Source organism: Umezawaea endophytica, from assembly GCF_025061645.1.
Lineage (GTDB): Bacteria > Actinomycetota > Actinomycetes > Mycobacteriales > Pseudonocardiaceae > Umezawaea > Umezawaea endophytica.
In genome coordinates, this window is sequence record NZ_JANYMP010000052.1 from 1 (window position 1) to 42,935 (window position 42,935).

The window sequence follows — 42,935 nt, forward strand, 5'->3', positions numbered from 1 at the left end:
CTGCGGGACAATTTTTCCCTGTGGGGGAGCACTGGTGACGGTGCTCCCCCACAGGGCTTTTTTGCGTTCGACGAACTGGGGGTCCCCCGTTCGTGAAGACCCCCCGATTCACAACCTAGCCGAGGGGTCCGACAGTTTTTTGAGAACTGGTGCTGACGAAGCGTCGGGGGGCGGGGATACGGTCCGGCTCATGGTGGAGAAGCGTGTGGGTGGGCGGGCTTGGGTTGTCGTTTCGGTCACGGCTTCGGTGGATGGGCGGGTGACGCTCAGTCGGTCTGAGCGGTTGCTCGACGTGGACGTGGATCGGCGGTGGAAGGCGGGTTGGGCGGCGGACGCCGGTGAGGTGCTGGAGCGGCGGTCTGCCTTGATCGAGCAGCGGTGTCGGCCGACGGTCGTGCTGGAGGGCAGTGGGACCTTCGTGGCCGATGAGGGTCGGGCCGCTGGACCTGCCTGAGGCGGACGCGGGCGCTGAGGAGCTGTGGGTGGTGGGTGTCGAGGTCGGTGCTCACGGCACGGTCTGGTCCCACTACGAGGTCGTGGCGGAGTAGGCCGTTCGGTCGTCTACCGTTTCGGCATGGAGAGCGAACCACTCGACCCCCGCACGGCTCGCAGGTCCGGCGCGGTGGGCACGTCGCCCGCGGACCTGGCGTCCAGCCCGTTCCGGGCGGACCGGGACCGGGTGGCGAGTTCGCCGTTCTTCGCGCGGCTCGGAGGCGTGACGCAGGTCGTCAGCTCCACCGGGTCGGGCCTGCTGGTGCACAACCGGCTCACGCACAGCCTGAAGGTGGCGCAAGCCGCGCGGGCGATCGCGGAACGGCTGTGCGCGCGGCCCGAACTGGTGGGGGTGCTGGACAAGCTCGGCGGGTGCGACCCGGACGTGGTGGAGGCCGCCGCGCTGGCGCACGACCTCGGCCACCCGCCGTTCGGGCACCTCGGCGAGCAGGTGCTGGACCGGATCGCCCGGCACCGGCTTGGCCTGGCGGACGGGTTCGAGGGGAACGCGCAGTCGTTCCGGATAGTGACGACGACCGACGTGCGCGGGCCCGCCGCCGTCGGACTGGACCTGACCGTCGCCGTGCGGGCGGCGATGCTGAAGTACCCGTGGACCCGGCTGTCCCACCCGGACCCGCACCCGCGGGAGATGGCGGCCCCGCCGCGCGGGGCGTCCGAGCCGTCGGACGGGCCGGGGACCGGGGCGGCGAAGTTCTCCGCCTACGTGACGGAACTGGAAGACCTGGTGCAGGCCCGGGCCCCCTACGAAGGCCGGGTCGAGGACTGGCAGCAGACCGTCGAGGCGTCGGTCATGGACACGGCGGACGACATCGCGTACGCCATCCACGACCTGGAGGACTTCCACCGGGTGGGCGTGCTCCAGCACGCGACCGTCGCGGCCGAACTGGGGACGTGGCTGAACGAGGGGCTGGAACTGGCCGGGCTCTCGCGGGCGGAACTCGCCGAGCAGCAGCGGAGGCCGGGGCGGTCGCTGGAGTCGTTGCGGCGGCGGCTGCACGCGAAGGACTCGTGGGCGGTCGACGACGACGCGTTCGCGGCCGCGGTGGCGAAGGTCCGGGCCGAACTCGTGGACGGGTTGCTGTCCGTGCCGTTCGACGGGTCGGTCGAGGCCGAGCAGGCCGTCGCCGGGTTCTCCGCGCGGTGGACGCGCCGACTGGTCGACGCGGTCGGGGTCGTGGAGGAGCCGACGACGCGGTCGGGGCACGTGGTGCTGGCCGTCCCGCAGTGGCACGAGGTGCAGGTGCTGAAGTTCGTGCACCGGCGTTTCGTCCTGTTGCGCCCGGATTTGGCCCTGCACCAACGAGGTCAGGCCCGGTTGATCACGGCGCTGGTCGAAGCGCTCGAGCAGTGGGTGACCGACCGGCACGAGTCGGACCGGCTGCCGCGCCGCCTGCACGACCTGGTGGAGCTCGCCGAGACCGAGTACGCGGTGCTCGCCCGCACCGACCCGCGCGCGCTCATCGGCGCGACCGGTGAAGCGCCGACGGGGAAGGACGCGGTGCGCGCGCTCGCACGGGGTCGCGCGGTCGTCGACTTCGTCGCTTCGCTGACGGACAACCAGGCCGCCGCGCTGCTCGACGCGTTGTCCGGTCGGACAGGTCAGTTGTGGACGGACGCCTTCGTCCTGTGAAAGCCCCGCATCCCCCCGCACACCAGGGGTGAAGTCCCCGTGGGGATTCCCCGCGACAGCGCAAGGCGGATCCCGCGGTGCGCCCGGTCGTCGGAACGCGTGCCGCCGTTCGGGCGTGTGGACAGTGTCCTGTCGTGCGCAAACGCAGTGTGAACGGTCAACTGTTGGGTGGCCCGCGTACTGAGACGTCCTCCAAACGGACGCTGACCGTATCCGGTTGGGCACAATACGTTGGCGCGGCCGGTTCGATCCGGCTCACAGGCCGCGTGCGTCGGGGCACGCTCAATTCGGGGGAGACGCCCGTGCGCTCACCGCTGCACCGTTCACGAAGAAGGTCCCTCATCGCCGCCGGTACGGCGATGTTGTTGGCAACGTTGGGTTCCATCACCCCCGCCCAGGCCGCTCCGGTCAAGGCGGGCAAGGACTTCTCCGACGTGACGGCGAAGCAGATCGCCGCACTCCAGGACATCAAGAAGTCCGTGACCAAGGCCGAGTCCAAAGTGGACAGCGCGCTCGTCGTCGAGCAGCGCCGCCGCTCCTCGGTCGGCACCATGTCCAAGCTGCCGGACCTGAAGACCGGGGTCGAGGTGCAGGCCGGTGACACCGTCCTGGTCGACATCCGCGCCGAGAAGGTCGGCGACGAACTCCTGAACGCGATCCGCGGCGGGGGAGGCGGCATCAGGTCGTTCTCCGTCGAGGGCGCGACGGTGCGGGCGCAGATCCCGCTGTCGCAGATCAGCCAGCTCGCCGAGCGCGGCGACGTCAAGCGGGTCGAGGCGGCCGTGGGCGCGATGACCGCGCACCTCGACAAGACCAAGACCACCAAGAGCAAGAAGCCGCGCGCCGAGCTGTCCAAGGACGCCAAGGCCAAGCAGGTCGAGGCCAAGGCGCGCCAGGCGCTCATCTCCGTGCAGGCCGTGAAGACCGGTGAGGGCGACCGCGCCCACGCCGCCGACACCGCCCGCGCGCAGTTCCACGTCACCGGCACCGGCGTGAAGCTCTGCGCCCTGTCCGACGGCATCGGCTCGCTCGTCGCCTCGCAGGCCGCGGGTGAACTGCCCGCCGTCGACGTGCTCACCGGCCAGGCGGGCTCCGGCGACGAGGGCACCGCGATGCTGGAGATCCTCCACGACATCGCGCCCAACGCCGAGCTGGGCTTCGCCACCGCGTTCAACGGCGACGCCAGCTTCGCCGACAACATCAAGGGCCTGCGCTTCCAGCTCGGCTGCGACATCATCGTCGACGACGTCCTGTACTTCAACGAGTCGCCGTTCCAGGACGGCATCATCGCCCGCGCGGTCGACGCGGTCACCGCCGACGGCGCGGTGTACTTCTCGTCCGCGGGCAACGAGGGCAACGTCGCGGAAGGGACCTCCGGCCACTGGGAGGGCAACTTCGTCGACTCCGGCGTCAGCATCGGCAAGTTCGCGGGCTCGGCCCACGACTTCGACCCGAACCCGAACGCCAAGCAGGTGTTCAACCCGCTGTCGAACAACTCCGGCGGCGTCCCGGTCACGCTGTTCTGGTCCGACCCGCTCGGCCAGTCCGCCAACGACTACGACCTCTACGTGACCAACTCACAGGGCGCGGTCGTGGCGTTCAGCCAGAACCCGCAGGAAGGCACGCAGGACCCCTACGAGCGGGTCAACACCCCCACCTCCGGTTCGGGTCTGCGCCTCGCGGTCGTCAAGTTCCGCGGTGAGGACCGCTACCTCGCGCTGTCCGCGCTGGGCGGTCGCTTCAAGGACTCCTCCGACGGCCTCAAGAAGTTCGTCACGCCCGGCGTGACCCGCGGCCACTCGGCCGCCAAGGGCGCCATCAGCGTCGCCGCGGCCCCGGCCGCCTCCGCGCTCCCGTTCGACCTGGAGCCCGGTGACCCGGCGAACCCGGCGGGCCCGTACCCCGGCACCTTCTCCTCCGCGTCCAAGCTGGAGCGGTTCACCTCCGACGGCCCGCGCAAGGTGTTCTTCAAGGCCGACGGCACCCCCGGCGCCGAGACCCGGCAGAAGCCGGACCTCACCGCCGCCGACGGCGTCGCCACCAGCGTGAGCGGCTTCAACCCGTTCTTCGGCACCTCGGCCGCCGCGCCGAACGCCGCCGCCATCGCGGGCCTGATCCTGTCCGGCAACCCGACGCTCACCCCGGCCGAGATCAAGGAAGCCCTCACGGCGACCGCGATCGACATCGCCGAGCCCGGCACGGACAACCGCTCCGGTGTCGGCGTCGTGCTCGCGGACCGCGCGCTGTCCTACACGGGCGCCAGCCCGCAGGCCCTCGCGACGGCCCAGAAGCCGACGATCGTCAACGACGCCGACGGCAGCCAGTACCTGAAGCCGGGCACCACCTCCACGGTCACCGTGCCGGTGCTCAACTCCGGTGACGGCACCGCCGCGTCCACCAGCGTCGTCCTCTCCACGCCCACCGCGGGCGTGACGATCGCGCCGAGGTCCAAGTCCTACGGCAACATCGAGGTCGGCCAGACCGTCACCAACACCTTCAAGGTGACCATCCCGGCGGCGTTCGTCCCCGGTGACCAGGTCAAGCTCGACGCCCGCGTCACGTTCGCGGGCTCCACGTCGCCCACGACGAAGTCGTTCCAGCTCGGCGTCGGCGAGCCGTCGCGCGAGTTCAAGCACTTCGCCTACAGCGGCGCCCCCATCGCGATCCCGGACAACAGCACCGTCGGTGCGACCGTCCAGCTCCCGGTGACCGGTGTCGGCCGGGCGTCCAAGGTGACGTTCTCCATCGACGGCGACACCTGCTCGACCGCCGACGCGTCGCCCACGGTCGGCATCGACCACACGTTCGTCGGTGACCTGGTCGGCACGCTGACCTCGCCGACGGGTGCGACGGCCACGCTGTTCTCGCGTTCCGGCTCGGGCGGCAACAACCTCTGCAAGGTCGTCTTCGACGACAGCGCGGCGGCGTCGTTCTCCACCGTGACGTCGGCTCAGGCGCCGTTCACCGGCACCTGGAAGCCGTCCTCGGGCACGCTCGGGTCGCTGACCTCCGGGTCGGCCGACGGCACCTGGACGTTCAAGGTCGTCGACGCCGCGGGCACCGACGTGGGCTCCGTGCGGGCCGTCTCGCTGCACCTCGCCGGCTACGTGTCCTAGTTCGGCCTGTGGTGGCCCCTGACGCGTCGGGGGCCACCACACGGTCACTTCACACGAGAACGGCCCCCGCTGGGCAGCGGGGGCCGTTCTCGTGCGCGCGGGGGACCGGCTACTTGGGCCACTCCCAGCGGACGCCGAACACGCCGGGACCGAAGCCCAGCGCCACGGCGTGCACGCCACCGGCGTTGTCGAGCGTGAGGTTGCGGCGACGCGACGGCGTCTCGTCACCGGCGGGCAGGCTGTACTGCTGGCAGCGGGCGGGCAGGTTCGACTGGTCGAACCGGACCTCGATCACGTACTCGCGCACGGGCAGCCGGAACTTGCGCGCGAAGGAGTTGTTGCCCGCGGGGTAGTGCCCCTCGGGGAAGACCAGTTCGTACTCCATGATGATGGTCTCGCCCCGCGCCAGGGGGCGGTCGAACATCATCTCGGCGACCATGATGTTGACGTCGGTGTCCTCGGCGACCCGGCCGAGGTGGCAGTTGCGGAGGTTCGCGACCTCCGGCAGCACGTCCTTGTCCTCGGTCTCGAACACCAGCGCCCAGCGGTCCGGGCCGTCCTGCTCGGCGCGCAGGATCTGCCGCACCCAGATCGACTTCTGGCCACCGTCGGCGGCGATCTCGATGCGGTCGTGCTGGCTGATCCGCCCGAGCTTGACGTCGGACGTCGTGTCCACCTTGGTGAGCAGGTCGGCGACCCGCTCACGACCCGCCCAGAGCGCGTCGATGGGCATCATCGTGGTGGGGCGGCAACGCCTGCCGCGTGGACGAGGTGGCCCGAGCAGGGCGGACAGGCCCGCCTGCGGGACACCCAGGACGGATTCGAGATGCCGCAGCGCTTCCAGCGACTCGGGTCGTTCGGGTCGACGTCGACCCGACTGCCAGTAGCTGAGCGTGGCGACGCTGATGGTGACCCCGCGCAGGCCCAAGCGGTGCTGGATGCGGTCCAGGCTGAGCCGACTCGCTTTGATCGCCGCTCTCAGGGCCTCGGGAAACGGTCCCGTGGTCAGGAGCTGCGCCAGACTGCCGTGGCCCGTCGAATCGATGTCTTCGACAGACAGAGTAGGTCGACCGGCAGCGTTGGTCATGGTGACTCCCCGCTGTCATTAGATCACGCCCAAGTGACCCTACCCGCCAACGATTGGTGTTGGTGGCGACCGGATGGAGTCAATGGTTGGTCCGTACGGGTTACACGCTTTCTCTGTGGATACCTCTCTGTCAAGTGGTGATCGTTGGTACTTCGCCCAGTGTGAACCCGCCGGTAACATTCTGCACGAGGCGCCGGATGAGTGGGAAAACCCCCTTCGGTGTCGGTTGTGCCGTCGTGGTGGCCCGGTGCCGAGCGGGCCGGGCCACCAGCGACCGGCCACCTACTGGCGACGCCCGATCGGGTGGCTCTACTGTGTCGACGGTGACTTCGGGCCAGGATTTCGCCGCAGGAAGCCGCGAGCCGGAGGACGTGCTCGTCGAGGTCGCGCGCGCTGTGCTCGGTCCTGGTGACCACCGGATCCTGGACCTCATGGACGTGACCCTCCAGCCGTACGGCCGGGTGGTGGACGTGGTGCGCGCCAGCGACGACCTCGTCCCGCGACTGGCCCACGAGAACGCCCTCGACCAGGCCTTCCTGCTCGCCCGCAAGGTCCTCCGGCCCGGTGGCATCCTGGTCGCCGCCGTCCCCGAGCTGGACCGGCTGAGCAGGCTCCGGCCGATCACGGCCCCGCCGAAGGTGATCGGCCGCGGCGAGAGCCGCCAGGTGACCGTGCAGTTGTGGGACTGGTCGAACGACGGCGAGTCCTACGAGCTGGAGGTCGTCCAGTTCGAACGCGTGCTGGGGGCCTGGCAAATCGCGTCCTCGGTCGCGACCCGGCATCGCGTCCTGACCCCGGAGCAGATGGCCGAGCAGTTCGCGCTCGCCGGTTTCGGCGCCGTCCAGCGGCTCCTGCCCGGTGAGAGCGGCCACCCGCTGCCGGTCTGGGTCGCGGTGGCCCCCGCTTGAGCCGCGTCCGCGCGGTCGCGGGCGGCGGCCGGGCGGTCGAGGTCGAGCCCGAGCGGCTCGCGGGCTGGTTCGACCGGTTCTCCTCCCGGCACTGCGGGGTGTCCCGCACGGTGGTCGACGGCGACCACCTGGTGGTCCACGCCGTCGACGGGACGCGGGCCGAGGTGGACGTCCCGTTCCCGCCGCTGGCCGAACCGACGATCGCCGGACTGGTCGAGCACGCGCTCGTCCCCCGGCGGATCGGACTGCTGCTGGTGCGGCTCGGCGGGCACAGCGTCGGGATCGCGGTGAACGGGGTCGTGGAGGCGTCGACCACCGACAGCCGCCAGGTGCACGGGCGCAACCGGGCGGGCGGGTGGTCGCAGCAGCGGTTCGCCCGGCGCCGGGAGGGGCAGGCGCGGGTGGCGCTGGAGGCCGCCGCCGCGGACGCCGTCCGCGTGCTGGCGCCCGAGGTGGACTCGCTGGACGCCGTGGTGCTCGGCGGTGACCGGCAGGCGCTCGACGTGCTGCGGGCCGACCGGCGGCTCGCCGCGGTATTCGCCAAGGCGGGGGAGCGGGTCCTCGACGTCGCCGAACCGCGCCGCGCGGTGCTCGACGAGGCGGCGGTGCGGGCGCGGGCCGTGGAGGTCGTGGTCCGGGCACCCGAGGCGCTCGGCTGACCGCTCCGGGAAGAGCCGGAAATCGGGTGCAACCCGTGCGGCGGCCCATCGCATGGATAGGGGTGAGGGCGGCGAACGCGCCGCCCGCGAACCCTAGGAGCAGCAAGTGCGCAAACGACTCGTTGTGGTGGCCGGTGCCGTGGTGCTCGGCGGGCTCGGCATCGCCGTCCCCACGATCGCGCTGGCCTCCGGCGGCGGAGAGCCGGCGCCCGCGCCCTCGTCGACCTCCAGGCCGGTGCCGACGACGCCCGCGTCGACCTCGAAGCCGGTGCAGGTCACGCCGCTCCCGTCGGCGCCGGTGGAGGTGACCCCGATGCCGTCGGCACCGGTGGAGGTCTCGCCGGGGCCGTCGTCGTCGGCCGCGCCCGTGGAGGTGACGCCGATGCCGCCCGTGGCCACGAGCCCCGCCCAGTCGACGCCGCCGGTACCGTCGTCCGCGCGCCCGGCCCCGACGACCACGGTCGCGACCTCCCCGGCGGTCTCGTACCCCGCCACCACCGCTCCGTCCACCACCAGCCGCTGAGCGGGAGAGCACCACACGCGTGACCGACCCGACCTGGAACGCCGAGTTCACCCGGCACTTCGACCTCACCGCCGATTCGATGCGCTTCACGGCCTACCTGCTGTGCGGCAACTGGCACGAGGCCGAAGACGTGGTGCAGGCCGCCTTCTTGAAGCTGTACCTGGCAGGGCCGAAGCTGGCCAGGCGGGACGGCTTGACGGCCTACACCCGCAAGATCGTGGTGCGCACGTTCATCGGTGAGCGCAGGCGGATGCGGTGGCGGCGCGAGAAGCTGACGGACTCCCCGCCGGAGATGCCCTCCGGCGGGGAGCACATCGAGGACCGGCTCGTCGTGTGGCAGGCGATGTCGGTCCTCGGTGCCCGTCAGCGCGCCGTGCTGGTGCTGAGGTTCTGGCACGACCTGAGCGTCGAGGAGACCGCCTCGGCCCTCGGGTGCACGACGGGGACGGTCAAGAGCCAGAGCGCCCGAGGCGTGGCGACGCTCCGCCAACGCCTCGGGCCCCAGTACGCCGATCTGTGGCAGGAGGTGTCTCGCCGTGCGTGAGGACGACCTGAAGAGCACCTTCGAGCAGTTGCGCGCGGCCCCGATGCCGGTGCGGGGGCTCACGGCCGACGACATCATCAGCAGCGGTGAGGCGGTCCGGAAGAGGCGGCGCACGATGGCCGTCGTCGGCAGCGGCGTCGGGACGACCGCGGTCGTGGTGGCCGCCGTGCTGGCGCTGGCGCTCAAGCCCGGTGCCCCGCCGACCGGCCCCGTCGACCCCGCCGGGCCGTCGAGCACCACGTCGGTCCGGACGTCCGTCGAGGTCACGCCGCCCGCGGCGCCGTCGTCCACCCCGCCGGTCGAGCCGTCATCGTCGAAGCAGGTGCCGCCCGCCCCGATGACGACCGCGCCCACCACGACAACCCCCATCGAGTCCCCGAACAGCACGTCCTCATCCCGCGAACCGATGGTGTCGAGCACGACGAACACCGGGACTACGCCCATCGGCAGTGAGTCCGTCGCGGTGACCCGCTAGCCCTCCGCCGCTCGGCCCGGTGTTTGCCGCGCGCCCGGATTACGGATACCGTCATCATCCAGATGATCTAAGCATCTGAATCGACGTCGTCCAACCGGGAGCACCCATGTCCACCCCCGAGATCGACCTCAGCGACCCCGACGTCGTGCGCGACCCGTTCACCTCGTACGGGGACGCTCGGGAAGCCTCGCCGCTCGCGAAGATCCTGATCCCCGGCATGAACCCGCTGTGGGCGCTGACCCGGCACGCCGACGCGCGAGCCGTGCTCGGCGACCCGCGGTTCGAGATCAACGCCGACAGCTTCATCCGCCCGCCCGGCATCCCCGAGCACTGCCTGAAATACCTGCGGACCATGTCCGAGATGAACGGTCCCGAGCACACCAGGCTGCGCAGGCTGGTGTCGCCCGCGTTCACCGCGCGCCGGGCCGCGGAGTTCCGCGCGCGTATCGAGCCGATCGTCGACGGCCTGCTCGACGACCTGCCGTCGCACGTCGAGGACGGGTCGGTGGACCTGCTGCGGCACTTCGCGTGGCTGCTGCCGATCGACGTGATCTGCGAACTGGTCGGCATCCCGCCGGAGGACCGGCCCGCGTGGCGGGAGCACGCGGCGAACATCGCGGCGGGCTACGGCCAGGGGTTCGCCGACGCGATCCCCGCGGTGATGGCGGGCGCGGAGGCCGCCGTGGCGAGCCGTCGCGACGCGCCGGACGGCGACCTCCTCGCGGACCTCATCCGGGTGCGCGACGCCGACGGCGACCGGTTGAGCGAGGCGGAACTGGTCACGCTGGTGTGGCACCTGGTCCTCGCGGGGCAGACGCCCGCGAACCTGATCCCGAACGCGGTGCTGGCCCTGCACGACCACCCGGCCCAGTCGGCGGCGCTGCGGGCCGACGAGTCACTCATGCCGCGCGCCGTCGAGGAGCTGATCCGCTGGTCCGGCCCGACCCTCCTGGCGGTCCCGCGCTACGCCACCGAGGACGTCGAGCTGTTCGGCACCCTCGTGCACAAGGGCGAGGCGGTCACGGCCGTCGTGGCCGCCGCGAACCACGACCCCCGCGCGTACACCGCGCCCGACGAACTGGACATCACCCGCCCGTCCGGCACCGGCCACCTGGGCTTCGGCCACGGCCCGCACTTCTGCCTCGGCGCCTCGCTGGCCAAGGTGCAGACCGAGGCGGCGCTCTCCGCGCTGCTGCGCCGCTTCCCCGACCTGGCGGTCACGTCGGCGGTCCGCGCCCCGGACCCCGGCACCTGGCGCCTGTCGTCCCTCCGCGTCTCGCTCTGACACCGGAGGCGCCCCTTCGACCGGAGGGGCGCCCCCGGTCTCAGCCGAGGGTGCCGGTGGCGAGCAGGCCGCCGTCCACGCGGACGGTCTCGCCGGTGATCCACGCGGCGGCGTCGGAGGCGAGGAACGCGACCAGCCGGGCCACGTCCTCCGGCGTGCCGAGGCGCTTGAGCGGGTACTGCTGGGACGCCTCCTCCTCGCGGCCGGTGTAGAGGGCCTCGGCGAACCGGGTCTTCACCACGGCGGGCGCGACGGCGTTGACCCGGACCTTGGGTCCTAGCTGCCACGCCAGTTCCTCGGTCAGCCGGATCAGCGCGGCCTTGCTCGCGCCGTACGCGCCGATCGCGCCGGTGGACCGGATCCCGCCCACCGACGCCAGGTTCACGATCGCGCCGCCGTGCTCGGCCATCCACGCCTTCCACACGAGCTGGGTGAAACCCAGTGCCGCCACCACGTTGACGTCGAAGATCTTCCGCACGGCGCCGAGGTCGGCGTCCATCAGCGGGCCGAAGATCGGGTTGATGCCGGTGTTGTTGACCAGCACGTCGATCCGCCCGAACCGCTCCAGCACCGCGGTGACGGCCGACGCGCGGTCGTCGTCGTTGCCCGCGTTGCTCGCCAGCCCGAGCACCCGGTCCTCGGGCACCCCGGTGTCCTCGACCAGCTTCCGCGCGGCCTCGGTGATCGCGTCGGGTTTGCGCCCGGTGATCGCGACCGACGCCCCGAGCGTCAGCAGTTCGTGGGCGATGCCGAAACCGATTCCCCGGCTCGCGCCCGTGACCAGCGCCGTCTTCCCTGCGAACGTTTCCGTCATGGGCGCAAATGTATGCCGGTGCCCACATCTGGCGAATTCGCTCGCGCGCAGCCAGTAGACTGGTGGCGTGGTCATCCTGATCGAGTAGGTCCAGCGCGTGTTCCTCCGCCGACCCCTCTTTTCCGCATGACCACCTCACCTGGAGTTCCGCTGTGATCACGGCTACCAACATCGAGCTGCGCGCGGGTTCGCGCATCCTGCTCTCGGAAGCCAACCTCCGCGTCCAGCCCGGCGACCGCATCGGCCTCGTCGGCCGCAACGGCGCGGGCAAGACGACGTCGCTGCGCGTGCTGGCGGGCGAGGGCCTGCCCTACGGCGGCGACGTGCGCCGCACCGGTGAACTCGGCTACCTGCCGCAGGACCCGCGCGAGGGCGACCTGTCGGTGATCGCGAAGGACCGCGTGCTCTCCGCGCGGGGGCTGGACCAGATCCTGCGGGACATGGAGAAGGTGCAGTCCGCGATGGCGGAACTGGTCGACCCCAAGGAGTTGGACAAGGCCGTCACCCGCTACGGCAAGCTGGAGGACCGCTTCTCCTCGCTCGGCGGGTACGCGGCCGAGAGCGAAGCCGCGCGCATCTGCGCGAACCTCGGCCTGGCGGACCGGATCCTGGCGCAGCCGCTGAGCACGCTGTCCGGCGGCCAGCGCCGCCGCGTCGAGCTGGCGCGCATCCTGTTCGCCGCCTCCGAGGCCGGTGTGGGCGCGAAGTCCAGCACGATCCTGCTGATCGACGAGCCCACGAACCACCTCGACGCCGACTCGATCTCGTGGCTGCGGGGCTTCCTCAAGTCGCACGAGGGCGGCCTCGTCGTGATCAGCCACGACGTGGAGCTGCTCGAGGACGTGGTGAACAAGGTCTGGTTCCTCGACGCCACCCGCGGCGAGGTCGACCTGTACAACATGGGCTGGAAGAAGTACCTCGAAGCCCGCGCGGCGGACGAGAAGCGCCGCCGCCGCGAGCGCGCGAACGCCGAGAAGAAGGCGGGCGTGCTGTTCGCCCAGGCCGACAAGATGCGGGCGAAGGCCACGAAGGCCGTCGCCGCGCAGAACATGGCCAAGCGCGCCGAGAAGATGCTCGCGGGCCTGGACGAGACCCGAGTGGCGGACAAGGTCGCGAAGATCCGCTTCCCGGAGCCCGCCACGTGCGGCAAGACCCCGCTGATGGCGGAGGGCCTGAGCAAGTCCTACGGCTCGCTGGAGATCTTCACCGGCGTCGACCTGGCCATCGACAAGGGCTCGCGGGTCGTCATCCTCGGCCTCAACGGCGCGGGCAAGACGACGCTGCTGCGCCTGCTCGGCCGGATGGAACGGCCGGACGCGGGTTCGCTGATCCCCGGCCACGGCCTGAAGGTCGGCTACTTCGCGCAGGAGCACGAGACGCTCGACCACGACGCCAGCGTGTGGGAGAACATCCGCCACGCGGCCCCGGACACGCAGGAGCAGCAGCTCAGGCAGCTCCTCGGCACGTTCCTGTTCAGCGGTGAGCAGCTCGACCAGCCCGCGGGCACCCTGTCCGGCGGCGAGAAGACCCGGCTCGCGCTCGCGGGCCTCGTCTCCAGCGCCGCGAACGTGCTGCTGCTCGACGAGCCCACGAACAACCTCGACCCGGCCAGCCGCGAGCAGGTGCTGGACGCGCTGCGCCGCTACCAGGGCGCCGTCGTGCTGGTCACGCACGACCCCGGCGCGGTCGAGGCGCTTGAGCCCGAGCGGGTGATCCTGCTCCCGGACGGGACCGAGGACCACTGGTCCGCGGACTACCTGGAACTCGTGCAGTTGGCCTGAGCCAAGGGAAACAGCACTTTTCGGCAAGCGTGATCAAAGGGGTGGCTGTCCGTGATCATCTGATCACGGACAGATCATTTTGCATGATCGCCTGGCGTTCTGGTCCGTCGTGTTCGATCATTGCGACGACAGGGGCCCGAAAGCGGCCCGACCTGCTCGGACGGAAGGCGGGACATGGTGGCTGACCTGAAGAAGGGCGCCCGGATCACCGGCGCCACACGGGACAAGCTGGCCGCTGACCTGAAGAAGAAGTACGAAAAGGGCGCGAGCATCCGGGCGTTGGCTGAATCGACCGGGCGCTCCTATGGCTTCGTCCACCGGGTTCTGTCCGAGTCCGGTGTCACGCTGCGCGGTCGCGGTGGCGCCACCCGAACCAAGAAGAAGTAAGCTACCCTCCGGTAACAACCGGGTGCTGATCACTGGACGGCGCCCACCGGACCCGGAGGTTCCAGCATGTCGGCCACGCCCATCGACGCCGGTTTGCTGGAACGTGGCGGTGTGCGGCTCGTCGTGGACGGGCCGCGCGCGACCATCACCCTCGACCGCCCCGATGTGCTCAACGCGCAGACGCCCTCCACCTGGCAGGCGTTGCGGGCGATCGGTGAAGGCCTGGACCCGGACGTCCTCGTGGTGGTCGTCCGGGGTTCTGGTCGTGCGTTCTCCGCGGGTCTCGATCGGCGGATGTTCGCCGGTGGGGTGCCGGGAGAGCCCGGTCTGGCGGAGATCGTGGCGCGCGGGCCCGAGGCGGGCGCGGCGCTGATCGCCGAGTTCCAGGAGGGGTTCCGCTGGCTGCGCGACCCGGCCAGGGTGACCGTGGCCGCCGTGGCGGGCCACGCGATCGGGGCCGGTTTCCAGCTCGCGCTGGCGTGCGACATCCGGATCGTCGCCGAGGACGTCAAGTTCTCCATGGCCGAGACGTCGCTGGGCCTCGTGCCGGACCTGGGTGGAACGCTGCCCCTGGTCAGGGCGGTGGGGTACGCGCGCGCCGCCGAGATCTGCGTGACCGGGCGCCGGGTGGGCGCCGAGGAGGCGCTGCGGATCGGCCTGGCCAACTCGGTCGTGCCCGTGGACGGGCTGGACGCCGCCGTGGACGAGCTGGTCGCCCCGATGACGCGGGCGATGCCGGGCGCCGTGCGGGAGACGCTGGCGCTGATCGCCGGGGCCGCCGACGGCGCCTCGGTCGGGGAGCAGTTGGCGGCGGAGCGCGAGGCGCAGTTGCGCAGGCTCGCGGAGTTCGCCGCCCTCGCGAAGTAGGCCCGCCGCCCGTTCGCCTGTCAGCGAACAGGGAAGCACACCGTTCCACGTGGTGTTGACTCACGACGTGGACAGTGGATTCGGTGGCTGGGGCCTGATGATGAGCGCGATGCGCGCGGCCGACGCGCCCAAGGGGGTGCGGGCCGGGACGTTGCGCAGGGTGCTCACGTTCGCCCGCCCGCACCGGGCGAAGTTGATCGCGTTCCTGCTGCTCACCGTCGTCTCGTCGGTGTTGGCGGTGAGCACGCCGCTGCTGGCGGGCCGGGTCGTCGACGCCATCGTGCAGGGGCGCGCGGTGTCGGTCGTCGTCTGGCTGGCCGTGGCCATCGCGGTGATCGCCGTGGTCGACGCCGGGCTCGGGCTGGCGGAGCGCTGGCAGTCGACCCGCATCGGCGAGGGCCTGATCTACGACCTGCGCCGCGCCGTCTTCGAGCACGTGCAGAAGATGCCGGTCGCGTTCTTCACCCGCACCCGCACCGGCGCGCTGGTCAGCAGGCTCAACAACGACGTGATCGGCGCGCAGCGCGCGTTCACCTCGACCCTGTCCGGGGTGGTCACCAACGTCATCCAGCTCTCGCTGACGCTGGTCGTGATGCTCACCCTGTCGTGGCAGGTGACGGCCCTCGCGCTCCTGCTGCTGCCGGTGTTCGTGCTGCCCGCCCGCCGGATGGGCAACCGGATGGCCGACCTCCAGCGCGAGGCGGCGAACCTGAACGCGGGCATGACCACGCAGATGACCGAGCGCTTCTCGGCGCCCGGCGCGACGCTGGTGAAGCTGTTCGGACGGCCCCGCGAGGAGGCCGACGAGTTCGGCGACCGCGCCCTGCGCGTGCGGGACATCGGGGTGAGGACCGCGATGGCCACCCGGTGGTTCATGACCGGCCTGACGCTGGTGTCCGCGCTGGCCCAGGCGCTGGTCTACGGGCTCGGCGGGTACCTGGCGCTGACCGGGCACCTCGCCGCGGGCACCGTGGTGTCGCTGGCGCTGCTGCTGTCCCGGCTGTACGCGCCGCTGACCGCGCTGGCCAACGCGCGGGTGGACGTGATGACCGCGCTGGTGTCGTTCGAGCGGGTCTTCGAGGTGCTCGACCTCAAGCCGATGGTCGCGGAGGCCGCCGCGCCGAAGCCGGTGCCCGACGGCCCGGTGTCGGTGGAGTTCGACGACGTCCGGTTCGGCTACCCGTCGGCGGACAAGGTGTCGCTGGCCTCGCTGGAATCGGTGAGCACGCTCGACACCCGCGGCGGGCAGGAGGTGCTGCACGGCATCAGCTTCGTGGCCGAGCCGGGGCAGCTCGTGGCGCTGGTGGGGTCGTCCGGCGCGGGGAAGTCGACGATCGCGTCGCTGGTCCCGCGGCTCTACGACGTGGAGTCCGGCTCCGTCCGGCTGTCCGGCGTGGACGTCCGCGAGCTGGGGTTCGACGACGTCCGCGGCGCCGTCGGCGTCGTGACGCAGGACGGGCACCTGTTCCACGACACGATCCGGGCGAACCTGCTCTACGCGCGGCCCGAGGCCACCGGCGAGGAACTGGCGGACGCGATCGGGCGGGCCCGGCTGGGCACGCTGGTCGACTCGCTGCCGGACGGGCTGGAGACCGTGGTGGGCGAGCGCGGCTACCGGCTGTCCGGTGGTGAGCGGCAGCGGTTGACGATCGCCCGCCTGCTGCTGGCCCGGCCGCGCGTGGTCATCCTCGACGAGGCGACGGCGCACCTGGACTCGGAGTCCGAGACGGCCGTGCAGGCCGCCCTCACCGAGGCGCTGCGAGGGCGGACCGCGCTGGTGATCGCGCACCGGCTGTCCACGATCAGGGCGGCCGACCAGATCCTGGTGGTGGAGGACGGGGAGGTCGTGGAACGCGGCAGCCACCACGACCTCCTCGCCGCCGAGGGCCGCTACGCGGACCTGTACCACACCCAGTTCGACGAGTCGCCGCAGGTCAGCGTGGTTCCGACGCCGAAGCTCTCGCTCGTCACAGAGCGCCCAGGAACGCCGCTGTGACGCCGACCGCCGCCTTCGACGAACCGGCGTCCACCACGAGCACCGCGAACGCCGTCGTGCCCCGGTAGCCGACGAACCAGCCGTGCGAACCGGTGCCGTCGCCGAACTGGGCGGTGCCGGTCTTGCCGAACACCTGGCCGAACGGGGCCAGCGCCGTCGCCGTGCCGCCCGTGACGACCTCGCGCATCATCGGGCGCAACGCCTGGGCGACGCCCGCGGGCAGGCCGGTCGGCGCCTTGGCCGTGACCGTGGGGATCTCGCGGATCAGGATCGGCGTCGGGGTGGTGCCGCCGTTGGCGACGGTCGCGGCGGCCAGCGCCATGCCGAACGGCGTGGTCTGCACCCGGCCCTGGCCGATGCCGTTCTCCACCCGTGAGGCGACGTCCTGCGCGGCCGGGACCTTGCCGGTGTTGGTGGTGAGGCCCGCGACCGTGAAGTCGGCGCCGATGCCGAACCGCAGCGCGGCGTCCGTCAGCGCGGTCGGGGGCAGGTCCGCCGCCAGTTTGCCGAACGTGGTGTTGCACGACTGGGCGAACGCCGTGCGCAGCGGGACCGTGCCGAGGTCGAACCTGCCGTCGTTGGGGATGCGCCGGGTGCCGATGGTGGCCTCGCCGGGGCACTCGACGGGCGTGTCGATGGTGACGCCGCCGTTCTCCAGCGCGGCCGCCGCGGTGATCATCTTGAACGTGGAGCCCGGCTCGTGCAGGTAGGCGAGCGCGACCGGTCCGGTGGCGGTCGCCACCGCGTTCTGCGCCACGGCCAGCACCTCGCCGCTGGTCGTGTCGAGCGCGACGATCGCCGCCTGCTGCGGGACGCCGTCGACGGCCGCCTGCGCCGAGTCCTGCACGGCCTTGTCCAGCGTGAGGGTGGCGGACCTGGTGACGACGGCGGCCTTCTCGTGCAGCGTGGCCGCGGGCTCGTTCGACGGGGTGAACGCGGCCACCTTCCAGCCCGGCGTGCCCGCGAGGCCGCCCACGGCGGTGCGGACGCCCGGCATGATCGCGGCGGCGTAGGCGCCGGTGTCCTTCGGCACCGGACCGCCGTCGCGGTCCAGCAGGGCGCCGTCGCCGGACTGCGGCAGGAACGCCAGTGCCTGGCCCTCGGTGAGCTGAGGGTGCACAAGCGCGGGGGTCCAGTGCACGCGCCACTGCTTGCCGTCGCGCTTCAGGTCCAGCACCGTCTGGTACGACCAGGGCGAACCACCGGGCAGCGTCCACGTCACGTCCGCGGTGATCTTGGCCTCCGCGGCGTCCGGTGTCGTCGGCGGCACGGCCCCGAGCCGGGCCTGGAACGTCGACGCGGGCGTCATGCCGGTCTTGCTCCTGGCCAGCGCGGGGGCCGCGACCTGCTCGGCGTCGGTGGTCTTCGCGGCCGCGGTCGTGTCACCGGCGGCGAACGCCGTGAGGAAGGCCTGCGCGACCGTGCCGGGAGACCCCGCCTCGGGGTCCCAGCCGACCTTCGACCCCGGCGAACGGCCGGGGTCGGGACCGGCGCCCGCCCAGACCACGGCGCCGCCGACCCCGATCACCACCGCGGCCGTCAAACCGCCCGTGACCAGCACGATCCGGCGCGTTCTCGCGTTCATCGACCAACCCCCCACTCACGGCACCCCTTGGTGCCGACCCCTTGTCGGAGAACGTAGCGAGGGTGTGTGGAGGTTCGGTGGCGATTCGGCGGTGATGTGCCGGTGATCAGCCCAACTGCGGGATCCGGGTCTGGTAGTGCCGCAGCAGGTCGGCGTTCGCCGCGTCGCCGCCCTCGACGTTCGCGCTGCGCCACAGCGGCAGGTGCACCTTCTGCTCGGCGGCCTTGTCGAAGAGCCGCACCATCAGCAGGTTCCACAGGAACGCGGTGGCGACCGTGGAGATGGCCGCCGTCACGGGCTCGTCGGCCGGGTAGGTGGCGTCACCGGGCGGCACCACGTTGTCCAGCACCACGGTCGCCACCTCGGCGAGGGTGGTGCCCGCGCGGCGCGGGGCCAGCGCGCTGGCGGCGACCGAGGTGACGGCGACGACCGGGCAGCCCGCGTCCACGGCCTGGACCGCCAGTTCGACGGGGTAGGGGTTCACGCCGGACGTGGAGAACACGAACAGCACGTCGTGCGCGGCCAAACCGGTGTCGCGCAGGACTTCCGCGGCCAGACCCGAGCGGCGTTCCGCGGCGGTGCTGCTGATCGCGCCGTGCATCGGCAGCAGTTCGGGGTGGTAGACGGGCCGCACGCAGGCGAGCCCGCCCGCCCGGTAGAAGGTCTCCGCCACCGCGGCCAGCGAGTGGCCCGCGCCCGCCGTGAGGACCATGCCGTCGGCGAGCACGCTGGCCAGGACCAGCTCGGCGACGTCGTCCAGCGCGGACGCGTTCTGCTGCTCCACCCTCAGGAGGTGGTCGCGGACAACGTTGCCGTAGTCGGATCCGGTCACGGTCTCGCTCGTCATGCGGTCGTCCTCCGTCGTCGTGGGCCGCAGTGGTCCACACCACTCGGCAAGGGTGTAGTCCTACCTGATGGATGGTCTTCGCGAAAGCCTTGTGGTTCGAACATGTCGTGTGTTCGTATGAACACGTGGATAGTGCGAAGCGGCATGAGCTGATCCTCCAGAGCCTCCGCCACGGTGAACGGGTGACCGTGGCGACGCTCGCGGAGCTGATCGGGTGCTCGGAGATGACCGTCCGGCGGGACCTCGACACGTTGGAGCGCGACGACCTGCTGCGCCGGGTGCGCGGCGCCGCGGTAGGCATGCTGACCAGCGAGGAGACCCCGTACGCCGCGCGCGGCAAGCACCGGCTGGACGTGAAGCGCCGCATCGCGCTCGGCGTCGCCGAGCTGATCGACGACGGCGAGAGCATCGTGGTCGACGGCGGCACCACGACGCTGGAGGCGGCCCGGCTGCTGGTCGACCGCAGGCTGACCGTGCTCCCGTTGAACCTGCACGTGGCCAACGCGCTCAAGGGGGCGGACCGCGTTCGCCTGGTGATGCCCGGCGGCGACATGCGGCCGGGTGAGCTGTCGTTCATCGGGCCGCTCACCGAGTACGCGTTCCAGGTGATGCGCTTCGACACGATGGTCCTCGGGAGCTGCGGGCTGAGCGTGCGCAACGGCATCTCCTCGCACGACCTCCAGGAAGGCGCCGTCAAGAAGGCGGCCGTGACCGCGTCCGCCCGCGTGATCGCCGCGGTGGACAGCTCGAAGTTCGGCCGCACGGCCTTCGGCCGCGTGTGCCCGATCGAAGCCATCGACGTCCTCGTCACCGACGAGGACGCCCCGTCCGACGAGGTCGCCGCCCTGCGTGCCGCCGGCGTGGAGGTCCACCTTGTCTGACGCCCTGCTCACCGCTCGGCCCAAGGTCGCGCGCGTGTCGACGGCACTGGTGTTCGCGGTCCACGCCGCCGTGTTCGCCGCGTGGACCCCGCACATCCCGGACGTGAAGGACCGCCTCGGCCTCAACGACGGCACGCTCGGGCTCGCGCTGCTCGGCGCGCCCGTCGGGTCGGTGATCGCGATGCTGGCCGCGGGCGGCGCCATCGCCAGGTGGGGCAGCAAACGCGTGGTGCTGCTGACGTTCCTCGCCTACGCCCTGGTCTCGCCCGCGCTCGGCTTCGCGCCATCGCCGGTGTGGCTGTTCGTCGCGCTCGCGTTCTGGGGCGGGTTCCAGGGCGCGCTCGACGTGGCCATGAACTCGCAGGGGATCGCGGTCGAATCCGCTTACGGCAGGCCGATCCTGTCGAGCTTCCACGCCTGGTGGAGCGCGGGCGCGTTCGTCGGCGTCGGCATCGGCGGGCTGGCCGTCGGGTTCGGGGTGGACCTGCGCGCCCAGATGATCACCTGCACGGTGCTGCTGCTCCTGGCGGCGTGGCCGTTGACGCGCGGCATGTTCGGCGACGACCGCGCGGTCGACGAGCACAAGCTGGGCCTGCCGTGGCGCGACCGGCGCGTGCTCGTCCTGGGCGCCATCATGTTCGGCGGTCTGCTCTGCGAGGGCGCGATCGGCGACTGGGCCGCGGTGTACCTGCGCGACACCGTCGGCGTGCCGGTCGGCCGCATCGGGCTCGGCTACGCGGTGTTCGCGGTGATGATGTTCCTCGGCCGGGTCGGCGGCGACGGCTGGGTCGCGCGGTTCGGGCCCGCCCGCGTGGTCGGCGTGCTGGCGGCGCTGGGCGGGACGAGCTTCGCCATCGCGCTGGTCGCGGGCCAGTTCTGGTTGGCGCTGCTGGGGTTCGCCCTGTTCGGCCTCGGCATCGCGTGCATCGTGCCGGTGGTGTTCAGCTCCGCCGCGGCGCAGTCCGACGCGCACGCCGGGCAGGCCATCGCCGGTGTCGCGACGGCGGGCTGGGCCGGGTTCCTGCTCGGTCCGCCGCTGATCGGCCTGCTCTCGCACGCCACGTCGCTGACGCTCGCGCTCGGCGTGCTCCCGTTGTGCTGCCTGGGGATCGCGCTGGCGGCCAGATCACTCCGCCCAGCGGCCTAGGTCCTGCGGGCGGTCCACGTCCGAGCCGTCGGCGACGTCCTCGCACGGAACGGCGAGGACGTCGTGGGCGCGGAGGTAGTCACGGGCGCCCGCGTCGCCGGTGGAGGTCTCCAGCACCCCCGCCCAGTGGGCCCGGCCGATCAGCACGGGGTGGCCGGGCTCGCCGTGGAAAGCGGCGCGCGCCAACGCGTCGGGGGTGGCGAGCGCCGCCAGCCGTCGAACGGCCTCGGCGGTCACCCCTGGGGTGTCCACGGGGAGCACGACCACGGCGGTGGCGGCGGTGGCCGCCACCGCGGTCAGCCCGACCCTCAGGGACGACCCCATCCCGGTCGGCCAGTCCGGGTTGTCCAGCACGAGCGCGGCACCGAGCGACGCGCGGGCCCGCACCTGGTCGGAGGCCGCGCCGAGCACCACGACGACCGGGTCGCACCCGGCCAGCCGCAGCGTCTCGGCCGCGGACTCGACGAACAGCGAACCGCGGTGGGTGACCAGCGCCTTCGGACCGCCGAAGCGCCGCCCGGCACCGGCGGCGAGCAGCAACCCGGCGATCGACATGCGGTCAGACTAGGGCTTCGTGCCCGACCAGGTCGGCCCTGCGGCCCACGCCGAGCTTCCGGTACACCCTGGTCAGGTGCTGCTCCACCGTGCTCACCGTGATGTGCAGGCGTTTCGCGATGGCTCGGTTGGTGTGGCCGCCCGCGGCGAGGGTCGCGACCCGCCACTCCGAGTAGGTCAACTCCGTCATGCACTGATCACGTCGTAGAAGCTTCAACGGTTCACGCGTGGCCTAGATTCGCCAAACGGGAATGCCCCGCCGCGGCCCCGATCCGGTCAGCGGACGGACAGGTGCGCGACCAGCAGGCTGCTCATCAGCTCCGAGGCCTCGTCCGGGATCCAGTGCGACACGTCCTCCACCATCTGGAAGTGGTACGGCCCGCTCACCCAGTTCTCCGTGTCGAACGCCGCCGTCGACCCGAACACGGTGTCCTCGGTGCTCCAGATGTACATCGTCGGCACGGACACCTTGTCGACCCGGCTGCCCGCCCGGCCCGCGCGGTACCAGTTCAGCGCCGCCGTCATCGCGCCCGGCTCGGACAGCCGCCGCACGTACTCGTCGACCTTGCTCGGCGACACCTTCCACTCGAACAGCCTGCGCAGCGCCTCGCCGTCGTTGTCGAGCATCCGCTGCTCGGTGTTCGAGTTCCGCCACTCGGTCATGTACTGCGACCGCGCGTGCTGGTCCTCGTCGGTGCGGATCGCGGCGGCCAGCGCGGCGGGGTGCGGCGTCGACACGGCGGTCAGCGACCGCAGCCGGTCCGGGTGGTCGGCGGCGGTGTGCCAGGCGACCGCGGCGCCCCAGTCGTGGCCCACCAGGTCGAACACCGGCCACGCCAGCTCGTCCGCCACGGCCAGCACGTCGCCGACGAGCTCGGAGATCCCGTACTGGGCGGCGACCGTCGGCCGCACGCCGGGGGAGTAGCCGCGCTGGTCGGGCGCGACGGCCCGGTAGCCCTGCGCGCCGAGCACCTCCACCTGGTGGTCCCAGCACGACGCGCCCTGCGGGAACCCGTGCAGCAGCAGGACGGGACGGCCGTCCTCGGGACCGGCGCCGATGGCGTCGAAGATGCCTGCGGGGGTGGGGATGCTCAGGTGTTCGACCACGGCCGGGACTTTAGTGCGTGGCCCCCGCGCCCGCGCTCAGGCGGGCGCGGCGGCGGTGGCCAGCGCGTCCGCCAGCCGGGCGAGGTGGGGCGGCGGGGATTCGAGCAGCGGCAGGCGCACCGAGGCGTGCGGGATGACCCCGAGTTCGGCCAGCGCCGCCTTGGCCATGATCGCGCCCTGCGACGTCCGCATCACGGCGTCCACCAGCGGCAGCAGCGACCGCTGGACCGCCCTCGCCGCGTCGAGGTCGCCGTCGCGGACCGTGCGGATCAGCTCGGCGTTGCGGTCGGCGGCGACGTTGCCCACGACGCTGACGACACCGGTGGCGCCGCACGCGAGGTAGGCGAGGTTGAGCTCGTCGATGCCGCAGTAGTAGGCCAGCGACGTGCGGGCCATGACGGACATCGCCTCGAACAGGTCGCCCTTGGCGTCCTTGACCGCCCGGATGCGTGGGTGGTCCGCGAGGGCGACCAGCGTGGACTCCGCCATCGCGACGCCGACGCGCGCGGGGACGTCGTAGAGCATCACCGGCAGGTCGGTGGCGTCGGCGACGGCCGTGCAGTGCGCCACCACCCCGGCCTGCGTCGGACGGGAGTAGTACGGGCAGACGAGCAGCAGCGCGTCCGCCCCGGCGGCCTCGGCCGCGCGCGCCCGTTCGATGCTGACCGCCGTGTCGTAGGTGCCGACCCCGGCGACCACCCGAGCCCGGCCCGCCGTCCGGTCCGCCACGGCGCGGACGATCCGGGCCGCCTCGGCGTCGGTCAGGGTCGGCGCCTCGCCGGTGGTCCCGTTGACGACGACGCCGTCGCACCCGGTGGCCAGCAGGTGGTCGACGAGGGAGTCGAGCCCCGGTTCGCTGAGCGCGCCGTCGGGGGTCATCGGGGTCACCGCGGCGACGAGGTTGGAGCCGAAGAGCTGATCGGTCATGGTCCCGATGCTGCCTGCGCCGACAGGTGTGGTCCAGCGATGCTTTTTTGCCGATACCGCGTAGTTTTGCTTCATGGTCGACGTCGGAGCGTTGCGCGCACTGCGGTCGGTGGCCGAGCTGGGGACCCTGTCGCGGGCGGCTGACGAGCTGGGGTTCACGGCTTCGGCGGTGTCGCAGCAGATCAAGCGGCTGGAGCGGCAGGTCGGGGTGCCCGTGCTCGCGCCCGCGGGCCGCGGGGTCGTGCTGACCCCGGCAGGGCAGGCGGTCGTCGACTCGGCGTCCGAGGTGTTCCAGGCCCTCGAACGCTGCGCCGAGGCGGCCCGGTCGGCGTCCGAGGGCGCGCCGAGCGGCGTGCTCCGCGTGGTCGCCTTCTCGACCGCCGTCCGCGGACTGCTCGCACCCGTCCTGCCACGGCTGAAGGCGCGCTGCCCGGACCTGCGCCTCCACGTCGTCGAGCTGGACCCCGACCAGGCCCTGCACGGCGTGGAGTCCGGCACGGCCGACCTCGCGATCGTCCACGACGCCGACGGGCTGCCCACCCCCGTGCCGCCGTCGCTGGCCCAGCGCCACCTGCACACCGACGCGGGCGACCTCGTCGTCCACCGGGAGCACCCGCTCGCCCGCGCCGCCCAGCCGCTCGACTGCCCGGACCTCGCGGGCCACGCGTGGGTCACCAGTCCGCCCGGATCGGTGTGCCACCAGTGGTTCCGCCGACTCGTCGCGGACGTGCCGGAGGACCCGGACGTGCGCCACCTGGTCGACGACTTCGCCACCCAGCTCTCGCTGGTCGCCTCCGGCGACGTGATCGCCCTGATCCCCCGCCTCGCCCGCCCGCCGCTGGGGGAGGAGCTGGTGTCCCTGACCCTGCGGCGGCGGCCGGAACGGGAGGTGACGGCGGCGTGGCGGCGCAGCGCCGACGCCAGTCCGGCCATCCGGGCGGTGCTCGCCGAACTGGGCTCCCCGACACCCTCGGACGGGTGATCCCCGACAGCGTGAAGTCCTTGTGATCTGGATCGCAATGCTCAACCGGTGACGGCCGTCCGCACGAACATCTCGTCATGGAGCCCCAAGTCGACGTGTTCGCGGCGTCGACCGACGTGCGCGCCGTGGCACTCGTGCTGCACGGCGGACGGTCACGCGGTCACGGCCCGGTGAACCGCTACCAGCTCGCCGTCCTGCGGATGGTGCCGTTCGGGCGCGCCCTGCACGCCGCGGGCCGCCACCACGGACTCGAGGTGCGGATGCTCCGCTACCGGGTGCGCGGCTGGAACGCCCCGGACCTGGACCCGGTCCGCGACGCCCGCTGGGCGCTCGCCGAGGTCGAGCGCGAGCACCCCGGCGTCCCGGTGGTGCTCGTCGGCCACTCCATGGGGGGTCGCACCGCACTGCGCGTCGCGGACCACCCGACCGTGATGGCCGTGTGCGCGCTGGCGCCGTGGATCGAGCCCGGCGAGCCGTACCGCCAGCTCGCCGGTCGCTCCCTGCTCATCGCGCACGGCGACCGCGAGCGGATGACCGACCCCGCCGCGTCCTACCGGTACGCCGTCCAGGCACGCGGGGTCGCGAGCCGGGTGGCCAGGTTCTCCGTGGTGGGCGACGGCCACGCGATGCTCAAACGGGCTCGCGACTGGACCCGGCTCGTCGTGGACTTCGTCCTGGGAGAACTGGGTTTCGAACCGCAGGCGCCCGACATCGCGAACGCCATGCGAGAGCGCACACCGGACGGCCTCGACGTCCCGCTCAAGACAGCCCACTGACGAGAGGACACACCCGTGGCACAGGAATCCGGACGTCGACGGGTCGCCGTGATCGGCAGCGGCGTGTCCGGTCTGACCGCGGCCTACCTGCTCCAGCGGCGGCACGACGTGCTGCTGTTCGAGTCGGACGACCGGCTCGGCGGCCACGCGCACACCCATGAGCTGACCACGCCGGACGGCGGCACGGCCAGCGTCGACAGCGGGTTCATCGTGCACAACGAGCGCACCTACCCGAACCTGCTGCGGTTGTTCCGCGAACTCGGGGTGTCCACCCAGGACTCCGAGATGTCGATGAGCGTGCGCTGCGACGGCTGCGGCCTGGAGTACGCCGGGGCCCGCAAGCTGCCCGGCCTGTTCGCCCAGCCGCGCAACCTGGCCAAGCCCGCGTACCTGCGGATGCTGGCCGAGGTCGTCCGCTTCCACCGGCACGCCCGCAGGCTCATCGACTCCCCGGAGGCCGAGGACGTCACGCTGGGCGCGTTCCTCGCCATCGGCGGCTACTCGCGCTACTTCGTCGACCACTTCGTGGTGCCGGTCGTGTCCGCCGTCTGGTCCTCCGGCCCCGGCCTGAGCACGCGCTACCCGGCGCGCTACCTGTTCGAGTTCCTCGCCAACCACGGGATGCTGGCCATCGGCGGCACGCCGCAGTGGCGCACCGTCGTCGGCGGCTCGCGCAGCTACGTCGACCGCGCGGTCAAGGGCCTGACCGCCGTGCACGTGTCCACCCCGGTCCGCTCGCTGGTCCGCACGGCCGACGGCGTCGAGCTGCGCGACGACGCGGACCAGAGGTACGAGGTCGACAAGGTCGTCGTGGCCACGCACCCCGACCAGGCGCTGCGGCTGCTCGGTGACGCGACCCCCGAGGAGAAGGCCGTGCTGGGCGCGTTCACCTACTCCCGCAACGAGACCTGGATGCACAGCGACCCGAGCGTCCTGCCGAGGACCAGCGGCGCCAAGGCGTCCTGGAACCTGCTCAAGACCTCCTGCCGCCAGGAGGACGGCCCGGTCGTCGTCAGCTACCACATGAACCGGCTGATGCGGCTGGTCGAACCGCTCGACTACGTCGTCACGCTCAACGCGACCGACCGGATCGACGAGCGCGCGGTCCTGGCCAAGATGGTCTACGAGCACCCCCTGTACACGCCGGAATCCGTTGCGGCGCAACGCCGCCTGCCCTCGCTCAACACCGACGTCACCGCGTTCGCGGGCGCCTACCACGGCTGGGGCTTCCACGAGGACGGCTGCGCGTCGGGCGTCAGGGCCGCCGAGAGCCTCGGGGTGAGGTGGTGACGGCCCTCTACGAGGCCGAGGTCAGCCACACCCGGCGCGAGCGGATCGACCGCTCGTTCCGGCACAAGGTCTACCTCTGGCTGGTCGACCTCGACCGGCTGCCCCGGCTCCCGTGGTGGCTCCGGCCGTTCGCCCGGTTCGAGGCGCGCGACCACTTCGGGCCGCACGACCCGGCCGTCGGGCGGACCGCCACGATCCGCGAGAACCTTGACCGGTGGCTGGCCGAACGCGGTGTCGACCTGGCGGGCGGTCGGGTGCTGATGCTCGCCAACGCCCGCCTGCTGGGCCACGTGTTCAACCCGCTGTCGGTGTTCTGGTGCCACCGCCCCGACGGCACGCTGGCGTGCGTCGTCGCGGAGGTCCACAACACCTACGGCGAGCGGCACCCGTACCTGCTGGAGACCGACGAAGCGGGCCGCGCCGAGACCGACAAGGCGTTCTACGTGTCGCCGTTCCTGGACATGGGCGGCCGCTACCTCTTGCGGCTGCCCGAACCCGACGAGAAGCTGTCCGTGACCATCGCGCTGCGGCAGGACGGGAAGACACCGTTCACCGCCGGTTTGCACGGCGTCCGCAGGACGGTGTCCCCGGCGAGCCTCACGCGCCTGCTCGTGCGCCGACCGCTGATGACCCTCCGCGTGTCCACCCTCATCCGGATCCACGGCATCGCGCTGTGGCTGCGCCGCCTGCCGATCACCCCCAGGAGTAACCGATGAGCACCCTCGACGTCTCGGTGCCCCGCCCGAACCAGGGTGTGTGGCCAGGCCTGTCCACCCCGCCGAACTCGCCGTTCAAGGCCCGGATCGCGGAGGCGCTGTTCCGCCGCGCCGTCGCGTCGCTGCCGGTGCGCGTCGTGATGCCGGACGGCGTCCGCTTCGGCGCGGGCGGCCCGGACGCGCCGGTGATGCGCATCCACCGACCCTCGGCGTTCTTCCACCGCCTCGGCGCCGACGCCAAGATCGGCTTCGGCGAGGCGTACATGGTGGGGGACTGGAGCTCGACGGCGCTGGCGGACCTGCTCAGCGCGTTCGCCGCGAAGCTCGCCACGCTGATCCACCCGAAGCTCCAGCTCATGCGCCGCTGGGTCGAACTGCGCCACCCGGACTCCGAGGCGAACTCCGTCGAGGGCGCGCGGGAGAACATCCACCGCCACTACGACCTGTCGAACGACCTGTTCGCGACGTTCCTGGACGAGACCATGAGCTACTCGTCCGCCCTGTTCGACGAGGTCGGCGACCGCGACCTGGTCCCCGGCCAGCTCCGCAAGATCGACGGCGTCCTCGACTACGCCGGGGTCCGCGAGGGCAGCCGCGTGCTGGAGATCGGCACCGGCTGGGGCGCGCTGGCCGTGCGGGCCGCGCAGCGCGGCGCCACCGTGACGTCGCTGACGATCTCCGCCGAGCAGCGCAAGCTCGCCCAGCGGCGGGTCGCCGAGGCTGGGCTGTCCGACCGCGTCGACATCCACCTGCGCGACTACCGCGAGGAGCGCGGCCGGTACGACGCCGTGGTCAGCGTGGAGATGATCGAGGCCGTCGGCGTCGAGTACTGGCCGACGTACTTCGGCGTGCTCGACCGGGTGCTGGTGCCCGGCGGGAGGGTCGGCCTCCAGGCCATCACGATGCCGCACGACCGGATGCTCGCCAGCGCGCAGAGCTACACGTGGATCCACAAGTACGTGTTCCCCGGCGGCCTGATCCCGTCCGTGCAGGCGATCGACAAGACCGTCCGCGAGCACACCGGCCTGCGCCAGGAGGCGTCCCGCGCCTTCGGCCTCGACTACGCCGAGACGCTCCGGCAGTGGCGCGAGACGTTCCTGACCAGGTGGGACGACATCAACGGGCTGGGCTTCGACGAGACGTTCAAGCGGATGTGGGAGTTCTACCTCGCCTACTCCGAGGCCGGTTTCCGGGTCGGCTACCTCGACGTCCGCCAATTCGCGTACGTGAAAGCCTGACGCGTTGGTCCGTTCGGTCGACGTGTACGCCCGACCGGGTGCCCGTAAGGCCTTTCGGCCCATCTTCGTGGTCAGCTTGAGGAGAGCGGTATCAGCGGCACGTCTGGGGACTCCTTCCTCCTGTGAGCCGGGTTGTGCCGGGACGCTTTCAGCGAGGAGGTCGCCGGATGGTCCATCCATCGTCTGTGCGCGCCGATGTCGGGTTCGGCATCGGAGCGGACGGCGACGAAGCCCCGGTCGGTCGGCCCCACGTCCGGTTGATCACGGGGTCCGCCGCCCCCGTCGTGAGCACCCAATGGCTCGTCGAGGCCGAGCTGGTCGACATCGTCGACCAGGCCCTCTCCGGCAACCGCCGAGCCGTCGAGCAGTTGCTGGCCCGCGTCCAGCCGCTCGTGCTGCGCTACTGCCGCGCCCGCGTCGGCAGCCGTGAGCGCACCCTGGTCTCGGCCGAGGACATCGCCCAGGAGGTCTGCCTGGCCGTCGTCTCGGCGCTGTCCAAGTACCGCTACGAGCCCGGCTCGTTCCTCGCGTTCGTCTACGGCATCGCCGCCCACAAGGTCGCCGACGCCCGCCGCCGCGCCGTCCGCAGCCGCTCCGAGGTCGTCCCGGAGCTCCCGGACTGCCCGACCCTGGAGGCGGGCCCCGAGCAGCGCGCGCTGAACGGCGAGACCCTGGAGACCGTCGTGCAGCTCCTGCACCGCCTCCCGGACCGCCAGCGGGAGATCCTCGTGCTCCGGGTGGCGGTCGGCCTCACCGCCGAGGAGACCGCCAACGCCGTCGGCTCGACCCCCGGCGCCGTCCGGGTCGCCCAGCACCGGGCCCTGGCACGTTTGCGCGAGATGTTGGCGTCGGTTGAGGGCTAATCCACCTCAGGCCGGCATCGTAGGGAGATGACGACCGCCGAACCGCCCGCCTTCGACGTGCTGTTGTCGGGCACGGTGTTCCTGGACATCATCTTCACCGGCCTGCCCCGCCCGCCCGCCGCGGGCACCGAGGTCTGGGCCGAGGGCCTGGGCTCGTGCCCCGGCGGCATCGCGAACCTCGCGGTGGCGCTGAGCCGCCTGCAACTGCGGACGGCGCTGGCCGCCGCGTTCGGCGAGGACGTCTACGGCGACTTCTGCTGGGAGACCCTCGCGGAGCAGGAGGGCGTCGACCTGACCTACTGCCGCCGCTTCTACGGCTGGCACTCACCGGTCACGGTCTCGATGGCCATGGAGAACGACCGCAGCATGGTCACCCACGGCCACCGCCCCCCGATCTCGGCGGACCGGCTGCTGGCCACCCCACCGGCGACCAGGGCGGCCTTCGTCCACATCCAGCCGGAGGAGGAGCAGTGGGTCACCAAGGCCAAGGCGCAGGGCGCGCTCCTCTTCGCCGACATCGGCTGGGACCGCACGGAGGTCTGGGCCCCCTCGCTGCTGAAGCGCCTGGACGGCTACGACTTCTTCCTCCCGAACGACAAGGAGGCCACCCACTACACCCGCAAGGACACGGCGGAGGAAGCCGCCGTGGCGCTCTCGGAGCACGTTCCTGTGGTGGTCGTCACCAGGGGAGGAGGGGGCGCGTTCGCCTACGACTCGTCCACGGGGGAGAAAGCGGACGTACCGGGCCTGAACGTGGCCCCGCTGGACTCCACCGGAGCGGGTGACGTCTTCGGCGCGGGTTTCGTGCTCGGCACGCTGGCGGGTTGGCCCCTGGAGCACCGGGTCCGCTTCGCCAACCTCTGCGCCGCGCTCTCCGTGCAGCACTTCGGCGGCTCCCTCTCCGCACCGGGCTGGGGCGACATCGCCGCCTGGTGGCGCACGGTGGGGAAGCGCGACGAGGGCGACCTCCAGTCCTACGGCTTCCTGGACGACCTGCTGCCGGGCCACGCCAACGCGGAGGTGAGGCGCGCGAGCGCCACCATCAGGCTCCACGGCCCGCACTAGTCGAACCGGACGCGGCACGACGGCGGGCGTCCCGGTGGCGCCCCACCGTCCGAATCGGACATTGAGGAAGCGAGGTGTCCTCGCGTCCCTCGGGGTTGAAGTCCCACCCTTCCGGGTACTAGCACCAGGACCCTTGCAGACCGCAGGGCCGCCCTCACAGGCGCCACAACCCACCAGGAGTACGTTCACCACGTCGTCGGTGTGATCGCGCAGAATTTGCCCCTCGTCGAGCAACCTGCACGCGGTCCCGTGCGACTTATAAGGACAAGGGGATCTCCGCCTGTTCGGAAGGGGTTGCTGGTTTCGTGTTGGCGCGTGCGACGGGGCTGGTCAAGTTGGTGGGGTTGTGCCTTGCGGCGGGCGTGTTGCTCGCGGCGGTCATGTTCCCCGTCGTCGGCGGTTTGGGACTCGCGTCCAACCGCGCGGCGGACACGGTCGACCAGACCTCGGGTGAGTTGGCCAAGGGGGAGTTGCCCCTGGTCACCACGGTCCAGGACATGAACGGCGCACCCATCGCCTACCTGTACGACCAGTACCGCATCCCGGTGAAGTACGAGCAGATCGCGGACACGATGAAGGCCGCGATCATCGCCATCGAGGACAAGCGGTTCTTCCTGCACAAGGGAGTGGACTGGCAGGGCATCGCGCGGGCGGCCGCCAAGGCGGGCGCCGAGGGCGAGGTGTCGCAGGGCGCGTCGACGCTGACCCAGCAGTACGTGAAGAACTACCTCGCGTTCGTGCTCGGCGGCGGCACCAACGAGGCGTACCAGAAGGCCACCGAGGCGACCGCCGGGCGCAAGCTCCGCGAGGCGCGCGTGGCACTTCAACTCGAACAGGTGATGACCAAGGAGGAGATCCTCACCGCGTACCTGAACATCGTGCCGTTCGGCAACGGCACGTACGGCGTGGGCGCGGCCTCCAAGGCGTACTTCGACACGACCCCGGACAAGCTGACCGTCCCGCAGGCGGCGATGCTCGCGGGCCTGGTCAACCAGCCCAGCGTGCTCAACCCCGGCCGGGGCGTGGACGCGGCGATCAAGCGCCGCAACACGGTGATCGACCGGATGCGCGACAACGAGGCGTTCGGCTCGGACAAGGCGGTCGCCGAGGCGAAGGCCACCGAGTACAAGGCCGCGGAGGCCGGTGTCGTGGCGGACCTGAACCTGCTGCCCAACGGCTGCGTCGGCGCCGGTGACGGCCCGGTGTACGGCTTCTTCTGCCAGTACCTGATGGACTACCTGGTCAAGTACGGGATGAAGAAGGACGACCTGCTCCGCGGCGGCTACACGATCAAGACCACGATGGACCCGGTCGCCACGGTCGCCGCCAAGCAGGCGGCCGAGGGCCAGGTGCCCAAGGACACCGAGGGCGTCGCGAACGCCATGGCGGTCGTCCAGCCCGGCCAGGACAAGCACCGCGTGCGCGCGCTGGCCGCCAACCGCGACTTCGGCAACGACGCCGCCGCCGGGCAGAGCGCCTACTCGCTCCCTGCCGAGGTGACGCGCTTCGGCGCGGGCTCCATCTACAAGGTGTTCACGGCCGCGGCGGCGCTGGACAAGGGCGTCATCGGGATCGACAAGGAGATGGACGTCCCGAACGTCTACTCGTCGAAGGTCTACAAGGACGGCAACAAGCCGTACACCGTTCGGAACTACTCGAACGGCCCCGACACGAAGATGACGCTGACCAAGGCGCTGGCGACCTCGCCGAACACCGGCTTCATCATCCTGGAGGAGCGGACCGGCCTCGACAACGTCGTGGACATGGCCTACAAGCTGGGCCTCCGCGACACGATGCAGGCGGTGAACAACGCGGGCGACCCGCTGAAGGCGGACGGCTCGAACGGCCCGTCGCAGGGCGACCAGTTCAAGCAGGACAACAGCGGCTCGTTCACCCTCGGGCCGGGCGCGACCAGCGTCCTGGAGCTGTCGAACGTCGCCGCGACCATCGTCAGCCACGGCACGTGGTGCCCGCCGACGCCGGTCGAGCAGATCCTGGACCGCGACGGCAACCCGGTGAAGCTGAACGAGCCCGCGTGCGACCAGCCCGTCGCGCCGGAGTTGGCGGACACGCTGGCGCAGGGCATGAGCCACGACGCGCTGCCCGGCGGCACGGCGTACGCCGCGTCCCAGGGCTTCAACCACCCGATGATCGGCAAGACCGGCACGACCGAGAACTACTGGTCCGTCGCGTTCATGGGCGCGACCCCGCAGTACGCGGGCGCGGTCATGACGTTCACCGACGGCGTGGCCCCGCAGGTCATCTGCGACGCCCGCGCGCCGAAGCTGTGCGGCAACAACGGCCGGAACGGCCTCACCGGTGGTGAGGTCGCCGCTCCGACCTGGTTCAACGCGATGAAGGTGATCCACGAGGGCAAGGCGCCCGTGCCGCTGGCACCGGCCGTCGCGAAGTACAAGTAGTCACCTGACGTAGCCGTTCACCGACCGCCCCGCTGGCCATGTGCTAGCGGGGCGGTCCTCGTTCGGGTGACTTGCACGATCAAGCTGATGACCAGCGGTGATGCTTCTGCCCGGCTATTGGTCTAGCGATCGGTCAACGGTCAAGTCCTGCGCCAGGTAACGGCGAAAATCGAGACTTGACGGTCTATGACTACCCTGAGTAGTGATCAGTGGGTTATGTCACCAATACCAGCACTTCGCAGCGCGAGACTTGCCCCTGTTCGTCACCTCGGGTTACGTTCCCTGCCGCTTGTCACGGTTCGATAACTAGCAGGACACGGCGTCGTCCCCGAAACGACACCGACTGGATCCCCCGCCAGACGTCCTGGTCGAACTCCCCGAGGCAGAAAGGCACACTCTTGGCCAGGCACAACACTGCGCGCGGCCGGAACGTGTTCACGGCACCCCCGAAGGCCGATGGCCGCCGTGGAGCGCACCGCGTGGAGATCACCAAGCCCACCCTCGGCGGCCGCGCCGCCGCGGCGGTCGTCGTGGCAGGCGCCCTCGCCACCACCGCGGGCGTCGTCAACGGCTGGGGCGCGGTCGACGCGCAGCCCAACACCGAACTGGCCGCCAAGCTGGCCGCGAACACCTTCGCGCCCCAGCCCGCCCAGGCGCAGGGCCCGCAGACCGTGCACGTCATCCAGCCCGGCCTGGAAGCCGCCAAGCTCATGCGCGCCCAGCAGATGGACGCGGGCCAGCACGTGGGCGAGGCCATCAAGTTCGCCCAGGACGGCTACACCGTCCGGCAGGCCGAGATCAAGCGCGTGGCCGACGAGCAGGCCGTCGCCCAGGCCGCGGAGGCGTCCAGGATCGCCGCCGAGGAAGCCGCCAAGCGGCCCAAGGTCGTCAAGCCCGCGGAGGGCAGCTTCACCTCCGGCTACGGCGGCCGGTGGGGCACCACGCACTACGGCGTCGACATCGCCAACGCCATCGGCACCCCCATCGTCTCCGCGATGGACGGCGTGGTCGTCGAGGCGGGTCCCGCCAGCGGCTTCGGCCTCTGGGTCCGCGTGCAGCACACCGACGGCACCATCACCGTGTACGGCCACGTCAACGAGATCATCGCGGCGCAGGGCACGCAGGTGAAGGCGGGCGACCTCATCGCCACCATCGGCAACCGCGGCCAGTCCACCGGCCCGCACCTGCACTTCGAGGTCTGGGTGAACGGCGGCCAGAAGGTCGACCCCCAGGCCTGGCTGACCGAGCGCGGCATCGCGCTCTAGGTCTTCCCGCCCGCCGAAGTCGTTCGCGAGGCAGGTCGTCGTGCCCGGCTCGTCGGTCCCCGATCACGCCGCCGAGCCCGCCACCGCCCGGACACCCCGAATGCCCGGACGTGGTGGCACGGCACGCGGGTATCCCGGTTCGACCGGCTCGAAACCTCCGGCCTCCACGCCGGGGGAGCGTGGAACATACCGACTGGTCGGTACCCGAGGTAGGGTATCGGCCAGTCGCGTGTTCTGAGGAGGCGCTCGTGGGTCGTTGGGGTATCACGCTGCCGTTGACCGGTGTCCCGGTGCTCCAGCACCGCGCTCTGGTCTCCGAGCTGGGCGAACTGGGCTACACCGACGTGTGGTCCGCCGAGACCACCGGCACGGACGCGTTCACGCCGCTGGCGCTCGCGGCGCAGTGGTCGGAGTCGATCCGGCTCGGCACGGCGATCACGCCGGTCTACACGCGCGGGCCCGCGCTGCTGGCCATGAGCGCCGCCACGGCGGCCGAGGTGTCCGGCGGGCGGTTCGTGCTCGGCATCGGGTCGTCGTCGCCCGCGATCGTGAACCGGTGGAACGCCGCCGAGTTCACCGAGCCCTTCAAGCGCACCCGCGACACGCTGCGCTTCCTCAAGGCCGCGCTGGCGGGGGAGAAGGTCGACGAGCAGTACGACACCTTCACCGTCCGGGGCTTCCGCCTGGAGCGCAAGCCCGAGCAGAAGGTCCCGATCATGCTCGCGGCGCTGCGGCCGAACATGCTGCGGCTCGCCGCCAAGGAGGCCGACGGGGCCATCACCAACTGGCTGGGCGCTGGCGACGTGGCCAAGGTCCGCTCCGAACTCGGCGACGCCGAACTGGCCGCGCGGATCTTCGTCTGCCCGACCGAGGACGCCGACTCCGCCCGCGCGCTGGGCAGGATGCTGATCAGCACCTACCTGACCGTCCCCGCGTACGCCGCGTTCCACGACTGGCTCGGCCGGGGCGAGGCGCTGGCACCGATGCACGAGGCCTGGGCCGCGGGCGACCGCAAGGCCGCGAACAAGCTCGTGCCGGACGCCGTCGTGGACGACCTGGTGGTGCACGGCAGCGTGGAGCAGTGCCGGGCGAAGGTGGCGGAGTACGCGGCGAACGGGGTGGACACGCCGATCATCGCCCTGCTGCCGACCGGCGCGGACCAGTTCGACCTCGTGCGCGCGCTCGCGCCGGAGGCCTGACGCCGTGGCGCGCCGCGGAGGCGTCGGCGAGCTGAGCCGGACGGAGAACCGGATCATGGCCGCCGCCGTGCGGCTGTTCGCCGCCAAGGGCTTCGACGCGACGACCGTGCAGGAGGTCGTGGCGGCCGCCGAGGTCACCAAGGGCGCGCTCTACCACTACTTCGGGTCGAAGGACGACCTGCTGTACGAGATCTACCGGTCGCTGATCGGCAGGCAGATGGCGGAGCTGGACCGGATCGTGGCGCTGCGCCTCGACCCGGCCACCACCGTCCGCGAGATCATCGTGAGCCTGGTCGAGACGACGGCGTCGAGCGTCGACGAGACCGCCGTGTTCATGCGCGAGATGCACCGGCTGGACGCCGACCTGATGGCGTCGTTCCGCGCCGAGCGCAGGCGCTACCACGAGACGTTCCGCGCGGTCGTCGAACAGGCGCAGGCGAGCGGCCGGTTCAGCACCGTCGTGCCTGCGGAGACCGCCGTGCTGATCGCGCTCGGCGTCATCAACCAGCTCCCCACCTGGTACCGGCCCGACGGGCCGAAGTCGCCCGCGCAGCTCGGCGGGGAGATCGCCGACTTCGTGCTCGCCGCCCTGCGCACCGCCGGGTAGCCGCCCGTTGGGCCCTCCGGGTGAAACCTCGACCCCCGTGGAGCGGATCGTCACCTTGCCACGTCCTGTTGTCGATACCGTTCCCGGCGACCGCCTGACCGGGATCGGGGGATCCCGGTGTCCTTCCGCGCCGTGGCGGACCAGCAGGTGTGAAGGGTGTGGGGGAAGTGTCCGAACCCGCGGGACAATGGAGTCCTCGCAAGAAGATCGGCTACATCGCCTTCGTGGTCGGGATGGTCGTGGTGATCACCTCGGCGTCCGCGTACATGGTGACGGCGGTGGACCGGCGGTGGACCCCCGGCTCGATCGCGCTCACGGTGGTCAGCGGGATCATGGTGGTCGTCTCCGGCATCTGCATCAACGTCCTGCCGAAGACCGTCACCACGATCTGGCGCAACCCGGAGCGACTGCCGGCGCCTGGTGACCCGCGCTGGCTGCTGAGGGTGCTGACGAAGCCCTTCCGGGTGTTGCTGATCCTGGCCACGGTGGTGGTCATCGTGGCGGTCGGCATCGCCGCGATCCCGCCCGCGACCGGCTTGGAGCCGGGGCCGATCAGGGTGATGACCGCGTTCGGCGAGGGCGCGAGCGACCCCAGGACCGTCCTGTTCCGGCAGTGGTCCCAGTCCCACCCGGACAACCCCGTGCAGGTCGAGTTCGTGCAGGGGGAGACCGACCAGCAGTACGAGCGGATGGTCAACGACGCGAAGCCGGGCGGTGAGCACAAGGCCGACCTCTACGTCCTCGACCTGGTCTGGATGCCGCAGTTCGCCGCCAACGGGTACGTGCGCGAACTCGACCGGGCCAGCATCTCCGAGACCGACCGCAGCGACTTCACCCCGAGCGTCCTGGACACGTGCGCGTGGGACGGGAAGCTCTACGGCCTGCCGTTCAACACCGACGCCGGGCTGATCTTCTACCGCACCGACGTGCCCGGTGTCGCGAAGCCGGACACCTGGGACGACTACTTCGGCGCGTCGGCCAAGGCGGAGGCCGCGGTCGCGAAGGCGGGCCCGTACGGGGTCAAGGCGGCGAACGCGGCGCAACTCGCGGACGAGGAGGTCCTCACCGTCACGGCGCTGGAGGCCATCTGGGCCGCGGGCGGGAAGATGGTGACGGTGAACGGCGACCTGACGCTCAACCCGGACGGGACCGAGGTCGCGCTGGGCGCGGAGGACCTGAAGGGCATCGAGAACCTCGCGCTGGCCGCTAAGGACCCGGACCTCGTGCTCACCGAGAACGACACAGCGGCCAAGTCCGCCGAGAGCGGCGCGCTCGACTCGTTCCGCTCGAAGACGACCCTCTACATGCGGAACTGGCCCGTCGCGGCGGACAGCCTGGGCAAGAGCGTCGAGTTCGCCGTCGCGGCCCCGCCGACGTCGAGCGTGCTCGGCGGCCAGAACCTCGCCATCGCCTCGTCGACGGACAAGCCCCGCGCCGCGCGGGCGTTGGCGGACTTCCTCACCAGCCCGTCGAGCCAGTTGATCCTGTCCGACATGGGCTCGTTCGCGCCGACCCGGCAGTCCACCTACCGCTTCAGCGAGCGGACCGACGTCAACGAGGTGCGGGCGGCGGTCGAGCGGGCGCGCCCCCGCCCGATCACCCCCCACTACACCCGGTTCAGCCAGGTGTTCCGGACGGGCATCCTGCGTGCGCTCAACAACGGCGGCAAGGTCGAGGAGAGCTTCGCCCGCGACCTCGTCGAGGCCTGGAACGGCCGCTGATCACTCCCAGGTCAGGCAGAACGGGTGCCCGGCCGGGTCCGTGAACACCTGGAAGCCGTCGCCGCTCGCGTCCAGCCGCCGCCCGCCGAGTTCGGTGATCCGGCTGGTGGCCGCGTCCAGTTCGTCGTGCGGTATCCGCAGGTCCAGGTGGAACTGCTGCGACCCCTTCGGGTCCGGGAACGTCGGCGGCTCGTGCTCCGGGGCGAGCTGGAACGCGAACCGCCGACCCCCGTCGTCCACCACGACGGCCCAGTCGTGGTCGTTGTCGGTGACCTTCCCACCGAGCAGCTCGGCGTAGAAGGCGGCCAGTGCGCGGGGGTCGCGGGTGTCGACGACCACCGACCTCAGTTGTCCGATCATGGCGGGCCGGGTACCCGGGATCAGGCCTTGGCATGCTCCCGCAGCGCGACGAGCGCCTTGTCGGCGTGGCTGTTCATGCCGAACTCCGACTTCACGACCTCGACCACGCGGCTGTCGGCGCCGATCACGAACGTGTGCCGCTTCACCGGCAGCGGGCCGAAGCGGCGCTTCACGCCGAAGACCTCCGCGACCTCGCCCTCCACGTCGGACAGCAGCGGGTAGTCGAACGAGTTGAGGTCGGAGAACTGCTTCTGCCTGCTGACGGAGTCGGTGCTGATGCCGACCCGCTGCGCCCCGACCTCCTGGAACTCCGCGGCCAGGTCGCGGAAGTGGCAGCTCTCGGCCGTGCAGCCGCCGGTCATCGCGGCCGGGTAGAAGAACAGCACGACCGGCCCGTCCGCCAGCAGGGCCGACAGCGTGCGCGAGGCGCCGTGCTGGTCGGGGAGGGTGAAGTCGGGGACGAGATCGCCGGTCTTCATGGGGTGGGGTGTCCTTCCGCGTACGACTGGTGTCGTGGGGTGTTCGGCGAAACCCCACCGTACGGTTCTCAGTAGGCTCGTGATCAGGAGGTGGACGTGACCAGCATGTCCGACGTGGCACGCGCCGCAGGCGTGTCCGCCGCGACGGTGTCCCGCGCGCTGCGGGGCGAGCCCGGCGTGTCCGAGGCGACGCGGCGGTACGTCACCGAGGTGGCGAAGCGGATGCGGTACGCCATCGCCAGGGACGCGTCCAGCCTGGCGGGTGGCCGCCGGTACGCGATAGCGGTGCTGACCGGCGACGTCGGCCGCGGCGACCTGCTGGCGGGCGCCGAGGGCGCGCTGCGGCAGGCCGGGTTCGACGTGCTGCTCTACGTGCTCGGCGACGAGGGCTCGCGGTCCGGGTTCTTCGAGGACGTGCCGCTCGGGCGCCGGGTGGACGGCGTGCTGGCCCTGTCGATCACCCTGGCCGAGTCGGAGTCCGCCGCGCTGGCCGAACTGGGCGTGCCGGTGCTGACCGTGGACGACGGCGACCTGCGCAGCGCGCTGCGCCTCGCGGTGGGCCACCTGATCGACCTCGGCCACCGCGACATCGCGCTGGTGCTGGCGGTCGGCGTGGACGAGTCCTACGACGAGGTCCTGGTCGCGCAGGGCCTGGAGATCCGCCCGGAGTGGACGCTGTGGTCGTCGCCCACCGTCGTCGGCGGCGAGCAGGTCGCGGACGCGCTGCTGGACGGCGAGCGGTTGCCGACCGCGGTGATCAGCGCGAGCGGCGAGGTGGCGCTCGGCGTGTTCATGCGGCTGCGCCGCGACGGCCGCCGGATCCCGGAGGACCTGTCGCTGGTCAGCCTGGACGGCCAGGACCTCACCCGCGCGGTCGGCATCACCGCCGTCGAGGGCGCCCTGCGCGAGGAGGGCGAGCAGGCGGTGGCCGAGCTGCTCGGCAGCATCCGCGGAGATGGGGAATCATCGGTGCACGAGCTGTCGTGGCAGTTGGCGGTCAGGGAGTCGACCGGCAGGGCATGACGCACCGTCACGGAGCACACCACCACCCGTCCGGCCTGACACGACGCACTGAATTAGCTGCGCCCTTCGGGTGACCAGGCCGTGCCGCCCTGGCTTCGGCGGCACCCATGAGAGAAAGCTGACCGCGTGGACGACGAGTTGGCCGCACTGGCCGAGGCACACGGCGTGGCCACCCGTTATGAGGACGCAGGGCAGCGCTGGGTCGACGTCGATCCCCCGGTCGTCGTAGCGGTGCTCGCCCAGTTGGACGTGGACGCCTCGACGCCGGAGGCCGTGCGCGCCGCGCTGGCCGCCGTCACCGACGCCCCGGACGCGCTGCCCGCCACGGTCGTCGTGCGCGCGGGCGAGGTGCTCGACCTGGGGCGCCCGGCGACGGTCGTCCTGGAGGACGGCGGCGAGGTCGAACTGCCCGCCGAACTGCCGCTGGGCTACCACCGGACCGGCGCGACGACGGTGATCGTCACGCCCGACCGGCTGCCGTCCGTGCCCAGGGCCTGGGGCTGGATGGTGCAGCTCTACGCGCTGCGGTCGCGGGAGTCGTGGGGGATGGGCGACTACGCCGACCTGGCGACGATCGCGCGCCGCTCCAGCGTGGAGCTGGACGCGGGCGTGCTGCTGGTCAACCCGGTGCAGGCGATCAGCCCGACGCACCCGGTGGAGCGCTCGCCGTACTCGCCCGCGAGCCGCCGCTACCAGAACCCGATCTACCTGCGGGTCACCGCGACCGCCGCCTACGCGAACGCCGACCAGGCGACCCGCGCGGCCATCGAGGACCTGCGCCCGGACAACGCCACCGAGCTGATCGACTACGACGCCGTGTGGAGCGCGAAGGCCGCGGCGCTGGAACTGCTCTGGCCGTTCCACACCGAGCGGGTCGACCTGGCCGCCGATCCCGCGCTGCGCGACTTCGCCACGTTCTGCGCGCTCGCCGAGCGCCACGGCCCGGACTGGCGGACCTGGCCGGAGGCGCTGCGCGACCCGGAGACGGCGCTGGCCGACCCGGAGCGGGTCGAGTTCCACGCCTGGCTCCAGGAGCTGTGCCGCGCCCAGCTCGACGACGTGCGGCTGGCCGCGCACGAGTCCGGCATGGCCGTCGGCGTCATCCACGACCTGCCGGTCGGCGTGCACCCCGGCGGCGCGGACACGTGGGCGCGGCGCGACACGTTCGCGCCGAACGTGACCGTGGGCGCCCCGCCGGACGCGTTCAACCAGCAGGGCCAGAACTGGGGTCTCCCGCCGTGGCGGCCGGACCGGCTCGCCGCGCTGGGCTACGCGCCGTTCCGCGAGATGCTGCGGAGCGTCCTGCGGCACGCGGACGGCATCCGGGTCGACCACGTCGCCGGGCTCTGGCGGCTGTGGTGGATCCCGCCGGGCGAGTCCGCGGACCGCGGCACGTACGTGCGCTACGACGCCGAGGCGATGCTGGGCGTGCTGGCGCTGGAGGCGCACCGGGCGGGCGCGGTCGTCGTGGGCGAGGACCTGGGCACGGTCGAGGACGAGGTGACCGAGACGCTGCACGAACGGGGCATGCTCAGCTCCGCCGTGCTGTGGTTCCAGCGCGACTACGACGAGCCGGGCCACCCGCTCGTGCCGCCGGAGAAGTGGACGTCGTCGGCGATGGCCAGCATCTCGACGCACGACCTGCCGACCGTCGCCGGGTTCCTCGCCGCCGAGCACGTTCGGGTGCGGGCCGAACTGGGGTTGTTTGAGGGGCCCGTCGACGGGGAATACAGCGCTGCGGAGCTGGAACGCCACCAGCTCGTCGAGCTGATGACCCAGGAGGGTGTGCCCACGGATGACCTCGTCGCCGCGTTCCACACCCTGCTCGCGAAAGCGCCGTCGGTGCTGCTGCTGACGTCGCCGCAGGACGCGCTCGGGGAGATCCGGCAGCCGAACCTGCCGGGCACGGTCGACCAGTACCCGAACTGGCGCATCCCGCTGCCCGTGACGCTGGAGGAGTTCTTCGCCGACGAGCACGTGCGCGCCGTCGTCGCCGCGCTGGCTGGAGGACCAGGCCGATGAGCCGAAACAAGCGTGTTACCGCGGGTCACGTGCCTGCGGAGTATCGTCAGCTCGTCACCCGAGGAGCGTTCCGCCCAATGGTTGGAGGTGGCATTCCCCAGTGAACACCGAGGTCGTATCCCGGACGGGTACTTTGCCCGGAGAACTGGTCACCGCCGTGCACCCCACGGAAGCCCTGGAGATCGCCGTCGAGCAGGTGCTCGCCGCTGTTCGCCCGGCTGTCCTCACCGATCCGGTGTCCGGTGCGCTGCGTGCCGAGGAGTCGCTGCGCAGCGCGCTGCGCGGCACCGACCACGGCACCGACGGAGCCCTGGAGCAGGCGATGGCCTGCGCGGAGGCGGCGTGCGAGCACCTCCACTACTGCGAGCTCCAGGAGGCCCGCCTGCTCCTGGTAGCCGCGCGAGGCCAACTGGTCCGCGCCAACGCCCAGCGGTCCTGAGCCGACTCGGGTAGCCGAACCCCACCAAGACCGCCACGCTCCCCGGCCGTCCCACGTCGACCTACCTCGACGGGCGGACCGGGTTGCCTGCTGAGGAGATCTAGTTGCGGCCCTGGCCAGGAACCCCCTACCCGCTCGGCGCCACGTACGACGGCGTCGGCACCAACTTCGCCCTCTTCTCGGAGGTCGCCGACGAGGTCGAGCTGTGCCTCTACGACGAGGACGGCAAGGAGACCCGCGTCAGGCTCCCCGAGGTGGACGGCTTCGTCCACCACGGGTACCTGATCGGCGTCGGCCCCGGCCAGCACTACGGCTACCGGGTGCACGGACCGTACGAGCCGGACAACGGCCCGCGCTGCAACCCGAACAAGCTGCTGATCGACCCGTACGCCAAGGCCATCTCGAACGGCGTGGAGTGGGACGAGTCGCTGTTCGGGTACCCGTTCGGTGAACCGGACCAGCGCAACGACCAGGACTCGGCCCCGTACGTGCCGAAGTCGGTCGTGGTGAGCCCGTTCTTCGACTGGTCGAACGACCGGGCGCCGAAGACGCCGTACAACGAGACGGTGATCTACGAGGCCCACGTGCGCGGCCTGACGATGAACCACCCGGAGATCCCGCAGCGCCTGCGCGGCACGTACGCGGGCATCGCGCACCCCGTGGTCATCGACCACCTCACCAAGCTCGGCGTGACGGCGATCGAGCTGATGCCCGTGCACCAGTTCATCACCGACCACGGGCTGGCCGAGAAGGGCCTGCGCAACTACTGGGGCTACAACACCATCGGGTTCTTCGCCCCGCACGACCTGTACGCGGCGATGCCGGAGCAGGCGAAC

At 71.6% G+C, this 42,935-nt stretch carries 39 protein-coding genes and 2 pseudogenes; 30 read left to right on the top strand and 11 right to left on the bottom strand.

Translation table 11 applies throughout. From position 1 onward, the window contains the following. Window positions 1-425 precede the first annotated feature (425 nt). The 3 genes from NZH93_RS48345 (at window position 426) to NZH93_RS48355 (ending at window position 5,259) form a co-directional block, all read left to right on the top strand. Complete coding sequence (locus NZH93_RS48345; RefSeq protein WP_259630136.1) at window positions 426-548, top strand: hypothetical protein; 123 nt, start codon at window positions 426-428, stop codon at window positions 546-548. Window positions 549-574: 26 nt separating this feature from the next. Further along, window positions 575-2,143, top strand: coding sequence for a deoxyguanosinetriphosphate triphosphohydrolase family protein (locus NZH93_RS48350; RefSeq protein WP_259630137.1), 1,569 nt, complete (start codon window positions 575-577; stop codon window positions 2,141-2,143). Window positions 2,144-2,502: 359 nt separating this feature from the next. After that, a complete protein-coding gene (locus tag NZH93_RS48355; RefSeq protein ID WP_259630138.1) occupies window positions 2,503-5,259 on the top strand; it encodes a S8 family serine peptidase in 2,757 nt (918 codons plus the stop codon). Window positions 5,260-5,368: 109 nt separating this feature from the next. On the opposite strand, the gene NZH93_RS48360 is transcribed toward NZH93_RS48355, so the two are convergent. Beyond that, window positions 5,369-6,187: a hypothetical protein gene (locus NZH93_RS48360; protein ID WP_259630139.1), complete on the bottom strand. Its 819-nt coding sequence runs from the start codon at window positions 6,185-6,187 to the stop codon at window positions 5,369-5,371. Between the two features lie 482 nt (window positions 6,188-6,669). On the opposite strand from NZH93_RS48360, the gene NZH93_RS48365 reads away from it, so the two are divergent. Continuing rightward, window positions 6,670-7,254, top strand: coding sequence for a hypothetical protein (locus NZH93_RS48365; RefSeq protein ID WP_259630140.1), 585 nt, complete (start codon window positions 6,670-6,672; stop codon window positions 7,252-7,254). Continuing rightward, the gene (locus tag NZH93_RS48370; protein ID WP_259630141.1) at window positions 7,251-7,913 is read left to right on the top strand and encodes an acVLRF1 family peptidyl-tRNA hydrolase; all 663 of its coding nucleotides are present in this window, start codon (window positions 7,251-7,253) and stop codon (window positions 7,911-7,913) included. The genes NZH93_RS48365 and NZH93_RS48370 overlap by 4 nt, the downstream gene beginning before the upstream one ends. Window positions 7,914-8,006: 93 nt before the next feature. Here NZH93_RS48370 and NZH93_RS48375 read toward each other — a convergent pair whose 3' ends face one another. Next, complete coding sequence (locus tag NZH93_RS48375) at window positions 8,007-8,408, bottom strand: hypothetical protein (RefSeq protein ID WP_259630142.1); 402 nt, start codon at window positions 8,406-8,408, stop codon at window positions 8,007-8,009. Window positions 8,409-8,515: 107 nt separating this feature from the next. Between NZH93_RS48375 and NZH93_RS48380 the strand changes: the two genes are divergently transcribed. The 3 genes from NZH93_RS48380 (at window position 8,516) to NZH93_RS48390 (ending at window position 10,740) form a co-directional block, all read left to right on the top strand. Then, window positions 8,516-8,980: a SigE family RNA polymerase sigma factor gene (locus tag NZH93_RS48380; RefSeq protein ID WP_443742695.1), complete on the top strand. Its 465-nt coding sequence runs from the start codon at window positions 8,516-8,518 to the stop codon at window positions 8,978-8,980. After that, entirely contained in the window at window positions 8,973-9,455 is a 483-nt protein-coding gene (locus NZH93_RS48385) for a hypothetical protein (RefSeq protein WP_259630144.1), read from the top strand. The genes NZH93_RS48380 and NZH93_RS48385 overlap by 8 nt, the downstream gene beginning before the upstream one ends. A gap of 106 nt (window positions 9,456-9,561) precedes the next feature. Further along, entirely contained in the window at window positions 9,562-10,740 is a 1,179-nt protein-coding gene (locus NZH93_RS48390) for a cytochrome P450 (RefSeq protein WP_259630145.1), read from the top strand. 40 nt (window positions 10,741-10,780) lie between these two features. Here NZH93_RS48390 and NZH93_RS48395 read toward each other — a convergent pair whose 3' ends face one another. Next, window positions 10,781-11,554 carry an SDR family oxidoreductase gene (locus NZH93_RS48395; RefSeq protein WP_259630146.1) on the bottom strand — a complete coding sequence of 258 codons (774 nt, stop codon included), beginning with the start codon at window positions 11,552-11,554 and terminating at the stop codon, window positions 10,781-10,783. 152 nt (window positions 11,555-11,706) lie between these two features. On the opposite strand from NZH93_RS48395, the gene NZH93_RS48400 reads away from it, so the two are divergent. From NZH93_RS48400 to NZH93_RS48415, 4 genes are all read left to right on the top strand, one after another. Beyond that, window positions 11,707-13,335 carry an ABC-F family ATP-binding cassette domain-containing protein gene (locus NZH93_RS48400; protein ID WP_259630147.1) on the top strand — a complete coding sequence of 543 codons (1,629 nt, stop codon included), beginning with the start codon at window positions 11,707-11,709 and terminating at the stop codon, window positions 13,333-13,335. A 177-nt stretch (window positions 13,336-13,512) separates the two neighbouring features. Further along, window positions 13,513-13,722, top strand: a complete 210-nt coding sequence (locus NZH93_RS48405; protein WP_030473247.1) for a helix-turn-helix domain-containing protein — start codon at window positions 13,513-13,515, stop codon at window positions 13,720-13,722. 66 nt (window positions 13,723-13,788) lie between these two features. Continuing rightward, complete coding sequence (locus NZH93_RS48410) at window positions 13,789-14,589, top strand: enoyl-CoA hydratase/isomerase family protein (protein ID WP_259630149.1); 801 nt, start codon at window positions 13,789-13,791, stop codon at window positions 14,587-14,589. Between the two features lie 97 nt (window positions 14,590-14,686). Then, on the top strand, window positions 14,687-16,585 hold the full coding sequence (locus NZH93_RS48415) for an ABC transporter ATP-binding protein (protein ID WP_259630173.1): 1,899 nt from the start codon (window positions 14,687-14,689) through the stop codon (window positions 16,583-16,585). Here NZH93_RS48415 and NZH93_RS48420 read toward each other — a convergent pair. Continuing rightward, window positions 16,557-18,170 (bottom strand): penicillin-binding transpeptidase domain-containing protein, encoded by a 1,614-nt coding sequence (locus NZH93_RS48420; RefSeq protein ID WP_259630150.1) that lies wholly within the window; start codon window positions 18,168-18,170, stop codon window positions 16,557-16,559. The two genes, NZH93_RS48415 and NZH93_RS48420, sit on opposite strands and share 29 nt — an antisense overlap. Window positions 18,171-18,276: 106 nt before the next feature. After that, on the bottom strand, window positions 18,277-19,017 hold the full coding sequence (locus tag NZH93_RS48425) for an SIS domain-containing protein (protein WP_259630151.1): 741 nt from the start codon (window positions 19,015-19,017) through the stop codon (window positions 18,277-18,279). Between the two features lie 125 nt (window positions 19,018-19,142). On the opposite strand from NZH93_RS48425, the gene NZH93_RS48430 reads away from it, so the two are divergent. Together NZH93_RS48430 and NZH93_RS48435 are read left to right on the top strand one after the other, a co-directional pair. Next, the gene (locus NZH93_RS48430; RefSeq protein WP_259630152.1) at window positions 19,143-19,898 is read left to right on the top strand and encodes a DeoR/GlpR family DNA-binding transcription regulator; all 756 of its coding nucleotides are present in this window, start codon (window positions 19,143-19,145) and stop codon (window positions 19,896-19,898) included. Beyond that, entirely contained in the window at window positions 19,891-21,045 is a 1,155-nt protein-coding gene (locus NZH93_RS48435) for an MFS transporter (RefSeq protein WP_259630153.1), read from the top strand. The genes NZH93_RS48430 and NZH93_RS48435 overlap by 8 nt, the downstream gene beginning before the upstream one ends. Here the strand turns inward: NZH93_RS48435 and NZH93_RS48440 are convergent. From NZH93_RS48440 to dapA, 4 genes and pseudogenes are all read right to left on the bottom strand, one after another. After that, entirely contained in the window at window positions 21,025-21,600 is a 576-nt protein-coding gene (locus NZH93_RS48440) for a nucleotidyltransferase family protein (RefSeq protein WP_259630154.1), read from the bottom strand. The genes NZH93_RS48435 and NZH93_RS48440 overlap by 21 nt on opposite strands. A gap of 4 nt (window positions 21,601-21,604) precedes the next feature. Further along, a pseudogene (locus tag NZH93_RS48445) lies at window positions 21,605-21,781 on the bottom strand (helix-turn-helix domain-containing protein); the annotation flags it as partial. Window positions 21,782-21,876: 95 nt separating this feature from the next. Continuing rightward, window positions 21,877-22,707 (bottom strand): alpha/beta fold hydrolase, encoded by an 831-nt coding sequence (locus NZH93_RS48450; RefSeq protein ID WP_259630155.1) that lies wholly within the window; start codon window positions 22,705-22,707, stop codon window positions 21,877-21,879. Window positions 22,708-22,743: 36 nt separating this feature from the next. Further along, on the bottom strand, window positions 22,744-23,634 hold the full coding sequence (gene dapA, locus NZH93_RS48455; RefSeq protein ID WP_259630156.1) for a 4-hydroxy-tetrahydrodipicolinate synthase: 891 nt from the start codon (window positions 23,632-23,634) through the stop codon (window positions 22,744-22,746). Window positions 23,635-23,707: 73 nt separating this feature from the next. On the opposite strand from dapA, the gene NZH93_RS48460 reads away from it, so the two are divergent. From NZH93_RS48460 to NZH93_RS48515, 12 genes are all read left to right on the top strand, one after another. Next, window positions 23,708-24,616 carry a LysR family transcriptional regulator gene (locus NZH93_RS48460; RefSeq protein WP_259630157.1) on the top strand — a complete coding sequence of 303 codons (909 nt, stop codon included), beginning with the start codon at window positions 23,708-23,710 and terminating at the stop codon, window positions 24,614-24,616. Between the two features lie 77 nt (window positions 24,617-24,693). After that, complete coding sequence (locus NZH93_RS48465; protein ID WP_259630158.1) at window positions 24,694-25,392, top strand: alpha/beta hydrolase; 699 nt, start codon at window positions 24,694-24,696, stop codon at window positions 25,390-25,392. A gap of 15 nt (window positions 25,393-25,407) precedes the next feature. Next, entirely contained in the window at window positions 25,408-26,682 is a 1,275-nt protein-coding gene (locus tag NZH93_RS48470) for an NAD(P)/FAD-dependent oxidoreductase (protein ID WP_259630159.1), read from the top strand. Beyond that, the gene (locus NZH93_RS48475; RefSeq protein WP_259630160.1) at window positions 26,676-27,398 is read left to right on the top strand and encodes a DUF1365 domain-containing protein; all 723 of its coding nucleotides are present in this window, start codon (window positions 26,676-26,678) and stop codon (window positions 27,396-27,398) included. The genes NZH93_RS48470 and NZH93_RS48475 overlap by 7 nt, the downstream gene beginning before the upstream one ends. Further along, the gene (locus NZH93_RS48480) at window positions 27,395-28,636 is read left to right on the top strand and encodes an SAM-dependent methyltransferase (RefSeq protein WP_259630161.1); all 1,242 of its coding nucleotides are present in this window, start codon (window positions 27,395-27,397) and stop codon (window positions 28,634-28,636) included. The genes NZH93_RS48475 and NZH93_RS48480 overlap by 4 nt, the downstream gene beginning before the upstream one ends. Before the next feature lie 167 nt (window positions 28,637-28,803). Further along, a complete protein-coding gene (shbA, locus tag NZH93_RS48485) occupies window positions 28,804-29,499 on the top strand; it encodes an RNA polymerase sigma factor ShbA (RefSeq protein ID WP_259630162.1) in 696 nt (231 codons plus the stop codon). Between the two features lie 27 nt (window positions 29,500-29,526). Then, window positions 29,527-30,564 carry a carbohydrate kinase family protein gene (locus NZH93_RS48490; protein ID WP_259630163.1) on the top strand — a complete coding sequence of 346 codons (1,038 nt, stop codon included), beginning with the start codon at window positions 29,527-29,529 and terminating at the stop codon, window positions 30,562-30,564. A 305-nt stretch (window positions 30,565-30,869) separates the two neighbouring features. Further along, window positions 30,870-32,984: a transglycosylase domain-containing protein gene (locus NZH93_RS48495; RefSeq protein ID WP_259630164.1), complete on the top strand. Its 2,115-nt coding sequence runs from the start codon at window positions 30,870-30,872 to the stop codon at window positions 32,982-32,984. Window positions 32,985-33,463: 479 nt separating this feature from the next. Continuing rightward, window positions 33,464-34,249: a M23 family metallopeptidase gene (locus NZH93_RS48500; protein WP_259630165.1), complete on the top strand. Its 786-nt coding sequence runs from the start codon at window positions 33,464-33,466 to the stop codon at window positions 34,247-34,249. Between the two features lie 248 nt (window positions 34,250-34,497). Next, on the top strand, window positions 34,498-35,448 hold the full coding sequence (locus tag NZH93_RS48505; RefSeq protein ID WP_259630166.1) for an LLM class F420-dependent oxidoreductase: 951 nt from the start codon (window positions 34,498-34,500) through the stop codon (window positions 35,446-35,448). 4 nt (window positions 35,449-35,452) lie between these two features. Continuing rightward, window positions 35,453-36,055, top strand: a complete 603-nt coding sequence (locus NZH93_RS48510; RefSeq protein ID WP_259630167.1) for a TetR/AcrR family transcriptional regulator — start codon at window positions 35,453-35,455, stop codon at window positions 36,053-36,055. Window positions 36,056-36,222: 167 nt separating this feature from the next. Further along, window positions 36,223-37,776: an extracellular solute-binding protein gene (locus NZH93_RS48515; RefSeq protein WP_259630168.1), complete on the top strand. Its 1,554-nt coding sequence runs from the start codon at window positions 36,223-36,225 to the stop codon at window positions 37,774-37,776. Here the strand turns inward: NZH93_RS48515 and NZH93_RS48520 are convergent, their stop codons facing one another. After that, complete coding sequence (locus NZH93_RS48520) at window positions 37,777-38,136, bottom strand: VOC family protein (protein WP_259630169.1); 360 nt, start codon at window positions 38,134-38,136, stop codon at window positions 37,777-37,779. A gap of 20 nt (window positions 38,137-38,156) precedes the next feature. Beyond that, window positions 38,157-38,615 carry a peroxiredoxin gene (locus tag NZH93_RS48525; protein ID WP_259630170.1) on the bottom strand — a complete coding sequence of 153 codons (459 nt, stop codon included), beginning with the start codon at window positions 38,613-38,615 and terminating at the stop codon, window positions 38,157-38,159. A gap of 105 nt (window positions 38,616-38,720) precedes the next feature. Between NZH93_RS48525 and NZH93_RS48530 the strand changes: the two genes are divergently transcribed. From NZH93_RS48530 to NZH93_RS48545, 4 genes and pseudogenes are all read left to right on the top strand, one after another. Further along, on the top strand, window positions 38,721-39,638 hold the full coding sequence (locus tag NZH93_RS48530; RefSeq protein WP_259630174.1) for a LacI family DNA-binding transcriptional regulator: 918 nt from the start codon (window positions 38,721-38,723) through the stop codon (window positions 39,636-39,638). Between the two features lie 126 nt (window positions 39,639-39,764). Beyond that, window positions 39,765-41,660 (top strand): 4-alpha-glucanotransferase, encoded by a 1,896-nt coding sequence (malQ, locus tag NZH93_RS48535; RefSeq protein ID WP_259630171.1) that lies wholly within the window; start codon window positions 39,765-39,767, stop codon window positions 41,658-41,660. A 100-nt stretch (window positions 41,661-41,760) separates the two neighbouring features. Next, on the top strand, window positions 41,761-42,099 hold the full coding sequence (locus NZH93_RS48540) for a hypothetical protein (RefSeq protein ID WP_259630172.1): 339 nt from the start codon (window positions 41,761-41,763) through the stop codon (window positions 42,097-42,099). Between the two features lie 104 nt (window positions 42,100-42,203). Then, window positions 42,204-42,935, top strand: a pseudogene (locus NZH93_RS48545) (glycogen debranching enzyme); the annotation flags it as partial.

Coding starts and splice junctions, on each gene's coding strand:
- NZH93_RS48420 (WP_259630150.1), bottom strand. CDS start 18,170: ATGAACGCGAGAACGCGCCGGATCGTGCTGGTCACGGGCGGTTTGACG.
- shbA (WP_259630162.1), top strand. CDS start 28,804: ATGGTCCATCCATCGTCTGTGCGCGCCGATGTCGGGTTCGGCATCGGA.
- NZH93_RS48525 (WP_259630170.1), bottom strand. CDS start 38,615: ATGAAGACCGGCGATCTCGTCCCCGACTTCACCCTCCCCGACCAGCAC.
- dapA (WP_259630156.1), bottom strand. CDS start 23,634: ATGACCGATCAGCTCTTCGGCTCCAACCTCGTCGCCGCGGTGACCCCG.
- NZH93_RS48390 (WP_259630145.1), top strand. CDS start 9,562: ATGTCCACCCCCGAGATCGACCTCAGCGACCCCGACGTCGTGCGCGAC.
- NZH93_RS48520 (WP_259630169.1), bottom strand. CDS start 38,136: ATGATCGGACAACTGAGGTCGGTGGTCGTCGACACCCGCGACCCCCGC.
- NZH93_RS48380 (WP_443742695.1), top strand. CDS start 8,516: ATGCGCTTCACGGCCTACCTGCTGTGCGGCAACTGGCACGAGGCCGAA.
- NZH93_RS48415 (WP_259630173.1), top strand. CDS start 14,687: ATGATGAGCGCGATGCGCGCGGCCGACGCGCCCAAGGGGGTGCGGGCC.
- NZH93_RS48345 (WP_259630136.1), top strand. CDS start 426: ATGAGGGTCGGGCCGCTGGACCTGCCTGAGGCGGACGCGGGCGCTGAG.
- NZH93_RS48350 (WP_259630137.1), top strand. CDS start 575: ATGGAGAGCGAACCACTCGACCCCCGCACGGCTCGCAGGTCCGGCGCG.
- NZH93_RS48410 (WP_259630149.1), top strand. CDS start 13,789: ATGTCGGCCACGCCCATCGACGCCGGTTTGCTGGAACGTGGCGGTGTG.
- NZH93_RS48490 (WP_259630163.1), top strand. CDS start 29,527: ATGACGACCGCCGAACCGCCCGCCTTCGACGTGCTGTTGTCGGGCACG.
- NZH93_RS48425 (WP_259630151.1), bottom strand. CDS start 19,017: ATGACGAGCGAGACCGTGACCGGATCCGACTACGGCAACGTTGTCCGC.
- NZH93_RS48460 (WP_259630157.1), top strand. CDS start 23,708: ATGGTCGACGTCGGAGCGTTGCGCGCACTGCGGTCGGTGGCCGAGCTG.
- NZH93_RS48465 (WP_259630158.1), top strand. CDS start 24,694: ATGGAGCCCCAAGTCGACGTGTTCGCGGCGTCGACCGACGTGCGCGCC.
- NZH93_RS48440 (WP_259630154.1), bottom strand. CDS start 21,600: ATGTCGATCGCCGGGTTGCTGCTCGCCGCCGGTGCCGGGCGGCGCTTC.
- NZH93_RS48355 (WP_259630138.1), top strand. CDS start 2,503: ATGTTGTTGGCAACGTTGGGTTCCATCACCCCCGCCCAGGCCGCTCCG.
- NZH93_RS48395 (WP_259630146.1), bottom strand. CDS start 11,554: ATGACGGAAACGTTCGCAGGGAAGACGGCGCTGGTCACGGGCGCGAGC.
- NZH93_RS48530 (WP_259630174.1), top strand. CDS start 38,721: ATGTCCGACGTGGCACGCGCCGCAGGCGTGTCCGCCGCGACGGTGTCC.
- NZH93_RS48480 (WP_259630161.1), top strand. CDS start 27,395: ATGAGCACCCTCGACGTCTCGGTGCCCCGCCCGAACCAGGGTGTGTGG.